Source organism: Phenylobacterium sp., from assembly GCF_036264965.1.
Taxonomy (GTDB): Bacteria; Pseudomonadota; Alphaproteobacteria; order Caulobacterales; family Caulobacteraceae; genus Phenylobacterium.
In genome coordinates, this window is sequence record NZ_DATAPY010000043.1 from 1 (window position 1) to 48,586 (window position 48,586).

Sequence of the window (48,586 nt, forward strand, 5' to 3'; positions counted from 1 at the left end):
GTCCGGCGTCGGGATATTCTTGACCGCCTCCATCTGGGCCATGCGCCGGGCCATCTCCTCGGGCGGTGGGCCGAAGCCGGTGTCGACCATGACGGCGGCATGCATCCGCTCCGGATGCCTGACGGCGGCGAAGAACACCTGGCCGCCGCCGAACGAGTGGCCGATGTAGATGGGTTTGCGGCCGCCCTCGTAGAGGCCCGTGGCGCGGGCGACGGCCTCGGCGTCCTCGGCGAAATCGCCGAACGAATAGCGGTCGCGCCAGTCCGAGGCGCCCATGCCGGCCAGCGACATCGAGGCCACCCGATAGTCGTCGGCGAAAAACGGCGCGATGAAGCTCCACCAGTCGGCGTGGGCGGAGTTGCCGTGCACGAACAGCAGGCCCGGCTTGCCGACCTCGCCCCAGGTCAGGACTTCGAGTTTGGAGCCCAGGCTCTCAACAAAGGTCCGTTCCGGCTGGCGGGCGATGGCGTCCTTGAACCACTGCGGCGAGGGCGGCTCGGCGCCTTCGAACTCGGCCAGCGGCGCCTGGACCTCGGGCGGGAGCGTCGGCTCGGTGTGAACCGGGCGGTCATCATAGGTTTCCGCCGCCGGCTTCACGTCTTCAGCCATCGGGTCCTCGATATCGGTTGGGGCCAGAAATTGGGAGGGCGGCCCGGTAACATGGCTCAGGTGATGAACAACCGTTTGAAAAATGGCAAGCGGTTCGTCCGGAGGCTAGGGTCCGCGCCGGGCTGGTTCGCGAGAGGGGCATAGATGCTGAAGCAGATGATCCTGGGGAGCGCCGCGGCGCTGATGGCCGTGACCGTGGCCAGCGCCGCGCCGCAGATCCTGGCCCCGCCGGCGCCGCCCGCCGCCTCGGTGCAGCCCTACGTAAAGGTCAGCGGCAAGCTCACAATCCTGCGACATGTCCGGGTGATCGACGGAACCGGCGCACCAGCGCAGGAGAATCGCACGGTCGTTCTCGCCGGCGGCAAGATCGCCGCGGTCACTGAGGACGTCGGTGCGGCCGTCGTGGCGCCCGCCGGAGCCGAGGTGCTCGATCTGACCGGCCGCACGGTGCTGCCCGGCCTCGTCGGCATGCACGACCACATGTACTACATCGCCCGGCCCAACATGGACGCCGCCGGCCATTCCGAGCCGCCGCTGATGGTGCCGCAGATGACGTTTTCGTCGCCGCGCCTGTACCTGGCGGCGGGCGTCACGACCATGCGGACCACCGGCTCCGTCGAGCCCTACGTCGACCTCAACGTCAAAAGCCTGATCGACGCGGGCGGCATGATCGGGCCGCACATGGACGTCACCGGCCCCTATCTGGAAGGCTCGGGCAGCGCCTTCATCCAGATGCACGGCCTGAAGGACGCCGCCGACGCCGCGCGCACCGTCGCCTACTGGGCCGACATGGGGGCCACGTCGTTCAAGGCCTATATGAACATCACCCGCGCCGAGTTGGGCGCGGCCATCGTCGAGGCCCACAAGCGCGGGCTGAAGCTCACCGGCCACCTCTGCTCGGTGACCTATCCGGAGGCCATTGCACTCGGCATCGACGACCTGGAGCACGGCTTCTTCGTCAACACCCAGCTCGATCCCGGCAAACAGCCGGACGTCTGCCCGCGCACCTCCGGCGATCCGACGCTCTTGGCCATGACGCCGGACAGCCCCGAGGCCGACAAGCTGATCAAGCTGATGGTCGTTCACCACGTGGCGCTCACCTCGACCCTGCCGGTGTTCGAACAGCGGGTGCCGATGCATTCGCCGCTGAACCCGAAGGCCATGGCCGTGCTGACCGTCGAGGCGCGCGAGGCCTATCTCTATTCCCGGAACCTGACCAACCAGGCGCCGCGCGAGCGCTATGCCGACGCCGCCAAGGCATACCAGAACGACCTGGGCCTGGAGCGGAAGTTCGTGGCCGCCGGCGGCCTGCTGATCGCCGGGCCGGACCCGACCGGCAACGGCGGCGTCATCCCCGGCTTCGGCGACCAGCGCGAGATCGAGTTGCTGGTCGAGGCCGGTTTCAAGCCCGAGGAGGCCATCAGGATCGCCACCCTGAACGGCGCGACCTATCTGGGCCTGGCCGACCAAATCGGCTCCATCGCGCCCGGCAAGGATGCCGACCTGGTGGTGGTGAAGGGCGACCCCTCCAAGACCATCGCCGACATCGAGAACGTCGAGATCGTGTTCAAGGACGGCGTCGGCTACGACGCGCCGAAGCTGCTGGAGTCGGTGAAGGGGCGGTATGGGCAGTATTAGTAGACGACCGTGGGCATCGGTCTATTCATCCTAGCGTTCTTTGTCATTCCCGTCGTGATGCCGGGGCCGGACGTCTCTGATCGTATGCGTCGCAATCGCTACGATGCTGTTCGGATGGATATGGCTCTACCAACTTGAATGGAGCCAAACTTGGAAGCCCGACAGCGAGAACAAAATCGTCGAGTTTCTGTACTACTGGGCGCTAGGGGCATTCACCTGCGGAGCTGCCCTCAGAGCTGGCCTGATCGCCTGGGCGTCTCGCCGCTGAGGCCAGCGGCCACTCTCCGCCTTACACCTCATGGCCAGCATTCTGCCTGCCTCTCCAAAGCCCTCTCCCCCTTGCGGGGAGAGGGTTGGGTGTGGGGGTGTCAGCTCCGAATTCGTGGGGCCAGAGCGGCAGATTCACGGCCCGCACCCCCACCCCTGACCCCTCCCCGCAAGAGGGAGGGGAATTGACTGAGCTGGAGAGGCAGGCTCACATCCGCTGTGAGATTTAAGGACCGCTCCGCGCTGGCGCGCCGAGGGTCGACCTAGCCGAGCCGCGCCTTCGACGTCCTCGGCGCAGCCCGCATCTCCTCATCGATCGTCCGGACCTCCAACTCCCGCCAGCGCCGCTCGGCGTCGCGGTAGGCGTCGGCTTTTTCCGGGAACATCAGCGCCAACGTCGCCAAGGCGTCGGCCTGGTCCCGGCATTCGCGCGCGCTATGCATTCGGCTTGTCCACTGCAGGCCCGACGGTCTCGCCTACGCGGTGGGTCGAGGCGCCGTCTATTCGGTTCCAGACATATGGTCGCCCGAGCTAAGCTGGGTTCGGATCCGGGGGAAGCTCGCATGACCACCCGCACCGCCGCCTGCACCTGCGGCGCCCTCACCGTCACCGCCGCCGGCGAGCCGGTGAAGATCAGCGCCTGTCACTGCCATGCCTGCCAGCGGCGCACCGGCAGCGCCTTCAGCGTGGCGGTGTTCTACGACCGCGATCAGGTGGCTTTGAACGGGCCCTCGCAGACCTTCGTCCGCCCCGGCGACAGTGGCCGCAACGTCGAGTTCCACTTCTGCCCGACCTGCGGGACCTCGATCCTCTGGTATCCCGAATTCCGGCCGCAATGGGCGGGCGTGGCCATCGGCTGTTTCGCCGACGCCGGCCCCGGCGGTCCGACCCAGGCGGTCTACGAGGACTTCCGCCAGCCCTGGGTGACGCTCGCGGTCAAGTCGGGTTAGCCGCCGCCACCCGCGCCGGCCTTGGCGACCACCACGTCGCTCGAGACCACCGGGCAGTGGGTTAGGGTCATTTCGCGGATGTTGTAGAGGTGGGTGCCGTCGCGGCCGCCACGGATCGTGCGCTTGAGGATCGGCTGACCGTCGGGGCCGGCCTCCAGGTGGAAGATCTCCGCCCCGTCGGTGCGCAGCACGCGGAACCGCTCGATGTGGTCCATGGGGAGCGCGAACACCGAGCCGGACGCATAGCCCGCCTCGCCATCCAGCTGGATCGCGAACTTGCCCCTGTCGCGGGTGATGGTGACGGCGCGGTCGGGGTTGGCCATCGGCTTCCAGCCGTCGGCGTTGGTGAAGCGCATGGCCTGGGGCGCGGGGACGTCGCACTTGACCAGCACCTCCGGCTCGGCCCGCGCCGCGCCGGCCAGCGCGGCGGCAAGAACCGCCAGACCCAAAATCCGAATTCCCATCCCGGCCTCCCAATGCACGCTCTTGTCCGTTTGAGCGCAGGTTGCCGCGATACGCTAGCCCCGCCGCTCGCGGTCGTCCTCCTGGCGGTCCCAGCCGCCGTCGAAATCCGGCAGCAGGGCGAAGAGCGCGAAGAGGCCGCCGATCACGCAGATCAAGCCGACCGTCCGACCGACGCCAAGTTCGGAGTCCATCGCCGCGGCGTGCGCCCGAACCTGCTCCGGCGGCGGCGTCCAGCCCAGCGGCATGGCGCCGGCGGTTCCGCAGCGGGCTGTGTCGCCCTGCCGGTCGAAGCAGCTCGGCGCGGCCATCGCGGCCGACGCCGCCAGCCAGGTGAAAACAAGGGCGGCGACCGGGGCGGCCATCTTCATCGCAGCGTCTCCCGGACGCGCCTCGCAGGCGCGCCGGAGCCCAGCATAGACCTAGAAAACGCCCGGGATCATCCGGAAGCGCACGATGCGGGCGTAGCGGCGATAGGCGCGGTCCTGCTTGAGCCAGCGCTCCTCGCGCATCACCCGGCCGAACTGGAAGACCCAGGTGGCGCCGATCAGGGCGGCGTTGATCAGGGTCGGGTTCATCAAGAGGTAGGCGCTGTGGGTGATGGCGTAGCCCAGGTACATCGGATGGCGCACGAAGACGTAGGCGCCGCGCATGCGCACGCCGCGGTTCGCCGGCGCGAGGCCGAAGCTGCGGTTGAGGCTGAACTTGGCCGCCAGGCTGATCACCGTGCCGGCGGCGACCATGGCGACCGCCAGGACCGGGGAAATCAACGCCGTCCCGCCCGGCCGCGCGAGCAGGGCCAGGAAGGTGCCGCCGAACGCCATGATCCAGTCCAGCGGGTCGGGACTGACGCTGGTGGTGGACCGGCGGGTCAGGATGAACCAGACGGTGACCACGTCGGTCATGGCGATCGCGAAGTTCAGCCAGTTGTGCGGATTGTAGTTGAGCACGAGGTAGTAGACGAAGGCCGCGACGATGGCGGCGCGCTCGGCGATGTCGATGAGTCGCGGGGTCAGCGAGCCGGGCTGGAAGCCGGGCTTCAGCGGGGAGGTCTGGTACACGGTCACGCGGCGGCCTTTCTCACCCCGTCAGGATTTCACAACGAAATGAAGACCCTGCTAACCCGCGAGCGCAGGGACCGCGCGAGATGTCGCAGGGCTCGCGCCGCCGGGGCTGCAATTGCCGCCGCCAACGCCTAGGTTCGGCCTCGACCACCACCAGGAGAGATCGTCCCTATGCGCGCCAACCGCCTGAAGGAGCTGTGGGCTTCCGGAAAACCCGCGATCAACGGCTGGTGCTCCATGCCCGGCGGATTCTCCGCCGAGCTGATGGCCTCCATGGGCTGGGACAGCGTCACCATCGACACCCAGCATGGCGTGATCGGCTACGCCGAGATGCTGGCCATGCTGCAGGCGGTCTCGACCACGCCGGCGACGCCCCTGGTGCGGGTGTCCTGGAATCAGCCGGGCGAGATCATGCGGGCCCTCGACGCGGGGGCCTACGGCGTCATCTGCCCGATGATCAACGACGCGGCCGAGTGCGCCGCCTTCGTCCAAGCCTGCCGCTATCCGCCGGCCGGTTTCCGCAGCTCCGGGCCGACGCGGGCGGCCGTCTACGGCGGCCCCGACTATCATGCCAAGGCCAACGGCGAGATGCTGGCCGTCGCGATGATCGAGACCGCCCAGGGCCTGGCCAATGTCGAGGCGATCGTCGCCACGCCGGGCCTTGACGGCGTCTATATCGGCCCCTCGGACCTTTCCCTCTCCATCGGCGGGCCGCCCGGCCAGGATACCGAGGCCCCCGCGCTGATGGCGGCGTTCGACAAGATCCTGGCGGCCTGCAAGGCCGCGGGCGTCAGGACCGCAGTCCATACCAACAGCGTCGCCTATTCCCAGAAGATGATCGAACGCGGCTTCGACCTGGTCACCGTCGGCAGCGACACCCGCTACCTGGGCTCAGGCCGCCGCGAGGCCGCGGACATGCGCGCCTGGATGGAAACCCGCTGACATCGGCTTCCTTCGGAGCATTTCGTCCCTATCTGCTGCAATCAGCGGCAACGGCTTCGAAAGGCTGCACGTTGCACACTGAGGGTTCCCTTGGCCCGTCCGGCGCATGCGAAAGCTGAGCTAGGCGATCCCAGCCACAGCGGGAGGACGAGATGCCGAACCTGATCTGGCCGCGCGAAACCCGCGCGCATGTCGGCGCTTCCGGTCTGATCGGGCGCACCGTCCACTGGCTCGGCGTGGCGCTGGCCGCCACCTTCCTGGTCATCGCGCTCGGCTTCGCGGCGGACGGCTGGTCGATGTCCGACGCCATCTGGCTCTCGGTCATCGCCGTGGCGATGGCCCTGGGCGCCCGAGGCGTCCGCTACGTCCTGGCTCGGGAGTAGGCGCTACTTCTTTGCTGCCACCGCTGGTTTGCCGCCCGAGAATTCCGTCTCGATCGCCACGTCCACATCGTCGCTGACGCCCATGGTCGTGCCCGGCGCGGGAATGCCTGCGCCCATGCCGAAGGCCGAGCGCTTGAAGGCGCCGTGGGCCGAGAAGCCCACCCGCGCGCCGCCGGGGTCGAACGAATTGGGCGGATAGCCGCCGTTGTAGGTGACGTCGAGGACCACCGGCTTGGTCACCCCGTGCAGGGTGAAGTCGCCGGTGACCTTGGCGGTGTTGGCCCCGGTCACCTGGACCTTCGTCGAGCGGAAGGTGATGGCCGGGAACGCCGCGGCGTCGAACCAGGCCTTGCTCATCAGCTGATCATGGAAGCCGGTGGGTGGCGTGTTCAGCGTCAGAGACCTGGGATCGATGGTCGCTTCGACGGCCATGGTCGCCGGCGCCGCCGGGTTGAACTTCAGCTTGCCGTCCACGGTCGCGAAGCGCGCGGTGTAGTGCGAGAACCCCAGGTGATTGACCCGGAAGGTCACCGAGGTGTGGGCCTTGTCCATCGTATAGGTCCCGGCCGGCGGCTGCGGCGCGGCGGGCGCCGCAGCGGCGATGGCGGGGCCGGCGATCAGCAGGATCGAGGCGGCCTTGGCGGCGGCCAGCGTGCGAAGGGTCTTCATGGTCTCTCTCCCGATAGGGTCGCCCATAGGACGTTCGAACGTGTGGCGATCCGACATGGCGCTTCAGGAACACGCGGAGCCGGTTAATTCGCGGTAGGCTGTCCCCGATGACCTATTGCCTCGGAATCCTCTTGCCTCAGGGGCTCGTGCTGGCCTCGGACTCCCGGTCTAACGCCGGCGTCGACCAGGTGGTTCGCGTCTCCAAGCTCAATCTGATGCCGGCCGCCCGCGACCGGGTGATCGCCATCCAGTCGTCGGGCAACCTGGCCACAACCCAGGCCGTGGTCACCCGGCTGCACGAGGCCTTTGGCGCCGGCGACCCAGCCAACGACCTCAGCCTGGCACGGACAATGTTCGAGGCCGCGACAATCGTCGGGGCGCACCTGCGCGCCACCATCGTCGCGGACGCCAAGTTCGTGGACCCCTACGGCGACCCGGCCGGCAATTTCCTGGTCGCCGGCCAGATCGCCGGCGAGCATCCCCGGCTGTTCCAGATCTACGCCGCCGGCAATTTCGTGGAGGCCTCGCCCCGCACGCCCTTCCTGCAGATCGGCGAGACCAAGTACGGCAAGCCGATCCTCGACCGCTCGCTGACGCCCAACTGCCCGCTCGACGAGGCCGCCAAGCTGGCCCTGATCTCTTTCGACGCCACGATCCGCAGCAACCTCTCGGTCGGCCTGCCGATCGACCTCCTGGCCTACCGCGCCGACAGCTTCACCACGAACCTCGTCACCATCGAGGAGGACGATCCCTACTGGAACGGCCTGCGCCAAGCCTACAGCGACGGCCTTTCGGCGCTGGTCGAAGGATTGCCGTCGCCGCCGGTGGATTGGGGGGTTTAAGAGCGGAGGTCCCATATTTCCTGTCATCCCGGCCGCAGCGAAGCGGAGAGCCGGGACCCAGGAGGTTCAAGCTGTGCGGTCGCTCCTGGGTCCCGGATCGGCTCTTCGGCCGTCCGGGATGACAGGCTTTGTCGGACTAGGTCCCACCGGGACGGTCGCGCCCTTCGATCTCATGGATGAAGCGAGCCTTTGGGCCTGGGCAGCATGAGATTTAAGCTAAGCTTTGGTGGTCGCAGAGGAGCATTTCAGGATGATGCCAAAGATCGTCGGCGTCTTGGCCTTGGTTTTCGAGGTGAGCTTCGTTCCGCTGGCGATGGCGCAACCCGCGCCGCCAGTCGCTGCGGAACCGCCCTCTGCAACGCCCAACGCGCAGCATCGTGTCCTTGCTGATTGGCGGCATAAGGCGACGGGACAAGATCTTGAGCGCGTCTATCCGACTGAGGCCCGTCGTCATCACGTCGAGGGCATCGCAATGGTTGCCTGCAAGGTCACAAAAGACGGCGACATGGCAGATTGCATTGTCGAGCAGGAAGCGCCCCAAGGTCAGGGCTTCGGCGCCGCCGCGCTGGCGCTAATGCCAGAGTTCAAGATGCGGCCCATGACCCGAAACGGATTGCCCGTCGACGGAGGCACGATGCGCCTACCAATCCAATTCCGCTTACCGAGATAGCGCTTCGTCCCCTCAAACCAACGCCTCGAACTCGTCCACCAGCCGTTCGAGCTGCTTCATCCCCGCCGCCCAGAAGGCCTTCTCCCGCGGGTTCAACCCGAACGGCGCCAGCGCCTCGACGTAGGTCCGGGTACCGCCGGCGGCGAGCAGGTCCTCGTACAGCGGCGCGAAGGCCACGGGGTCCTCGCGGCGCTTCTCCATCAGGCCGCGCACCAGCAAATCCCCGAACGCGTAGGCGTAGACGTAGAACGGCGCGTGCACGAAGTGGCTGACGTAGGCCCAGTAGTGCTCGTAGCCCTTGTTCAGCCGGATGGCGGGACCCAGGCTCTCGCCCATCACCTCCATCCAGATCGAGCCGATCTCCTCGGCCGAGACCTCGCCTTCCATCCGCGCGGCGTGGAAGCGGGTCTCGAAGCGGTGGAAGGCGATCTGGCGGACCACCGTGTTCAGCCCGTCCTCGATCTTGCCGGCCAGCAGGCCCTTGCGCTCGGCCTTGCTCGCGTTGGCCAGCAGGCGCTCGAACACTAGGCCCTCGCCGAAGATCGAGGCGGTCTCGGCGAGCGTCAGCGGCGTGTCGGCCAGGAGCGTGCCCAGAGGCGCGCACAGCGTCTGGTGCACCGCGTGGCCCAGCTCATGGGCCAGGGTCAGAACGTCGCGCCGCTCGCCCATGTAGTTCAGGAAGACGTAGGGGTGCCGGTCGGCGGTGACCGGGTGCGAATAGGCGCCCGACTGCTTGCCGGGCCGGGGCCTCGCGTCGATCCAGGGGTGGGTGAAGAAGGTCTGGGCGGTGTCGGCGAACTTGGGCGCCAGCGCCGAGAAGCTCTCCAGCACCATGCCCTTGGCCTCGTCCCAGCCGTAGGTCTTGGGCTGGGCGGTATCGAGCGGGGCGTTGCGGTCCCACTGGTCCAGGACTTCGCGGCCCATGGCCTTGGCCTTGAGGCGGTAGTAGCGGTGGCTGACGGGGCCGTAGCCCTCCACCACGGCCGCCTCCAGCGCGGCGACGGCGTCGGCATGGACCTCGTTGGCGATGTGGCGCGAGGCGGCGGGGTCCGGGTATTTCCGCCAACGGTCCTCCACCTGTTTTTCGAAGGCGAGCGTGTTGAAGCAGAGCGCCAGGGTCGGCGTGCGGTCCGCCAGCGACTTGGCGAGCGCCTGGGCCGCCTGCTTGCGCCGCGTCCCGTCGGGGTCCGACAGGCGGTTCAGCGTCTCCGATAGGGTCAGCGTCTCCTTGCCGACCTTTGCCGTGAGCGCGGCCAGGGTCTCTTCCGACAGCCGGCTCCAGTTGGCGACCGCCGGGCCGCGGTCGATCAGCATCCGCTCCAGATCGGGGCTGAGCTCGTGCGGCCGCGACAAGCGCACGCGACGGATCCACGGCCGCCACTTCGCCGCCGGCTTGTGCGCCCGGAACGCCGCCTCGATCTCGTTGTCGTCCAGCTCGTTCAGTTCGAGGGTGAAGAACAGGCTCTCCGCGGCGATCTGGGCGGAACGGGCGCGCAGGTCGCCCTCGAACTTCGACCACGCCGGGTCGTTGCGCGCCGTCGAGGACGCCAGCCCCGCATAGGCGCCGACGCCCCACAGCCCGTTGGTCGCCGCCTCATAGAGCTTGATGCCGTGGTCGAGCAGCTCGCCCAGCCGGCGTGCGTCGGCCCGTGTCGCCACGAACCGGCCCTTCAGCGCCACCAGGGCGTCGTTGTCGGCCTTGGCCGTGGCCAGATCGGCCTCGATCTTCGGGTCGTCGCGGCCGGCGTAGAGGTCGCCCAGGTTCCACTGCGGCAGGGCGTCGGTCTTGAAGGGGGCGTTCATGGCCGCCTCTTTAGACCTCACATCTTCTGCGTGGCCAGCAGGATCGAGGTCTCGGTGGAGGCGATGCCGTCGATCAGGCGGATCTGGTCGAGGGTGCGGCTGAAGGCGGCCAGGGTCTCGGTGTCGAGCTCGGCGATCAGGTCCCAGCGGCCGTTGGTGGTGTGCACCTTGTCCACTTCGGGGAAGCCGCGCAGCGCCTTGACCACCGCGCCCGACCGCTCGCCCTCGATGGCGATGCACATGATGGCGCGCACGCGGTTGGCCTCCATGTCGGGCGCGGTCCGCACCGTGAAGCCCTGAATGGCGCCGCCCGGCTTCAGCATCTTGGCGATGCGGTTCTGGACGGTGCCCCGCGAGACCTTCAGCTTGGCGGCCAGAGAGGCCACCGGTTCTCGCGAATCGGCCCTGAGCAGGGTCAGGAGATGGCGGTCGAGATCATCGATCATTTCGCTACTCCAATCTGACTAATCGCCAGATTCGGGCGTCAGATGTAGCACCTAGGCTGCTTTTCGCTAACACCCGAACGGGCGACTCTCACGGCTCCAGACCGCCGCAGAGGACCTCCACATGACCGCCCCCGCGCGCTTCCTGATGACCGATCCCGCCGCCTTCGATGTCAGCTACCGGATCAACCCGTGGATGGATCCCGGGGCCTGGACCGCCGAACACCGGGCCGCCGCCCTGGCCGCCTCTGGCGAGCTGCGCGCGGCGCTCCAGGCGCTTGGCGCACACGTTGAGACCATTGAGGCCGTGCGCGGCCTGCCGGATCTCGTGTTCCCCGCCAACGCTGCGGTGGTGCTGGATGGCCGGGTGCTGCTGGCCCGCTTCCGCCATCCCGAGCGGCAGGGCGAGGAGACGGTGTTCCGCGCGGTGTTCGCCCGGCTGAAGGCCCGCGGCGTGGTGAGTGAGGTCATCGACCTGCCGGACGGCGTGCTGCAGGAAGGCGCCGGCGACGCCATCTGGGACGCTGGTCGCGGCTGGTTCTGGGCCGGCTTCGGCCCGCGCTCGAACCGCGCCTCGCTGGGCGTGATCCGCAAGGTCTTCGGCCGCGAGGTCGTAGGCCTGGAGCTCGCCTCCGAGCGCTTCTACCACCTCGACACCTGCTTCTGTCCGCTGGTCGGGGGCGAGGTGCTCTACCATCCCGACGCCTTCACGCCCGACGCCCTGGCCACGATCCGCGCCCGCATCGCCGAGGCCGACCGCATTGAGGCCACCGCCGAGGAAGCCGCCGCCTTCTGCGTCAACGCCGTGAACCTGGGCCAGACGCTGGTCATGGCCCGCGCGCCGGCGACCCTGCGCGCCAAGCTGGAGGCGCGCGGCTACCGCCTGGTCGAGATCGACCTCGCGCCCTTCATCCGCTCCGGCGGCGCGGCCTACTGCATGACGCTGCGCCTCGACCGGACCAGCGATCCCCGTCCCGCCATTCTGGCCGCCGAATAGAGGAGCCCCGCCATGAACGACATCGCGATTTCCCGCTCGCAATCCGCCGACCTGATTGCGCTGGAAGGCCTCTACGGCGCGAAGAACTACAAGCCGCTGGACGTGGTGCTGACCCGAGGGGAAGGCATCCACGTCTGGGACGTCGACGGCAATCGTTACCTCGACTGCCTGTCGGCCTATTCGGCGGTGAATCAGGGCCACTGCCACCCGAAGATCCTTGGGGCCATGGTCGAGCAGGCCGGCCGCCTGACGCTCACCAGCCGCGCGTTCCGCAACGACCAGCTGGCGCCCTTCTACGAGGAGCTCTGCGCGCTGACCGGCAGCCATAAGGTCCTGCCGATGAACTCCGGCGCGGAGGCGGTGGAGAGCGCCATCAAGGTGGCCCGCAAGTGGGGCTATGAGGTCAAGGGCGTCCCCGCCGACCAGGCCGAGATCGTGGTCGCCGCCGACAACTTCCACGGCCGCACGGTAGCCATCGTCGGCTTCTCCACCGACCCGCAATCCCGCGGCGGCTTCGGGCCCTTCGCGCCGGGCTTCCGGGTCGTACCCTACGGCGACGCCGAGGCGTTGGACGCGGCCATCGGGCCCAACACAGTGGCTGTCCTGCTGGAGCCGATCCAGGGCGAGGCCGGCGTGATCATCCCGCCCGCCGGCTATCTGAAGCGCGCTCGCGAGCTCTGCACCGAGCGGAACGTCATCCTGATCCTCGACGAGATCCAGACGGGCCTCGGCCGCACCGGCAAGCTGCTGGCCGAGGAGCACGAAGGCGTCGAGGCCGACCTGACCCTGATCGGCAAGGCGCTGTCCGGCGGCTTCTATCCGGTCTCCGCGGTGCTCTCGAACTCCGAGGTGATGAGCGTGCTGCACCCCGGCGAGCACGGCTCGACCTTCGGCGGTAACCCGCTGGCCTGCGCCGTGGCCCGGGCCGCGCTGAAGGTGCTGGTCGAGGAGGACATGATCGGCAACGCCGCCCGCGTCGGCGACCACCTGCACGCCAGCCTGGCCTCGATCCGCGCCGATAGCGTGAAGGAGGTCCGCGGTCGCGGCCTGATGCTGGCCGTCGAGCTGCACCCCGACGCCGGCGGCGCGCGGCGGGTCTGCGAGGCGCTGCAGGCGCGCGGCCTCCTGGCCAAGGAGACCCACGCCCACACCATCCGCATCGCCCCGCCGCTGATCCTCACCGAGGATCAGGCCGACTGGATCGCCGAGCAATTCGAAGCTGTGTTGACCGCCTGAGCTACTTCGCGGCCACCGCCACCGGCAGGGGTTCGCCCTTGCCCTGCGAGATCAGGAACGCGCGCACGTCTTCCACGTCCTTCGCAGAAAGGAATTTGGCGAAACTGATCATGCCGTTGTGGGCGCGCACTCCCTGAATGACGACGGAGTTGAAGTCGTCCGGCGTGGTGATCATCGGCGAGCGCGTCAGGTCCGGCAGCCAGGACCCCGTGGCGTTGGTGCCGTGGCAGACGCCGCAGTTGTCGTTGAAGATGGCGTAGCCCTGCGCCTTGTCGCCGGTGGTGGAGACCTTCGAGAGGTCGATGCTCGGCTGCGCGGGCAGGACGAAGGCGGGCGCCTTGGTCGTTCCGCCGGCCTTGAAGACCAGCAGCCGTCCGGGCAGACGCGGCCGGGTGGGCATGTAGGCGGGCGCGGAGATCTGTCCGCCGCCGCCAGAGCCCACCATCAGGGCCACGTACTGTTCGCCGTTCAGCTCGTAGGTCATGGGCGCGGCGATCACGCCGTTGCCGGTCTGGTAGGACCAGAGCTGTTTCCCGCTGGCCGCGTCATAGGCGTAGAACTGCCCCTCGGCCGCACCCTGGAAGACCAGGCCGCCGCCGGTCGACAGAACGCCAGCGTTCCAGAAGTACGGGTGCTCGACGCTCCAGACCGCCTTCTGGTTCACCGGGTCCCAGGCGATCAGGTAGCCCTTGTAGGACGCCGCAGCCGCCTTGGCCTGGTCGGCCGTCATCGGTCCGGCGTTGGCGAGCGTGTTGATGCCCAGGTTCCAGGCGCCGGCCTTGTAGCCGAAGGTCTTGGCGCCCTGGTAGGCAAAGGGGTCCGACTGGGCCGGGATGTAGACCAGCCCAGTCTTCGGACTGAACGACATCGGGTGCCAGTTGTGGCCGCCGAGCGGCCCCGGCTGCTGCAGGTCGACGCTGCCGTTCTTGTAACGAGCCTCAGGGTTCTCCACCGGTCGGCCGGTGGCGATGTCGATGCTCTTGGCCCAGGTGACGGGCACGTAGTTCTTGGCTGACAACAGCTTCCCGTTGGTGCGGTCCAGCACATAGAAGAAGCCGTTCTTCGGCGCCTGCATCAGCACCTTCTTGACCTCGCCGCCGATCTTCAGGTCGGCCAGGATCATCGGCTGCACGGCCGAATAGTCCCAGCTCTCGCCGGGGTTCACCTGGTAGTGCCAGACGTATTCGCCGGTGTCGGCGTTGATCGCCACGATCGACGACAGGAAGAGGTTGTCGCCCTTGCCGCCGGACCGCTTTTCCTGATCCCACGGCGTGCCGTTGTCGACGCCGAAGTAGATCAGGTTGAGTTGCGGGTCGTAGACGATGGCGTCCCAGACGGTGCCGCCGCCACCCACCGTCTTCCACTGGCCGTCGGGCCAGGTGGCCATGGCCTTCTCCTTCAGCGCCTTGTCGGACGGCTCGCCGTCCGGCGTCCCGGTGGCGTTGGGCAGGGTGTAGAAGCGCCAGAGCTTCTTGCCGGTCGCCGCGTCATAGGCGGCGAGGAAGCCGCGCACGCCGTATTCGGCGCCGGACTCGCCGATCAGCACCTTGTCCTTCACCACCCGAGGCGCCTGGGTGATAGTGAAGGGCTTCTTCGGATCGCCGACCTGAGCTTGCCAGAGGACGTGGCCATCCTTGGCGTCGAGCGCGATCAGCCGCGCATCCATGGTGCCGACGTAGACCTTGCCCTTCCAGATGGCGACGCCGCGGTTCACGACGTCGCAGCAGGCGTCGAAGCCCTTGGCCCCGTCGACCTTGGGATCGTAGGCCCAGAGCTGTTTTCCGGTCGCGGCGTCGAAGGCATAGACCTTCGACCAGGCGGTGGTCGTGTAGAGCACCCCATCGACCATCAGGGGGGTCGCCTCCTGGCCGCGGTCGGTGTCGAACTGGGCGTACCAGGCCAGGCCCAGTTGGCCGACGTTGCCGGTGTTGACCTTGTCGAGCGGGGAGAAGCGCTGCTCAGAATAGCCCTTGCCGTAGGAGATCCACTCGGCGTTGCCGTCCGCCGCGGCGATCCGCGCGCCGTCGACATTGGCGACCGGCTTGTTGCAGGCCGCCACGGTGGCGGCCAGCGCAAGCGCCAGCGCGAGCTTGATGATCCTCATGAACGCCTCTCCCAAGCGGCCGTAACCTCGGCCTTGGGAGGCACTATGCGCGGACTAGAAGCGCGGGCAAGCGCTCCGCGACGTCACCTACCGCTTCTGATTGGCGCTCAACGAGATCGACTCCGGAGGCTTCGCCTTCGGCTGCTTCGGCTTGCGCGCTTCCTTGTTGGACTTCTTCTGACCCTTGGCCATGTCGGGCTCCTTCCGTTGAGGTTCAGCGCGTGCTGCGCGAGTCGTTGAGCACCGGCGCGGCCGGCAGGGCCTGACCGGACTTGCGCGAGGAGCGCGGGTCGGAAAGGTCGCGCCGGGTGGGCGTGATCGTACCAGCGTAGCGTTTCATGGCCGTCTTCCTCGATGGGGCCGGCCGACGCGGGCGCGTCGGCCGGCCGCGCGCGTGTTTGATAAGTCACCTTATCACGCGGGCCCGCTCGCCTCGCCGTCTAATCTTCGTCAGGCGTTCAAGGCTTCGACCCGGCGGGCGATTTCGGCGGCGGCGGCGTCCAGGTCGGCGGACTGCAGATCGCCCAGTTCCAGGACGCCGAGGCTCGGCCGCGCATCCTTGCGGCTGGAGCGGTGGTAGGCGGGGTCGTAGTGCAGCGTCATCAGGTCCAGGGCGAGCGCTTCGAAGTCGCCGGCGTCGGCCAGCTCACCCCACGCCTCCAGCCGCTTTCGCCCCGGCCAGGTCGGCAGGCGGCGCAGCGCCTCGTCCAGCGCCGCACGATCGGCGACGATGTCGCCGTAGGCGCGCACCAGATAGCGGGCGCGGGCCTCGGGCGTGGCGGAAAGCTCCAGGCGAGGGGCGACGGTCATGAGATTCCATAGCGCGGGCGGGACCATCCGCTCGCCGACCTTGCTGGACTCCGCCTCGACGATCAACGGCCGCGCTGGATCGAGCGCCTCCAGCGCCAGCAGCAGGCGGGATTCGAAGAGCTTCTGGCTGGGCTGCGGCTGGCCCGCGAGTGCGCCGAACAGCGAGCCGCGGTGCGCGGCCAGACCCTCCAGGTCGATCACCTGCTGGCCGCGGTCCGCCAGCCGCTGCAGCACCTCGGTCTTGCCCAAGCCGGTGTAGCCGTCGAGCAGCACCAGCCGGAACGGCAGGGTCTGGTCGTACAGCCGCTCGCTGACATGCCGCCGCCAGGTCTTGTAGCCGCCGGTCAGCACCGTGGTCCGCCAGCCGACCTGGGCCAGGATCGTCGCCATGGCGTTCGATCGCTGCCCGCCCCGCCAGCAATAGATCAGCGGCCGGAACGACCCCGGCCGGTCGGCGAGCGCGGTCTGCAGATGGTGGGCGACATTGTGGGCGATGTAGGCCGCCCCGACTTTGCGGGCCAGGAAGCGGTCCTGCTGGACATAGATCGTGCCGACCTCGGCCCGCTCCTCATTCGAAAGCACCGGCAGGTTGATGGCGCCCGGCGCATGGTCCTCGGCGAACTCGGCCGGGCTGCGCACGTCGATCACCGCGTCGTAGCGGGCGAGGCTCGCCAGGTCAGCGGTCGCCAGGGTTTCGATGTCGGACAGGGAAATGGCCTTCAGATTGGGGAGCTGGCTGCGATAGAAGCGAGCCTATGACAGCGAATTCAGCCAACGCCACCCCAGAACCCGTCCGACTGACCTCGCTGGCGCACGGCGGCGGCTGCGGCTGCAAGCTGGCGCCGGCGGTGCTGCAAGACATCCTGAAGGGCATGCCGGCGACGGCGGCCTTCTCCGACCTCATGGTCGGGACCGACACCTCCGACGACGCCGCGGTCTGGCGGCTGAACGAGACCCAGGCCCTGGTGGCGACCACCGACTTCTTCATGCCGGTGGTGGACGACCCCTTCGACTTCGGCCGGATCGCGGCGACCAACGCACTCAGCGACGTCTACGCCATGGGCGGGACGCCGATCCTGGCGCTCGCCATCGTCGGCATGCCGATCGACAAGCTGCCGCCAGCGACGATCCGGGCGATCCTGGAAGGCGGCGCCAGCGTCTGCGCGGCGGCGGGCGTGCCGGTAGCCGGCGGCCACTCCATCGACTCGGTCGAACCGATCTACGGCCTAGTGGCGCTGGGCCTCGTCCATCCCGACAAGGTGCTGACCAACCGCACCGCGCAGGCGGGCGACGTCCTCATCCTGACCAAGGCGCTGGGCGTCGGCGTGCTCAGCGCCGCCTTCAAGCAGGAACGGCTGGATGACGCCGGCTATGCCGCCCTGATCGCGTCCACCACCCAGCTGAACTCGGTCGGGCGCGAGCTTGGCGACCTCGAAGGCGTCCATGCCGTGACTGATGTCACCGGTTTCGGGCTGCTCGGCCACGCGCTGGAGATCTGCCGCGGCTCGGGCCTCTCCGCCGACCTCGGCGCCGATCCGCCGCTGCTGGCAGGCGTCGAGGCCCTGGCCCGCGCCGGGGTCCGCACCGGCGCCTCGACCCGCAACTGGGCGAGCTATGGCGGCGACGTACGCCTGCCCGCCGGCCTGGCGGACTGGAAGCGCGATCTGCTCACCGACCCGCAGACCAGCGGCGGCCTGTTGATCGCCGTGGCGCCGGAGGCGGCCGAGGCGGTCCTGGCCCTGGTTCGCGACCGGGGGTTCGCCTTTGCCGCCAACGTCGGCCGACTGGCCGCCGGCCCTGCCGAGGTGCGGGTCGCCTGAGGCCTCCCCACGCCGTGACTTGACGGATCAGTTTACGGATGTAACGTCAGCGGATAATTACGGACGTAATGCCATGACGCGGATTTCGGCGGCGGAAAGCCAGGTGATGGAGGCGGTCTGGAGCAGTGGCCCCTTGGCCGCCGACGAGATCGTGGCCGCGGTCGGCGCGCCGCAGGGCTGGGGCGAGGCCACGGTCAAGACCCTGATCAACCGCCTCCTGAAGAAGAAGGCGTTGGCCTCGGAGCGCAGCGAGGGCCGCACCCGCTACCGGCCGCTGGTCAGCCGGGCGGAATATGTCCAGGGCGAGAGCCAGGGGCTGCTGGACCGGCTGTTTGGCGGCGAGCTCGCCCCGCTGGTCGCCCACTACGCCAAGCACCGCAACCTGTCGTCCGAAGAGGTGGCGCGGCTTAAGCGTCTGATCGCGGACCTCGACAATGGCGACTGAGCTTCTCGTCGCCCTCATCCACCTGAACCTCGCCGCCGCCGGCGCCGTCCTGGCCGTGCTGGCCGCCCGCCCGCTGGTCCGCAAGCACTTCGGGCCGGAGATGGCCTATCGCCTGTGGCTCTGCGTGCCGATCGCCGCGGCCGCGGCCCTGTTCCCCGCCGCCGCCGCCACCCGCATCGTGCCGCCGGGCGAGGGCCCGCACTTCGATCCGGTCTATCAGGCCTCTCAGGGCCTGATGCACGCCCCGGCGGGTACGCTGCTTGGCCTGTGGCTGGCCGGCGCGGCCCTGGCCGCCGCGATCATCGCCGTCAGCCAGCTGAAGTTCCTCGACATGGCCCGCCGCGGGCTGGCCGGCCCGGCCGTCGCCGGCGTCATCGTGCCCCGCATCGTCATGCCGGCCGACACCGACGCCCGCTTCTCCGTCGAGGAGCGCGCCCTGATCCGCGCCCATGAGCGCACCCACATCGACCGCGGCGACCCGCGGACCAATGGCCTGATCGCGCTCGCCCAGTGCCTCTGCTGGTTGAACCCGCTGGTGCATCTGGCGGCGCGCGAAGCCCGCCTCGACCAGGAGTTGGCCTGTGACGCCCTGGTGCTGGCGCATCGTCCGGGCCAGAAGCGCCGCTACGCCGAGACCCTCTTGAAGACCCAGCTGGGCGCCATCGCCGCGCCCCTCGGTTGCCACTGGCTCGCGGGCCGTTCGGCCCACCCGCTGGAGCAGCGGATCGCGGCCCTGCGCAGGCCGGCGCCAGACTTCCAGCGGCAGGACATCGGCGCCTTCGTCATGGGCGGCGCCATCCTGCTGGCCGCCTACGGCGCCTGGAAGGCCCAGCCGCTGGCCCCCGCCGAAGGCATGCCGCCGGACGAGGTGTACGTCGTCCACGAGGTGCACCACATGCAGGCGATCATCGTCGCCCATCACAAGCCGGCGCTCGCCGTCCCGCCGCTTCGCCTCTAGCCGCGCGGGCCCGCGGTGTTGGCTCTCACCCGACAAGACATCGCGCGCCAAATCCGGCCGTTGGCCTTCCTGGCCCTGCTCGGCCTCTCGGCCTGCGATCTGGGCCGCGCGACCCAGAGCGAGCTCCTCGCCCGGCGCCAGGCGCTCGATCCGCCGCAGCTGTGGCGCGTCGAGGTGATCGGCCGTGACGGCGCGGTCCAGGCGGCGGTCTACGTCTGCGCCGACGCCAGCCTGCGCGAGAGCTTCACACGCACCCGCGCCGAGGTGAACGGCCAGATCTGCAAGGACACGACCTACCCGTTCATGCAGTCCAATGGCTGGGCGTTGAGCTGCCAGGTGAACGGCCGGCCCTTTGGGATCAGCGCCACCACCGTCGGCGATCTCAAGAACGACTTCCGGCTCGATTTCGGCCTGACCGAACTCTACCACTACCGCACGCCGAAGGACCCGAAGCCGTTGACGGCCAGCCAGGTCCGCCACTTCCTGCGAATGGGGCCTTGTCCCAGCGGCTGGAGCATCGGCGACCAGGCCAAGCCCGGCCGCAAACCCCACAACGCCTGACGTCTAGGGCTTCAGCCCGAGGGTCCGTCCGGGCATGCCGGCGGCGTCGAAATAGGTCTCGCCGGCCGTCTCCTGGGCGTTGAGCACGGTGACGAAACCATTCGCCGCCGGCTCGGAGCGCACGGTCACCGCCCGCGCCTCGGGCGGGGCCCCGCCGTCGGCCAGCGCCTCGGCCATCACCCGCCCGCGCAGGCGGCCGTTGTCGGAGAGCTGCAGGCCCAGGATATGCGCCAGGGTATTGGCCCAGTCGGCGTTGCTGACCGGCGCCGGATCGACGAAGCCGGCTTTGAAGTCCGGCCCGATCGCGGCCATGAAGTTGTGGGTGTCCTGGCGCCCGAACGAGCCGTGGATGCCCTGGCCCTGCTGCTGGCCGGAGTCGGCGAACTCCACGCCGCACATCTCCGGGTCGGCGCAACCGGTCGACCAGCTCTTGAACGACAGGACGATGGAGGGCTGCGGGGTGCGCGCCGAGCCGATCAGGCCGATCCGGCTCATCGGCAGGGCGCCGGGGATGGAGCCCAGGGCGTCGTTGACGAAGATCGCGCCCACGTACTCCTGCCGCGTCAGGAACTCGACGACCTGCGCCGCCCGCGCCTTCGCGTCAGGACCGGGCAGATAGATCAGGTCGGTGCCGCCGTTGGGGGCGATGATGATCTGCGGGTGCGCCGGATCGGGGCCCAGCAGCGAGCCGCGCCTGGGATAGAAGCCATCCTTGGGAACGACCTCCGACCCCGCGGAGTCATGAAGTTTGAGCTTCAGCTCGATCGACATGTCGATATCCAGGAAGCCCTGCGGCAGGAACCCCGGCTGCACGTCGCGATAGGCGAACTTGGACGCCGGGCTGGAATGGGCCTCGCGCGACATGGTTGAAAAGCCATGGTCGGCGGTGACGACGATGTCCGTGTTCGCGTCCAGGCCCAGCGTCTTCAGCGCGTCGCGCAGCTTCTGCAGGTCGTTGGAGGCGTTGCGGATCGCGGCCTTTGAAGTGGGCCCGTTGATGCCGGGCTCCAGCGCATTGAGGCTGTCGCCCTGGCCGTGCTGGGTGCCGTCGGGATCGCGCGACCAGAAGAGCAGGATGAACGGCTTTCCCTCCGCCTTGAACTTCGGCAACAGCACCTGGGTCGCGACGCCCGCGAACCAGTTCTGCTGCTCCACATTGGCCACCAGCACGCCGGCCATGTTGAAGGACCCGCCGCCGCCGTTCAGGCCGCGGTCCGGCGGCAGGGTGTCGAGGCCGGCGGCCTTCATCGCCGCGGTGATCTGCGGGTCCAGGGGAATGCCGTGGCCGCCGTCGCGGCCGCCGGTGTCGTCGTCGAGCTCGATGACCCCCTTGCCGTCGCGCGAGGTGACGTCCTGGATCGCCGTGGGCCCGTGCTTGCCGAGCGCGGCGACCGAATAGCCCTTGGCCCGGGCCGCGGCCAGCAGGGTGGTTTCGCCGAGATAGTTGCCGGCGAACCGCTGGTTCAGGAGGAGCTGAAGGTCGTCATCCTCGATGCCGGCCAGCGACGATCCGTAAGGCGCCGGCAGGGGCTCTCCGACGAACAGCGTGTTGCCGAAATCGCCGGTGTCGCCGAGCAGATGGCCGGTGGCGATGGCCGAGGAATTCGGCGTGGTGACCGTCGGATAGAGTGAGTGGCTGTTGGCGAAATCCACGCCCTCGGATCGCACCGCCGCCAGCGCCGGCGCGGTTTCCGGCGTCACGCTGTGCGAGCGCAGGCCGTCGGCGACGAAGATGATCACGTTGCGCGGGGCGGCCTGAGCTGACGCCGAAAACAAAACAGCCGCGGCGAGCGCACCCGCGGCGGCGAATCTGGAAAGCGTCATGAAGAGCCCCGTGGACGAAGGGCCGCACCATGGCGAGGCTTCGTGACAGCTTGGTTTCAACGCTGCGTGATGGACGCCTCCAGTTTGAACCCGAAGCAAGTTCGGGGGTTTAGGCCGGAAGCGACGGGAGGGGCCAGCAGGAGAGACCGGACCCATGGTCCAGATGGCTCAAACCGCCGGCGGGCTGACCCTCGCCCTTGCGACGGTGATCGCCGCCCCCGCCCCGGCTCAGGTGACGCCGGGCTCGCAGAACGGCCTCGGCCTGACCGGCGCCGACATCCCGCCGATACTGAAGCAGGTGCAGGCCGATCCCTATCGGGCGCCAGCGGCGCCCGCCTGCGAGAGCATCCCCCAGGAGATCCTGGCGCTGAATCAGGTGCTGGGCCCCGACGTCGACGGCGAGCGGGTCAAGGCCAGCAAGGTCCACATGGCGCTCAACTACGCCCGTGGCATGATCCCCTACCGCGGCTATGTGCGTTTCCTGACCCGTGCGGACTCCAAGGATAAGGCGCTGCAGGCCGCCGCGACCGCCGGCTATGCACGGCGCGGCTTCCTGCGGGGGCTCGGGGCCCAGCTGCAATGCGCGCCGGCCGCCGACACCGCTGTGGCCAACGTCAGCGACAAGGTCGCCGACATCCAGGTCACCGAGATCAAGGTGGCGGAGGTTGAGCCCGCGCCCAAGACCGCGCCCGGCGAGGAGATCGCCCGGCAGATGCTGACGCCGGTCGTGAGCATCCCGGCGACACCCGCGGCGCCCGGCGAAGCCCGTCCCGTCTCGACCCATGTGGTCTACCAATGGGTCGACACGGTCTCCGGCCGGCCGATCGTGCCGGACGATGGCCGTTAACGCCTGACTCAGGTCTCCGAAACCCGTTCTTCACCCCTGTCCTGTATCAATTCGTGACAACAGGAGCTTTCGTCCACGAGGCGGCGGCCGGTTATGGTGGGTGTCTTCATATGGCCAAAACGGTCCTCGTCGTCGATGACGACCCGACGCAGCGTCGGCTGATCCAGGCAGTCCTCGAGCGCGAGGGCTTCGCCGTCGCGCACGCTGAGAGCGGCGACCAGGCCATCGAACGCCTGGGATCCGGCGCGACCGTCGATGTGATCCTGCTCGACTTGGTGATGCCGGGCATTTCCGGCCAGGAGACCCTGGTCGAGATGCGCGCCCGCGGCTTCGCCCAGCCGGTCATCGTGGTCACCGCCACCGGCGGCATCGACACCGTGGTGCAGGCCATGCAGGCCGGCGCCATGGACTTCTTCATCAAGCCCGCCGCGCCCGAGCGGATCATCGTCTCGATCCGCAATGCGCTGTCCATGGGCGCCCTGAAGGGCGAGGTCGACCGGCTGAAGAAGCATGCCTCGGGCCGCACCAGCTTCGACGACCTGATCGGCGGCTCGCCGGCCATGACGCTGGTCAAGCGTCTGGGCGAGCGGGCGGCCAGGTCGGCCATCCCGATCCTGATCACCGGCGAAAGCGGCGTCGGCAAGGAAGTCATTGCGCGCGCCGTCCACGGCTCGTCCGAGCGGGCCGGCAAGCCCTTCGTGGCGGTGAACTGCGGCGCGATCCCCGAGAACCTCGTGGAGTCGATCCTGTTCGGCCACGAGAAGGGCAGCTTCACCGGCGCCACCGACAAGCACCTGGGCAAGTTCCAGGAGGCCAACGGTGGCACCCTGTTCCTCGACGAGGTCGGCGAGCTGCCGCTCGACATCCAGGTCAAGCTGCTGCGCGCCCTGCAGGAAAGCGAGATCGATCCGGTCGGCGGCAAGCGCGCCATCAAGGTCGACGTGCGCATCGTCTCGGCGACCAATCGCGACCTCAGCCTGGCGGTGAAGGAAGGGCGGTTCCGCGAAGACCTCTTCTATCGCCTGAACGTCTTCCCGATCGAGGCGCCGGCGCTGCGCGAGCGCAAGGAGGACGTGCCGGCCCTGGTCGACGCCTTCGTGAAGCGGTTCAACATCGAGGAAGGCAAGTCCGTCGTCGGCGCCACGCCCGAGACCGTCGCCTGCCTGGCCGCCTTCGACTGGCCGGGCAACGTGCGCCAGCTGGAAAACGCGGTCTACCGCGCCATCGTGCTGGCCGACGCTCCCTATCTGCAACCGCACGACTTCCCGTCGATCAGCGGCGTCGCCCCGCCGATCCACGCCCTTGAGCCGGTGGCGGCGAGCTTCGCCGCCCTGGCGCCCGCGGTCGGCCAGATGATCCCCGACATGCCGTCGGCGGTGCCGGTGCGCATCCTCGACGAGCGCGGCCATCTGCGCACCCTGGAGGAGATCGAGCGCGACCTGATCCAGCTCGCCATCGAGATCTACGCCGGCCACATGAGCGAGGTGGCCCGCCGCCTCGGCATCGGCCGCTCCACGCTCTACCGCAAGGTCCGCGAACAGGGCCTGGACGACGTGATCAAGGGAGGCAGCGATGAAACCGTCGAAGACGCCGACGCGCAGGTCGCGTGAAGCCCCCTCTCGCGAGGCAAGGCTGGCGGTCCTGATCCGCCTCGCCAAGGCCGGCGACCGCAAGGCCAAGACCGCCTGAGCGGACGAACGACTCTGCTGCTTCCCTAGCGGAAATAACGCCGTAACATTGGCGCCGACCCTTCAGGTCCAAATCCTTGGGAGGCAGCTCACATGTGCGACGACGAAATCCATCAATTCGAAGGCACCCTTCTCGCGCCGGAGACCCCGATCTCCCGCCGGGCCTTCGGCCTCTCCGCCGCAGCCGCCGCGGGCCTCGCCGCCTCGGTGTCGGCGAGCATGGCCCACGCCGAGGCCACGGTCACCGAGAAGGACGTCGACATCAAGACGGCCGACGGGACCTGCGATGCCGCGCTCTTCTATCCGCAGGGCAAGGGCAAATGGCCCGCGGTGCTGATCTGGACCGACATCATGGGGCTCAGGCCCGCGTTCCGCGACATGGGCCGGCGCCTGGCCGCCCAAGGCTATGTGGTCCTGGTGCCCAACCCGTTCTATCGCAAGGCCCGCGCCACGGAGACCGTCAAGCTCGACTTCGGCAAGCCTGACGAACGGGCGCAGCTCATGCCCATGGCCGCCAGCATCGGCGCGCCAGGCGCTGTAGAGGGCGACGCCTCCGCCTTCCTGGCCTTCCTCGACGCCCAGCCGCAGACCGACAAGAAGAAGGGCGCCGGGACCCAGGGCTACTGCATGGGCGGCCCGCTGGTCTATCGCACCGCCGCGGTCCTGCCCGACCGGATCAAGGGCGCCGTCACCTGTCATGGCGGCGGCCTGGTCACCCAGACGCCCGCCAGCCCGCACCTGCTGATTCCGAAGATGAAGGCAGAGGTCTACTCCGCCGTCGCCGCCAACGACGACCAGCGCGCGCCCACCGACAAGGACGTGCTGAAGAAGGCCTTCGCCGACGCCGGCAAGAAGGCCACCGTCCTGGTCTACGACGGCTGCAACCACGGCTGGTGCGTCAAGGGCAGCGCCGTCTACAACGAGGCCGGCGCGGAGAAGGCCTGGGCGGAACTCACGGCGCTCTACAAGCGCAACCTCGTCTAGCTCAGCTTGAAGCGCGCCAGCGCCTCGTAGTGCGGCCGCGCCTGGTCGGCGATCCTTCGGAGGTCGTCGGTCAGGGGCGCCGCCTTGGCGCGCTCGGGCGCGGCGAACCCGGTGGAGCGCTCCACCGCCTCGTACCAGGCCGGCGCCCAGACCCCGTCGCTCTCGCGTCGTCCGGCGGGCCAGTGCAGCATCTGCTCGGCGAACGGCACGCCCAAGGCCGCACAGAGCGCGCCCAGCGTCCGGCGCGGGTCAGCCAGCACGTCTGCGCCCTCGACCACCGGCGGCGCCCGGCCCAGGCGGTCGGCCTCGCGGTCGAACAGCTCGCGCTGACGCACGACCCCGATGTCCTCCAACGCCACCTCGGCCCGTTTTCGCACATAGGAGGCCAGCACCGCCGCCGGATCGCGGATCAGGAAGGCGTTCACGCAGGCGTCCGCCCAGTCGAGGCCGAAACCCGGGACCATGTGGTGGGTCATGTGCTTCTGGTAGAAGACCGGCGCGGGCTCGGCCTCGATCAGGGCCTTGGCCACCACGCGCCAGTCCTGCGGCTGGGCGGCCCGCACCTCGTCGCGCATCGGGTGGTCCAGCCCGGTCTCAGCCAGATAGGCCGCGTAGAACGGCTCATCGACCACCGCGCAATCGGGCCGGTTCTCGAAACTGCGCATCATCGCCGTGGAGATGTTCCGCGGCCCCGACCACATGGCGATCCGCACGATCGTCATGCCGCGGCATCGGCGTCCTTCAGCGCCTCATAGAGCGCCCGGAGCCGCGCCGTCACCGGCCCCGGAAGCGCCGCCGGCAGGACATGGCCATCCACCTCGCGAACCGGCGTCAGCCCGCCGAAGGTGCCGGTCACGAAGGCTTCGTCGGCGCCGTGCAGGTCGGACAGTGGGAAATGCCCCTGCTCCAGCGGAATATCGTTGGCCTCGCAGAGCGCGATCACATTGGCCCGCGTCACCCCGTTAAAGCAGAACTGCCCGCCCGAGGTCCGCACCCGCCCATCCTTCGCCCAGAAAAGGTTGGTGGCGTTGCAGCTCGAGACATGGCCGCCGGGGTCCAGCATCACCGCCTCGTCGGCCCCGGCCTTGATGGCCTCCAGCAGGGCGGTGATCAGGTTCAGCCGGCTGTGTGAATTCAGCCGCATGTCGAACATCTCGGCCGGGGTGCAGACGACTTGCGAGGTCGCCAGCGACAGGCCGCGCGTGACGATGTCCGGCGAGGGCTGCTTGTACTCGGCGGTGATGACGATGGTCGGCTTGCCCAGCCAGTTCCGCGGGTCCTGGTTGGCGGCGGCCTTCTCGCCGCGGGTCATCATCAGGCGCAGATGCGCGCCGTCGGTCATCCGGTTGGCGTCCAGCGTGCGCCGGATCTCCGCTGTCAGCGCCTCCCGGGTAAGGCCGATGTCGAGTTCGATCTTCTCCAGGCCCCAATAGAGCCGGTCGAGGTGCGTCTCGAGGAACAGCAGCCCGCCCTTGTGCAGCCGCAGGCCCTCCCAGACCCCGTCGCCGAGCACGAAGCCGGCGTCGAAGATCGACACCTTCGCCTCGGCGCGCGGCACAAGGGCGCCGCTGACGTAGATCAGAAGGTCCGCGTTGCGCGGATCGGTGGCGAAGTCCTGGCTTCCGGGCATGGTCCGCAGTTCTATTTGCGGACATAGAGGGACGCCAGAGCAGAGGAGCTTCAGCCATGAGCAGCGGCATCGGCGGATCGACGGCGGAAGCCGAACTGGCGACGCTCGGCCCCTGGCCCAACCCCGCGCCCGTGATCACCGCCGGCGAGCGCGCCCAGCGCCTCGCCCGCGCCCAGGCCCTGATGGACGAGATCGGCGTCGAGGCGCTGATCGTCGGCGCAGGCCCGTCGCTGCGCTATTTCGCCGGTGTCGGCTGGAACCCCACCGAGCGGCTGGTGGCGATGATCCTGCCGCGCGAGGGCGGACCTGTCATGGTCTGCCCCCGCTTCGAGCTGGGCTCGCTGGAGGCCTCCCTCGGGATCGAAGCTCCGATCGTGCTCTGGGAAGAGCACGAGAGCCCCTACGCGCTGGCCGCCCGCGTCCTCGCCGACCTGGGCGCGAAGACCCTCGCTATCGACCCGGCCCTGCCCTTCTTCGCCTTCGACGGCCTGCGCCTGGCCGTGCCCCACGTCCACACCTTCAACGGCGCGCCCATCATCGACGGCTGCCGGATGATCAAGTCGCCGGCCGAGCTAGCCTTGATGAGCCAGGCCAAGGCCATGACGCTCGAGGTTCACCGCCGCGCCGCGCGCATCCTGAAGGCCGGGATCACCACCACCGCGGTCCGCCGCTTCATCGACCAGGCGCACCGCGCGCTCGGCGCCGACGACGGCTCGTCCTTCTGCGCGGTGCAGTTCGGCCACGCCTCGGCCTATCCCCACGGCCTGCCCGGCGAGCAGAAACTGGCCGACGGCGACCTCGTGCTGATCGACACCGGCTGCAGGGTCCAGGGCTACAACTCCGACATCACCCGCACCTATGTCTTCGGAACCCCCAACGCCGAGCACCGCCGCGTCTGGGAGGTGGAGAAGAGGGCGCAGGCCGCCGCCTTCGCCGCGGTGAAGCCGGGCGTCGCTTGCGAGGAGATCGACGCCGTCGCGCGGCGCGTGCTGGAAGCCGCCGGCTTCGGTCCCGACTACGCCCTGCCGGGCCTGCCGCACCGCACCGGCCATGGCATCGGGCTTTCAATCCACGAGGCGCCCTATCTGGTGCGCGGCGACAAGACCCTGCTCGCGCCCGGCATGTGCTTCTCGAACGAGCCGATGATCGTGATCCCGGAGACCTTCGGGGTCCGCCTGGAGGACCACTTTTATGTGACGGCCGACGGCGCGGCCTGGTTTACGGAACCCCAGCTCAACCTGGAGGAACCCTTCCCGGCGCGGAACTGAGCTGCGAAGGCCGTCCGCTCGCCCGACAGGCGAACCTGATTGTATTCCGGCCCGAGAGGGCGGACCTTTACCATAAGTCTTCACCCCGCCGTCGCGGGGCTTGCCCGTTGGGAAGTCAGATGCTGAGCCAAGAGCGCCGTTCGCAGATCGCCGGCCTGGGAGCAGCATCGTTGTTGGCCGCCGCGCTTTTCGGCGCGACGTCCGCGCAAGCGGCGGTCTTCCCGTCAATCCCCGACCTTTCGCCGTACGGGATCGTCTCGGTCGGGGCTCACGCCTCACTCATGATCAACAGCGGGCCTATCGCCGGCAAGGTCCTGGTTGGCGACGGCTCCTCGGTTTCAACCTCGGGCGGCGGCAACGGAAGCATCACCGGCGGCGCCTTCGCCGACACCTCAGCCCTGCTCACCAGCTTCAATGGGCTGCAGACGATACCGAGCAAGACATTGGTATCGTCGACCGTGACCGCGGACGCCTTCACCGAGGCGCAGGGTCTGCAGACCTACTTGGACGGGCTGTCCACCACCCAGACGTTCGGCTCGCTCAGCAACACCACCACGATCACCGACACCGGCGCGGTCTCGGGGCTGAACGTGATCACCTTCTCGTCGCTCCAGAATGCTCCTCTGACGATTTCGGGGAACGCGAACGACATCTTCGTCCTGCGCACCGCGGGCAATGTGAACACCAATCAAGTGATGAGCCTGACCGGCGGCGTCACCGCCAATCACATCTTCTGGGACCTGGACGGTTCGTCCGGGAACGTTCTGCAGACCTCCGGCGGGGATCAGCTTTCCGGGATGTTCATCGACACGAAGGGCGGCGATTTCCAGTTCTCGGAGCTCTCGCTCACCGGCCAGCTGATCAATACCGGCGGTCACATCCAGTTCGTCTCAGGCTCCGACATGACCACGAGCACCTTCACCGTGCCCGAGCCGGCGACCTGGGCCATGATGCTCATGGGCTTCGGCGGTCTGGGCGCGGTGCTGCGGTCGCGCCGCCGGCGGGCGGCCGTAACGGCCTGAACCCAGATCCTCCCCCGGCGCGAAGCGCGATTAAGGGAGAGGTGGATCGGCGCGCAGCGGCGAGACGGAGGGGGTTCCAGCCGCCGAGTCCACGGCAGACGAAATCCCAAGCGCCGGGGATGAAACCCCCTCAGTCAGCGGAGTTTATCCTCGGGTCGGCCTTCGGCCGAGCCCGGGGGCTGACAGCTCCCCTGTGGGGAGCATCTAGAAGGCCCTAAGCGGCGGCCCAGGCGCGGGGATCGAGCGCGTCGGGATCGTCCAGCGCCATCTCGTCCCAGTCGAGCTCCGGCGGCGGGCTCATGGCGGCGGCGACCACGGCGGACATCTCGGCGGCCGAGGCGACCCCCACCAGAACGCAGGAGGCTTCCGGCCGCGACAGGGCGAACCCCAGGGCGGCCTGTAGCGGATCGGAGCGACCCTCGGCGATCAGGCGGCGCGCGCGGCTGATCCGCCCGGCGGCGGCCTTCAGGTGATGCGGCGCCCGATCGGGCGGCAGGAACAGCAGGCCGTTCAGGAAGATCGAGCGCAGATGGATCTCGACGCCCATGCCGGCCAGCTCGGCGAGCGTGCCGTCGATCAGCATCCGCTGGTCGAGCAGCGAGGCCGGCGCCTGCACGAGGTCGGGCTTGAACCGCCTGGCCAGGCCCACCGGATCGTCGGAGGCATAGACCGAGACGCCGATCTGGCGGCAAAGACCCTCGTCGCGGAGCTTGCGCAGGCGGTCCCAGAGCTCGGGGCCGTGAGCGCTGAAGAGGTCGGTGGCCGAGGGCGCCAGGATCGCGTCGACCGAGGAGACGCCCAGGCGCGCCAGCTGGCCGCGGATCTCGGCTTCCACCAGATCGGCGCCGCGATCGGGACGCACAGTGGTGACGGTCAGCTTGAAGGGTTGCGGCTTGGGCAGCACCTGACCCAGCGTGATCTCGGCGGAATTCGGATGACGGCCGACCTCCAGCACGCCCAGGCCCGAGCGCGCCGCGATCGCCAGGATTTCACGCGCCTCGGCGTCACGCGGCCGCCCACGGGCGCCCGCTTGCTGGTCAAGGCCGAACTGGCCCGAACCAAGGCCTAGCTTGCTGATCGGGGAGAACATACTTGGCGACTCAGGCGCTTCCAATGAGCCGGCATGTTGGGCCTATGATGCCTAAGAAGCCGTATCCAGGACCTTTCCAGGGAGTAAATATTGTCCGAGCGTGAACCCCTCCCCGAGTGGCCCCTGTTCGGCATGACCGACGATGTTCGGCCAACGCTGGCGCGGGTGCGCGAGGCGTCTCTCGCCTGCACGCTGGCGACCCTGACGGCGGTGGAGGGCGGCGGCCCACGGCCCGTCGGGACCCAGATGGTCTTCGCGCCCAATCCTGGAAAGGGGGGCTTCGTCGCCGGCTATTTTTCCGGCGGCTGCGTGGAAAGCGATGTGGCTGACCACGCCTACGCCTGTCTGGCCGATGGCGCGCCGCGCACCCTCGTCTACGGCGAGGGCAGCCCCTGGCCAGACATCCAGCTGCTTTGCGGAGCCCGGATCGAGATCTTCCTGGAGCGGGTGGCGCCCGACGACCGGGCGCTGGAGGAGCTGCTGGCCGCCTATCGGGATCGCCGGCCGGTGGTCTGGGTCAGCGACGGCGTCGCGCGCGAATGCGCCGAGGACCTCTCGCCCTGGCCGGAGGCGCAGGTGGTGCGACGGTATGAGCCGACGCCCCGGCTGATCGTGGTCGGCGGCGATCCGACAGCGCTGGCCATCGCCCAGCTGGGCGCTCAGTCGGAGCTCGAAACCACGCTGGTCCGCCCCAAAGGGCCGCCGCAGGGCCCGCCGATCCCGGGCCTCGGCTACAGCCGCGCCGAGCCCGCCGAGGCCTTCGCCGCCATCGGCGTCGATCCGTGGACCTCCATCGCCATCGCCACCCACGACCTGGAGACCGACCGCGCCGCCCTGCGCGCGGCCCTGCCGTCGGCGGCGGCCTATGTGGGCCTGCTGGGCGCGCGTCGGCGGATCGCCGATCGGCTGGCCCCTCTGCGGGCCGAGGGCGCGCCGGAGAGCGCCTTCGCCAAGCTGCGCGCCCCCATCGGCCTCGATATCGGCGGCAAGGCGCCCTGGGAGGTGGCCGTCTCGGTGATCGGCGAGATCATGGCGCTGCGCTATGCGCGCGGGAGCGGCAGCACCTCGACCACGCTGCCGGCGTCGGCGGCCTGAGCGCCGGCCAACCGCCGCAAGAGGGCGTCCGACGCGGCGAAGACGCTGACCAGGGACGAGTCCTGGTCACGATAGGGCCGCACGATCACGCCGCCATCTTCATAGGTGAGCTTGGCCCGCATCCAGTGCTCGCGCGGGCCATTGGCCGGCAAGGCCTGCGCCAGGCGCGCGGTGATCGTCACCGGCTCGGTCGGAGCGCCTTGGTAGGCGCTGACGATCGGCTTCAGGAACATCTCGGCGCAGACGAAGGCCGAGGCCGGGTTCCCCGGCAGGCCCAGCAGCCGCCGCCCGTCGCCCAGCACCCCGAAGAAGGTCGGCTTGCCTGGCCGCACACTGACGCTCGCCACGCGAAGCGAGAGCCCCAACGCCTCGCCCGCCGCGCGCACCAGGTCGTGGTCGCCGACTGAAGCGCCCCCGACCGTCACGATCAGGTCCGCCTCGGCGTCGCGCAGGGCTGCGATCACCGCGTCGAGGTCATCGCGCACGGGCTTGGCGCGGACCACGCTCGCGCCCCAACCCTCGACCATCGCCGCCAGCGCCGGGGCGCCGGAATCGTAGATCTGGAACGGTCCGGGCGTCGCCGGCGCCTCGACGATCTCCTCGCCGGTGGAGAGCAGGGCCACGCGGGGCCGCGCGTAGACCAAAACCTCCGCCCGTCCCGCCGACGCCGCCAGCGACAGCCGCCAGGGATCGATCCGCGAGCCCCGTGTCAGCAGCGCGGACCCGGCCTTGAAGTCCCCGCCTGCCGGGCGGACGAAATGCTCGGCCGCGACCGCCGGGACCCGCACAGTCTCCCCGTCCCGCTCGGCGTCTTCCTGGATGACGATGGCGTCGCAGCCCACCGGCATGGCCGCCCCGGTGAAGATCCGCACCGCCTCGCCCGCGCCCACCGAGGCCTCGAAGCCATGCCCCGCCGCGCTCTCGCCGACGATCTTCAACACGCCCGGGGTGTCGGCGCCGCGCACGGCCCAGCCATCCATGGCCGAGGCCGCGAACGGGGGCTGGTCACGCACCGCGGCGACGTCTTCGGCGAGCACCCGGCCGATCGACTGCGCCAGCAGCACGGTCTCGGCGCCCAGCGGTGCGATCTCCGCCAGCATCCGCGCGCGGGCGTCGTCGACCGCCAGCAGCTTCACGCCGCAAAGTCCCCGCTCTTGCCGCCGGTCTTGGAGACCAGGCGCACCGCCTCAATGACCATGTCCTTCTGGGCGGCCTTCAGCATGTCGTAGAGCGTCAGGCAGGCGACTGAGACCGCCGTCAGGGCCTCCATCTCCACGCCCGTCGGGCCAGTGGTCTTGACCCGCGCCGTCACCGCCAGGCCGCCGTCCGCGGGCTCCACTCGGACCTCGACTTTCGACAAAGCCAGCGGGTGACACATCGGGATCAGGTCGGAGGTCTTCTTGGCGGCCATGACGCCCGCGATCTCGGCTACCGCGCGCACGTCGCCCTTGGCGGCCTCGCCGGACACGGCCAGCGCAAGCGTTGCCGCGCTCATCCGCACGAAGCCCTGCGCCACCGCCTCTCGCGCCGTCGACGATTTGTCCGACACGTCGACCATCCGCGCGCGGCCGTCCTCGCCGATGTGGCTGAGCTGGCTCATCCTACTGCGCTCCCTTGGGGAGCTTTGAAGCCTTGGCGAAGGAGGGTCACGTTTCCAGCAGCCGGGGCATGAGTTCGACCATGTTGCAGGGGCCGTGACGGCTGTCGAGCTGAGGGGCGATCACCTTGTCCCAGCCGTCCTTCACCGCCCCGTTGGAGCCAGGCAGGCAGAAGACGAAGACGCCCTTCACGATCCCCGCCGTGGCGCGGCTCTGCAGGGTCGAGAGCCCCACCGACTGGTAACTCACCATGTGGAAGACCACCGAAAAGCCGTCGAGCTTCTTGTCGAACATCGGCTCGATCGCCTCGGGCGTCACGTCGCGGCCGGTGATGCCGGTGCCGCCGGTGGCGACGATGGCCTCGACGAAGCCGGAGGCGACCCAGCCCTCGATCTTCTCGCGGATCTCCACGATCGAATCCCTGCAGATCGCCTTGTCGACCAGCTCGTGGCCCGCCGTCTTCACCCGCTCGGCCAGGACGTGGCCGGAAGTGTCGCTCTCCTCGTCGCGGGTGTCGGAGATGGTCAGGATAGCGATGCGGACGGGCTTCAGCGCCTGCTTCTCGTCGATGCGGCCGCCGGGGGTGAGGGCGTTCATGTGGAGGTCTCCTTGTCCCACCGCTTGAGATCGGCGTGGTCCTGGTCCCGGGGCTCGACCCAGCGGGTGCCGTCGGGGCCATGCTCCTTCTTCCAGAAAGGCGCCTTGGACTTCAAGTAGTCCATCAGGAAGTCGCAGGCTTCGAAGGCGGCGCGGCGGTGGCGCGCGGCGGTGGCCACGAACACCACCGGCTCGCCGGGCGCGATCTTTCCGACCCGGTGCAGGATGGCGAAATCGTCGAGGCCGAATCGGGTCTTGGCGCCATCGGCGATCTTGCCGATCTCAGCCTCCGTGAAGCCGGGGTAGGCCTCCAATTCCAGGGCCACGGTGGCGCCGGCTTCGGCGCGGGCGATGCCGGTGAAGGTCGCGACGGCGCCGACCTCAGAGCGGCCCCTGCAGAATTCGGTGAGCAGGGCGCCCGGATCGAAGGGATCGAAGGTCAGCCGGACCTGCCCTCCGAAGCCTTGGGGAAGGAGGGTCATCCGCCGCTCATCGGAGGCAGGAAGGCCACCTCTGTGGCGGCGTTCAAGGCTGCGTCGCCGCGCACGATCACCTGGTCCAGGGCCACCTGCACGCCGGGGCCGGCGAGCGCCTCGCCCAAGCCGGCGTCCTCGTCCGCCAGCCTCGCCTTCAGCGCCGAGAGGAACGGGCTTTCCACCTGCCGCTCGCGCCAGCCGGCCAGGTCGCTCAGGCGCCCGAACAGCAGCACCCGCGCCACGGCTCAGCCTCCGGTCGTCGACATGTGGCGCGCGACCGCCGGCGCGGAGGCGCGCGCGATGTGGAAGTCGTGGCCCTTGGGCTTGGCGTCGACGGCGTTGCGAATCGCCTCGATGAGGCTCGCGTCGTCGGCCCCGCTGCGGATCACCGCGCGCAGGTCTGCGGCGTCCTCCTGCCCCAGGCAGGTGTGCAGGGTGCCGGTGCAGGTCAGCCGCACGCGGTTGCAGGCCTCGCAGAAATTGTGGCTGAGCGGGGTGATGAACCCCAGCCGCCCGCCGGTCTCGGCCACTTCGACATAGCGCGCCGGCCCACCGGTCGTGACGGCCAGGTCCTTCAGCGTCCAGAAGCTTTCCAGCTCGGCCCTGAGCGCCGTCAGCGACAGGTATTGGTCGGTGCGGTCGGCTTCGACCTCGCCCATCGGCATGGTCTCGATCAGGGTCATGTCGAGCCCACGCCCGTGCGCCCAGCGGATCAGGTCGGGCAACTCGGCGGCGTTGTCGTCCTTCAGCGCCACGGCGTTGATCTTCACGCGGAGACCGGCGGCCTGGGCCGCGTCGATCCCGGCGATCACTTTGCCAAGGTCGCCGCCGCGGGTGAGCGTGCGGAAAAGGTCGGGTTTCAGGGTGTCCAGCGAGACGTTGATCCGCTTCACCCCCACCTCGGCCAGGCGCCCGGCGAACTGCGCCAGCTGGGTGCCGTTGGTGGTGAGGGTGATCTCGTCCAGAGCCCCGGACTTCAGGTGCCGCCCCAGGTTCTGGAACAGGCCCATGACGCCCTTGCGCACCAGGGGCTCGCCGCCGGTAATGCGCAGCTTCCGCGTCCCCAGGCTCACGAAGGCGCTGGCGATGCGGTCGAGCTCCTCCAGCGTCAGCACCTCGGCCTTCGGCAGGAAGACCATGTGCTCGCTCATGCAATAGACGCAGCGCAGGTCGCAGCGGTCGGTGACCGAGACGCGCAGATAGGTCACCGTGCGCCCGAAGCTGTCGGTCAATCCACGCGAGCCTTGCGGCGAAGAGGCATCGTAGGGCGTCATGCAGCGCCCAACATAGAGAGGAAGAGGCCTTGGCGACAGGGGATGCCTTCGAGGCCGTTGTTCTGGCCGCGGGATCGGGCAGCCGGTTTGGCGGCGGGAAGCTGCTGGCGGCCTGGGGCGCGGGCGTGCTGCTGGAGGGGGCGCTGGCCGCCGCCTTCGCCGCGCCGGTGCGCAGCGTCACCGTGGTGATCGGCGCGGACGCCGAAGCCGTGGCCGCCGCGGCGCGGTCCTTCGACCCGCGCGTCCTGGTCGTCCATGCGCCGGATTACGCCGAGGGCATGGGCGCATCGCTCCGCACCGGCGTCGCCAGCCTGCCTGCCGACGCGGATGGGGCCTTCGTGTTCCTGGGCGACATGCCGCGCGTGCCCACGGCCGTGCTGCGCCGGATGGCCGAGGCGGTGATCGCGGGCGCGCAGGCCGCCGCGCCGGTGTTCCAGGGCCGCCGCGGCAATCCCGTCCTGCTGGGCCGCGACCTCTTCCCCGATCTCCTGGCCCTGACCGGCGACGCCGGCGCGCGGGGCGTGCTGCAGGGCCTGGGTGAGCGGTTGGCGTTGGTGGAGAGCCCGGATGACGGGGTGCTGTTCGACGTGGATGTGCGCGGCGATCTCAATCGCTAGTTCTCTAAAGCCGTCATCCTCCGGTCAGCCGCAGGCTGATCCGGGGGACCCAAGCTGAGCTGCATGATGAGGCAAGGCCGCTTGGGTCCCCCGGTTCGCGTCTTCGCGCGACCGGAGGATGATGAGCGGCGGGATTGAGTCAGGCCGGCGCGTGCGCCCCCAGCGCCAGGTCGTCCGCGTGCACCAACGGGCCTGACGTGTAGCCCAGCGTCGCCTCGATGGCCTCGCTCTTCAGGCCGCAGATCTTCGCCGCGTCGTCGGCCTCGTAGCGGACCAGGCCGCGGGCGATCTCGTGGCCGGCTTCGTCGCGTATCACCACCGCGTCGCCCTTGTCGAAGCGACCCTCCGTGCGGCGCACGCCGGCGGCCAGCAGGCTCTTGCCGCGGCGCACAGCCTGGGCGGCGCCCTCATCGACCACCAGGGCGCCCGCTGGCGCCAACGAACCGGCGATCCAGGCCTTGTACGCCGCCGCCGGCGTCGTGGAGGGCTCGATCACCGTGGCGCGTTCGCCATCCTCCACCGCCTGCAGCGGCGAGGGGCGGCTGCCCAGGGTGATGACGGTGGCGCAGCCCGCGGCGCTGGCGATCCGGGCGGCGGCGAGCTTGGTGGTCATGCCGCCGGTGCCGACGCCCGCGCTCGCATTGGCGCCGCCGGCCATGGCCTCGATCTGCGGGGTCAGGCGGGTCACGCGCGGCAGGTGCTCGGCGGCCGGGTTGCGGCGAGGGTCGGCGGTGTAGAGGCCGTCGACGTCCGACAACAGGACCAGCAGGTCCGCTCCGATCATCTGAGCGACGCGAGCGGCCAATCTGTCATTGTCGCCATACCTAATTTCTTCGGTGACCACCGTGTCGTTCTCGTTGACGACGGGCACGACGCCCAGGGCCAGCAGGGTCTCGACGGTGGCGCGCGCGTTCAGCCAGCGGCGGCGAACCTCGGTGTCGTCGCGGGTGAGCAGGATCTGGGCGGCGGAGATGCCGTGTGGCTCCAGGGCCTCTTCCCAGGCGCGCATCAGGCCGGACTGGCCGGCGGCGGCGGCGGCCTGCTTCTCCGGCAGGGTCAGGGCGCGGCGCGTCAGCTTCAGCCGTCGGCGCCCGAGCGCCACAGCGCCGGACGACACCACCAGCACCTGCTGGCCCCGCGCGCGCTGGCGGGCCACATCGGCGGCGAAGGCGGCCAGCCAATGGGCGTTGGCGCCGTCGGCCCCGACCAGCAGAGCCGAGCCGACCTTGACGACGATCCGTTTGGCAGAAGCCAGGCCGCTCACGGCGCCCAGTCCGCGGGCGCCTCGCCGCCGTCGGCGATGGCCTGTTCGGCCGCCTCGCCCTTGCGCTGGCGCACCAGGGCATAGGCCTCGCGCAGCAGCTCCGTCACGCCCTCGCCGGAGACGCCGGAGACCTGGCGCACCTTGGCGCCGGAGGCCTTCGCCAACGCCTTGGCCTTGGCCTTGCGGGTCTCCTTGTCCAGCGCATCGACCTTCGAGAGCACCAGGAACTCGGTCTTGTCGGCCAGTTCCTCGCCGTAGCTTTCCAGCTCGTGGCGCACGGTGCGCCAAGCCTCGACCACGTCGTCCTGCGTCCCGTCCACCAGGTGGATCAGGGTGGCCGTGCGTTCCACGTGGCCCAGGAACCGCACGCCTAGGCCCGCACCCTCGGACGCGCCTTCGATCAGGCCCGGGATGTCGGCCAGGATGAAGCGCTCGCCCAGCGACAGGTCGACCATGCCGAGATTGGGGGCCAGCGTCGTGAACGGATAGTCGGCGATCTTCGGCTTGGCGGCGGACGCCGCCGCCAGGAAGGTCGACTTGCCGGCGTTCGGCAGGCCGACCAGCCCCACGTCGGCGATCAGCTTCAGGCGCAGCCAGATCCACTGCTCCTCGCCCTCCTGGCCGGGGTTGGCGTGCATCGGCGCCTGGTTCACCGGGCCCTTGAAATAGGTGTTGCCGAAGCCGCCGTTGCCGCCCTTCAAGAGGCGCACCCGCTTGCCGGCCACGTCCATGTCCAGCAGCAGGGTCTCCTTGTCCTCGGCGAACACCTGCGTGCCCACGGGAACCTTGAGGGTGGAATCGGCGCCGTTGTGGCCATGGCGGTTGCGGCCCATGCCGTGGACGCCGGTCTCGGCCTTGAAGTGCTGGTGGTAGCGGAAGTCGATCAGAGTGTTCAGGCCATCGACCGCCTCGATCCAGACGTCGCCGCCCTTGCCGCCGTCGCCGCCGTCCGGGCCGCCGTACTCGATGTACTTCTCCCGCCGGAACGACACGGCCCCGCCGCCGCCGTTGCCGGACTTGATGAAGATCTTGCACTCGTCGAGGAATTTCATCGGAGAATTCAGGAGCCTTGTTGGAGAGGGCAGATAGCACACCCACCCTCGTCATCCCACGGTCGCCCGAGGGTCCTTCTTTTCAATCGTCATCCTCCGGTCGCCCGAAGAGGCGATCCGGGGGACCCAAGCTGAGCAGGCCATTTCGCAAGTCCGCTTGGGTCCCCCGGATCAGCTTTCAGCTGACCGGAGGGATGACGACGAGTTTGGGACGACATGGAAGCTACGCCAGCCACACCATCATCCGCGTCGGCACGGCGCGGCCGTTGCGGGCCGTGCAGGGGCGCTGCTCGACGTCGCCGGTGTAGAGGAAGCCGGCTTTGCAGAGCACCTGGCCGGACGCCGGGTTGTCGGCGAAGTGGCCGGCCACGACGATGGACTTCCTCCAGTCCCGCTTCACCCACCGCAAAGCCCCGCGCACCGCTTCGGTGGCGTAGCCGCGGTTCCAGAACGGCCGGCCGAGCGCATAGCCGATCTCGGCCCGCAGGCCTCGCTTGTGATCGAAGCCCAGCAGGCCAACCACGCCGAAGCTGCGGTGCTCGATCACGAACATGGCCTCGTTCTGCCAGTCGCAGGCCTGGGCGTGGCGCACCCACGCCTCGGCGTCCTCCAGGCCATAGGGATGCGGCATGGAGGTGGTCATGCCGGCCACGTTGAGGTCGTTGGCGAGGCTGGCGATCGCCGGAGCGTCGGTCACCACCGGCCCACGAAGGATCAGCCGTTCCGTCGAGACGACGGGGGTCACGTCAACTGCACACATTTTCCTACCTCCCGGCCCTCTAGTGGGGCCCAAAACGAAAGCGGGGAGCCCGGTTGCTGACCGGACTCCCCGCTTGGGTTCGTCTGTCCGGTTCAGCCCGCAGGCGAACCGGAGAAAGGCGGTTGCCTACTACTTGGTGTTGGTGTTCTCGGCCATGACCACGTTCACGTAGGTGCGGTCGTCACGCTTGGTGATGAACTTCACAGCGCCGGTGGCCGTGGCGAAGAGGGTATGGTCGCGACCAAGACCCACGTTGTCGCCCGGCCAGAACTTGGTGCCGCGTTGACGCACGAGGATGTTGCCGGCGAGCACGTTCTCGCCGCCGAACTTCTTCACGCCCAGACGCTGGCCGGCGGAATCGCGCCCGTTGCGCGAGGAGCCGCCTGATTTCTTGTGAGCCATGGTGGCCTCCTAAACCTGAGCCGGCCTTACTTGGCCGACTTGTCCTTTTTCGGAGCCGCAGCAGCCTTCTTCGGCGCAGCAGCCTTCTTTTCAGCGGCCGGAGCCGCGGTCTTGGCTTCGGCCTTCGCCTTAGGCGCAGCGGCCTTCTTGGCCGGCGCGGCCTTGGCCTCGGTCGCCGAAGCGGCTTCAGCCTCAACCTTCGCCTCAACCTTAGCCTTGGGGGCGGCCTTCGCGGGCTTGGCCGCGGCGGTCTTGGCCTTGGGCGTCTGGACCTTCTTGGCGGCAGCGGCTTCGCGCTGGGCCTCGGGGCTCACGAAGATCAGGCCGCGGGCGCGCGCGTTCAGCTCGCCCTTGGTGGTCATGTCGACCGTGCCGTCCCACTTGGTTTCCTTGCCGTCGGCGCCGGTGACGCCCACGACCCGCAGCACGGTTTCGTGCTGGCGGTGGCCCTTGGTGCGGCGGTAGCCCTGGCGGCGGATCTTCTTGAAGATCTTCACCTTCTCGCCCTGGCGGGTCTCGATCAGCGTCGCGGACACCGAAGCGCCGGCCACCGTCGGGGCGCCGACCACGACGGCCTCGCCCTCACCCACCATCAGCACGTCGCCGAAGGCCACATTGGCGCCGGGCTCACCAGCCAGCTTCTCGACGACCATCAGGTCGCCGGGAGAAACCCGGTACTGCTTGCCGCCGGTCTTGATCACCGCGTACATCGTTCGCGCCTTCAACTTCACTATATGTGCAAAACGGAATGCGCCCGCGAGGGACCCGCGAGCGAAGAGCGGCGGACTTATACGGATCGAGCGCGCGGTGTCAACGAATGGGTGTGGATTCTGCCCCTCGTGAATGAGGGGACCGCAGAAGCCTGGCGAATGTTGTTTAGGCTTCGCCTTGATCCTACGTCTCGCGGGTGGATAGCGACACCCAACTCCGCATCGCACGGCCTAGCGACGACCTGGACGCGCTGCTTCCCTTCTATCGGGACGGGCTCGGGCTGAATCTGCTCCTTCGGTTCGAAAACCATGAGGGCTTCGACGGCATAGTGCTCGGCCGCAAGGGTTGGCCGTACCACTTCGAATTCACCCATGCCAAAGGCCACCGAGTTGGGAGAGCCCCCACTCAACACAACCTCGTCGTCCTCTACATGCCGGGCGACGAGCGATGGCGTCAGGCCGTCGAGCAGATGCGCCACGCCGGCTTCCCTGAGGTTCCCTCATTCAATCCTTACTGGGATCGTCAGGGGCGGACATTCGAAGACCCCGACGGATACCGCGTCGTGCTCCAACTGGGGGCATGGACGTTCTGAACTTTGCCTAAGGAATTCCGATCTCCGGCCCTGGCAAAACTCGGGCGCCCCTTTCTCTCCTTGAATTCGATGACCAGCATTCTGCCTTGGGATTTATGGGCGGCCAGCCCTCCTAAAGAGGGCCGGTCGGCAGGGGTGAGGCATGCGGCGACCGGATCGCACACCACCGGAGCGGACCGAACACGTCCACCACCACATCGAGGATCCCGGCGCCCAGGCCGTGAGAACCGCGAACCGGCTGGGGCTGATCGGGCTCCTGCTGCTGGCGGTCTTCGCCTACGTCCTTTGGAGCCATCCCAACTATGTGCCGGCCTGCGCCGGGTCATAGGGCGCGCTGCCCGGCGGTGCGGACACAAGCGCCGGCGCCTGTCTCGGCGCTCGGCAGCGGTCCTATGAGGTGAGCCAAGTGCAGCCCCAGCGCCCTCGCAATGAGCACTGCAAAGTCCTCTCCCCCTTGCGGGGAGAGGGTTGGGTGTGGGGGTGTCAACGCCGCGCTTGGGGGGCGAGAACACTCGCCTCACAGCTTGCACCCCCACCCCTGACCCCTCCCCGCAAGGGGGAGGGGAAGCCGAACTCCAACGCCGTTGCGTGTCGATTCAACTCAGGGCGGTGGAGGTTTTGGGGGCGTGGCCTCATTGCCCGACTCCCCCGCGTCCGTGAACCGCTTCACATAGACGTGCTGCACCCGCCGCCCGGACGCGGTGGGGTCGACGGGCTTGTGGCGGCCGTATTTCTTGGGGCTGAGCTTGCCGGCCCACCAGCGGAGCTGGGTGAGCTGCGTAGCGGCGGCGCGAGCGGTCTGGGGCGTGATCGACCGGGCAATCTCCCAGCCCTGTTCGCCCAGGCGGTCGGCCTGGAGCTCGCGGGCGACGGCCAGGGCGTGGTCGAAGGCGGGTTGGGTCCTGCGCCATTCGTAGGCGGTCATGAGGCTGGGCATGGCCGGGTCGAGGCAGATGCCGCGCGGGCTCTCGCCCTCGATCAGGCGCACGCAGATGGTTTCTGCCACGGCCTCGTCATAGCTCGTCATGCGTCGGCCGCGGGCGCGGTTCACTGCCTCGCGCACCCGCGCGTCGAAGGCCGGGTCGGCGTGGCGCCAGCGGCGCAGGTCGCCGCGGGTGGGCAGGCTCGGGTCGCGCCAGAGGTCGCGCAGCATGGCGCCCTCGGCGATACGGTCGAGGACCCGCTGGGCGAGACCTTCGTCGTAAGGGAGGGTGCGGAAGCGGCTGGCCATCGCCGGAAGTCTATCTCGGAAGGCCGCGAATTCCGGAACAAAAAGTGAATTTACGACCCGGCGGGCACTATCGCCGCCCGCACCCCTAGACCATGTCGCTCATTTCGCGCGGAATCTCGCGGGACATCGCTAGGTCGTGGCGCCGGGCGATGCTGATCTCATCGTCGGTGAGGGTTCCGAAGAAGTACCCCACGTCCACCTCCAGCACCTGCGACAGCTTCCACAGCATCACCGCCGACATGCGGCAGACGGCGGCCTCGTACTTGTGGATCTGCTGGAAGGTGACCCCACAGGCTTGGCCTAGATTCTGCTGCGAATAGCCCAACAACCTGCGCCGCGCCCGCAGACGCCGGCCGACCATTATATCCACGCTGCTGTTCATCTCACTCACCGCCACCAGACCCAAAGAACAGGGTCAGTGAACCGCGTCGGCCGAGCGGCGGATTGTAAGTATGCGACACCCGCTAAAATTGTAGCGTTCGCTACGACGCGGCGCCTTCCGGCGGTTGCAGCACCTGGACGGGAGAGCCCAGGAGGGCCTTCCGGCGCCTCCAGGCCTCCGCCATGAACGGCTGCTCGCGGGCCAGGTAGGCGCCGGGCGACAGGCCCATGTAGTATTTGAATTCGTGGATGAAATGGGCCTGGTCGGTGAACTGGGCGTCGAGGAACTGGGTCCAGGTCCCCGCCGAGGCGTCGCGCATGGCCGCCAGCGTGCGCAGCAGACGCTGGCGGCGCAGCAGCCGCTTTGGCGACATGCCGAAATAGCGGTTCGAGAACCGTTCAAGCTGACGTGATGACAGGCCGACAACCTCCGCCCAATCGGCCACGGTCTGCACCTGCGGGTCCTGCAGCGCGGCGTGGGCGGCGGCCACAGTCGCGGCCTCCGGCCGCTCGGTCAGGATCGAGAGCAGCACATCGTCGAGCACGGCGTAGATCGCCTCGTCGCCGTCCGCCAGCCGCAGGCGCCGGTAGAGCTCGTCGGCGACGGGGCCGATGGCCTCGCTGAGCGGGCACAGACGATTGGTGAAGACCTCGGCCGGGCAGGTGGTCAGTTGCGGCCAGCCCGCCGGCATCAGGCCCACGCCGACCATCACGCCCTGCGACCCGCCGGCCCACAACGCCTTCTCCAGCGCCCCGCTCATGCCGATGGTCGGCACCGGCTGGCGAGGATCGCCCGGAAAATGCGCCTCCCATTCGCCCGAGAGGATCAGGCGGAAATTCGGCCACTCGGGGAAGATCTGGTCCCAGACTGTCCCCGGCCCGGTCACCTTGACGAGATAATAGGTGGTGACGGCGCCACGCAGAGCCTGGGCCGGCAGATGGTAGGTCACCGACGCGGTGGCGCCTTCGGAGCCGACGTGGTCCTGGTCAGGTTTCGTGGCCATGCATCATCATGCGCGCAAAACTTCGCGGTTTTCTACCGTGCAGCGAACTTGGTTTGCCGAATCCAACCTGGGCGGGTGTTCGCGGCGACTCTGACGCCGTGCGCGGCGCCGGGGTGAAACTGAGGACAGCGTCGTCGCCGACGACGATCACCGTGGGGCGCGCCGCGACCGGGCCGGTCATCAGACCGTCGATCTCGCGGACGATTTCGGGGTCGAGCCCGCGGTCGGGATTGGGATCGTGCTCCTGCGGCGCCATGGACGCGTAACGGCGTTCGAAGCCGGCCGTTCCAGGCGCGCCAGCCGGGCGTCCTTAACGGTCCTTTCGGTTTTACGTGGGATGCAGGGAGCCTAGGGCCGCATGGGGGTGGCTCTATCAGGACCGGACGGCGAACGTGGCGGGCTCCAACGAACGTATCTATCGAAGCCTCAAGGGCCTTGAGAAGACGGCCTCGACCAGCCGGGTCCTGAACCTGTCGGCCCTGGCGGTGCTCAACGCCGGCAATCCCGAGCATCTGGCGTCGCCGCTGTTCAAGAGCCCGGTGCTCAACGGTTCGGTGGTGCTGAAGCATCGCCTGCGGGCCGACGAGGCGGATCTTTTCGAGGGCCTGACCCGCACCGCCACCAAGCTCATCGTGCCCTTCGACAAGTCGGACCTCGCCCTGGGCGGGCGCACGGTCTTCGTCGGCGAAAGGGGCTGGCTGCCGATCCTGCAGGAACTGCGCGGCGGCGCCGACGACATGATCCGCGACGTCGAGATCCTCGAGGCCATCGACCAGCTGCCGTCGCTCGATCCCTTCCTGCTGCGCGAGCACCTGAAACGGCGCGGCTATGAGATCAGCCCGACCCACTTCGACATCTCGCCGGGCGACGCCGACAAGATGCAGCGCTTCGTGGGCGGCGAAATCGCCCGCCTGATCGAGCTGGCCTACGGCGGCGCGGGCTCCGGCGGGGCGACGACGCGGCTGGTGGAGGCCCTGCTCTCCTCCAAGACGGACGAACGCCTGGAGCCCCTGCGCCTCACCCTGCAGCTCGAGGGCGACAGCTACCGCGAGGGCATCTTCAGCTGGAAGGGCTTCCTCTATTACAAGTGGGTCCTGAACAGCCTGTGGCCCAGGCTCAAGGAAGTGCTGATCGAGGTCATGAAGCTGCGGGTCATCGGCCCGCGCGACCGCGACCTGATGGTGCTGATCGATGAGATGAAGCTGCGCCTGCGCTCGGCCATGGAGGGTCAGGTGAAGGCGGTCATGGGCTATCTGAAGACCTATGACGCGGTGTTCCTGCAGCTCACCGAAGGCAACGCCGCGGCGTTCCGCGACTTCCTGCTGGCTTCGCCGGAGATGTTCATGGCGCTGGGCGAGGGCGCGGGCACGCTCAGCCACGTGGCAACCTTCTGGCGCTACCGCTTCCCGCTGGGCAAGCCGCTGATGGCGCCTATGGGCGAGATCCTGGAGCTGCTGCAGGACTTCGAGTCCGGCCTCGGCGCCGAGCCGCACCCGCTGAGCTACGCGGCGTAGGCGCCCGTCCCGCTTCAACTATTGCCGCCGCCACGCCCGGCAAACCGGGTGAGCGGCGCAAGCTTAAGCGTTACCGACATGTGACAAACCGGGCCCTAGCCGCGCGCCTCCACTCGGCGTAGCTTGGTCGGCGAGGGGCGGTTCTATCGGAGCTGTCATGATGCATCGCATCGGGGCTGGGATTTTCTTCTCCTTTATCGGGGCAGTTGCGGGACTGTCGGCGGCGGGGACGGCGGCTGCGGCGGGCCTGGAAACAGCCGCCTGGGCGATCACGCCTGAGGATTCGGCCTGTCACACCGATCTGGAAATGGTCTCGCGGTCCGGCGCCATCGCGCCGATCGCGCTGATTTCCGACGGCGATCACGTGGCGCTCCGCTTCGCCAAGGAGGGCGTGCCGAGCCAGGCCTTCCTGCCGATCCGCATCGACGGCAAGCCCTTCGCTAATCTGGTGCAGCGTACCGGCGAGGAGGGGCTGGCGGTGATGAACCTCTCGGACGAAACGCTGGCGGCGCTTCGCCGCGGCAAGACCCTGCAGATGGCCTGGCTGGCGGACGAGGCGGTCAGCGCCTCCCTGAGCGGCGCCGGCCAGGGGATCGCCGACCTGAGGATCTGCGGCGCCCAGGTGGCCGGCCAGCGCCGCGCCCGCGAGGCCGAGCTCGACGCCCAGCGCGCCCGCGCCCAGGTCGACGCCCGCGCCAAAGCCGTCGCCGACGAACAGCTGAAGACCGCCCGGGCCCAGACCGCCGCCGCCGAGGCTGAGCGCGCCCGGGTCACCGCCGAAGCCCAGCGGGTCCAGGCCCAGGCCGACCAACTCGCCGCCGAGGCCGACCAGACCCGCCAGCGTATGATCGCCGACCAGGAGCGGCAACGGGCGGTTCAGGCGCAGCAGGCCTACTATGGGCGCGACCCCTACGCCTATCCGCCGGCCCAGGCGCAGGCCCAGCCGGCGCCCTATGGCTACTACCCGCGCTACTACTACCCGCGCTGAGCGGCTTTAGGTCGGAGGCGGCGGCGGCACGCGGGCCGAGTGCAGGAATTCCATGCGCCAAGCCCCGCCCTGCCAGCCGAACACCGCCGACTCCAGCCAGGTCACCGGCTGCATCGCGCCGGCCTTGCCCGAGGCCCCGGTGTTGACCCAGGCGACCCAGGCCTGGTCGCAGGCCATGTGGATGTCGAAGTCGTGCAGGCCCCACTCGATCTTGACGCCCGAAGCATGGGCGCCCTTCACCAGCTCGCCGAGCGCCAGGCCCTCGTATTTCTTGCCGCCGTCGTAGGCGTAGAAGCCCGGCGCCTGGATCTTCGCCAGCGCCGCCAGGTCGTCGCGACGACCGGCGTCGAACCAGGCCCGCACGGCGGCCTCCACCGCCGGGCCGGAGCCCTTCGGCGCGCAGGCTGGCGCGGCCTGGGCGGCGCCCGAGAAAAGAACGGCCGCAAGGCCGAGGGCAGAGGCGCAACGGCGCATGGGCGTCATCCTTCGGGATAGTGGTCCGTGAAGCGGCCAAGCTTGCAGCTATAGCCGTCCGGCGGCGTCGTCAGCTTGAACCTCGCCGGATTGCTGCCCTTTGGATGCGACGCCAATGTTTTGAGCGCCCAGGCGTTGAAGGCCTGGGTGTTGGCCTGGGGCCACATATGGCCGTGATGGGCGCTGCAGGCGACGTGGACCACAGCCTTCTGCGCGCTGAAGTAGTTCGAGGCCGCCTGGGTCGTAGGCCGATAGTCCGAGCACAGCCCCAGGGGCGGGCCGCAGTCCCACAGGTCCTTCTCGCCGCCCCAGACGGTGATCACGATCATCGGATCGAGCTTCGCCTTCAGCGGATAGGGACCGACCCGGCCCTGGAAGATCTTGGCCGGATCGGTGGCGACGTAGTCCCGGACGTCGTTGAAGCTGAGCGCGCTCCCCTCGTCCGTGCTCACGTACCATTCGCCGGAGATCGGCAGGCCGCCCGCCCAGAAGTCGGAGCGGAAGGTCAGCGCCCGGTTGGTCATGGTGCCGCCCGAGGAGATGCCGCCCAGATACATACGCTTGGCGTCGACCGGAAACGACTTGGCGGCGCACTTCACAGCGGCGATCAGGAACGTGGAGTCAGGGCCTTCGTCGATCTTGAACCTATCGCCGGCCCGGCCGGCGGCGCGGCCCTCGCGCCAGGGGTTCCAGTTCCAGCCGTCGTGGCCCGGGCCGTTGCAGACCCCGGCCTTCAGGGTCGGGTCCTGGTTGGCGCAAGCCCGCACCGGGCCGATCACCAGGAAGCCCTGCCTGGCCATCAGCGAGGTCGCCCCACTGCGCGCCACAGTCAGGTTGTCCATCGTCGACTCAACGGAGCCGGTCAGGGGCACGAAGACCGGCGCAGGGCCTGTCACGCCCTCCGGCGGATAGACCAGGAAGGCGCGCCTCTCGCCCGCGTGCGGGAAGTCGGTGTTGAGACCGGCGCGGACGGTGTAGCCCTCAGGGCACTCGCCCTTAAGGGCGGCGGCAAGCGATGGGTTGGCGGCAATCAGGCCCAGGACAGCTGCGGCGAACCCGATCCAGCGTCGCATTCCGACCTCCTGCGCTGCAATTCCCTGGACAGTCAGGCGGCGTTCCTCCGAACACAACCCGCCTTGAGGGCTCCTCCCCTTGCGTCAGCGTGGCGGTACAGCGAAGGTCGCCCCGCCTCAGTCTGGAGCCTTCCTTGCGCCACATCCTTGCTCTCGCCGCCGCCTTCGCGCTGGCCGCCACCGCCGCGTCCGCGCAGCCCTCACCCACCGAGCACGCCCTGCTGCACACCCTGGCCGCAGAGGTCTCGCCGGAGCAGGAGCACGCCACCATCGCCAAGCTCGTGGCCTTCGGCACCCGCCACACGCTCTCCGACACCAAGTCCGACACCCGCGGCATCGGCGCGGCGCGGCGCTGGGTCGCCGGCCAGTTCCAGGCCATGTCCAAGGACTGCGGGGGCTGCCTCACCGTCGAGACGCCTTCGGAGATGTTCACCGGCCGCCGCGTGCCCAATCCCACTGAGGTCATGGACATCGTGGCCATCCAGAAGGGGACGACCGATCCGGGCCGGGTGATCGTCATCTCCGGCCACATCGACAGCCGGGTGACCGACGTCCAGAACTTCACCTCCGACGCGCCGGGCGCCAACGACGACGCCTCCGGCACGGCCGCGGTGATCGAGGCCGCCCGGGTGCTGTCGAAGCACAAATTCCCCGCCACCCTGGTCTTCGCGGTGCTGTCCGGTGAGGAGCAGGGGCTCTATGGCGGCCACGTCCTGGCGGACTACGCCACCAAGCAGGGCTGGCGGGTGGAGGCGGACCTCAACAACGACATCGTCGGCAATTCGGAAGGCATCAGCGGGGTGCGCGAGACCAACCGCGTGCGGGTCTTCTCCGAAGGCACCAAAAGCGTCGAGACCGCCGCGGAGGCCGACCGGCGGCGCTATAACGGCGGCGAGGTCGACTCACCCTCGCGCCAGATCGCCCGCTACATGGACGGCCTGGCCGGGGCCTATCTGGGCAACTTCAAGGTGACCATGGTCTACCGGACTGACCGCTTCGGCCGCGGCGGCGACCAGACCGAGATGATCAAGGCGGGCTTCCCCGCGGTGCGGGTCACCGAGGCCAACGAGAACTACAACCGCCAGCACCAGGACCTGCGCACCGAGAACGGGATCCGGTACGGCGACGTGATCGAGGGCGTCGACTTCGCCTACCTGGCCAATGTCACCCGCCTGAACGTGGTCACCATGGCCGCGCTCGCGTCCGCGCCCGCGCCGCCGACCCATGTGGAGATTTCCGGCGCGGTCTCGGCCGACACCACGGTGAAGTGGCGGCCGGCGGCGGACGCCGCGCGCTATCACCTGTGGTGGCGCTCCACCACCGACCCGCAATGGCGTTACAGCCGCGACGCCGCGCCCAGCGGACAGGCGGTGCTGAAGGACGTCAATATCGACGATTGGTTCTTCGGCGTCGGCGCCGTCAGCGCGGACGGCTGGGAGAGCCCGGTGGTCTTCCCG

Annotated in this window: 56 protein-coding genes and 2 pseudogenes; 25 read left to right on the forward strand and 33 right to left on the reverse strand. The window is 69.0% G+C overall.

What is annotated here, in order from left to right; genetic code table 11:
- The coding region (locus VHS75_RS06400; protein WP_329637780.1) for an alpha/beta fold hydrolase at positions 1–609 on the reverse strand (609 nt) is incomplete at its 3' end.
- A gap of 144 nt (positions 610–753) precedes the next feature.
- On the opposite strand from VHS75_RS06400, the gene VHS75_RS06405 reads away from it, so the two are divergent.
- On the forward strand, positions 754–2,247 hold the full coding sequence (locus VHS75_RS06405) for an amidohydrolase family protein (RefSeq protein WP_329637781.1): 1,494 nt from the start codon (positions 754–756) through the stop codon (positions 2,245–2,247).
- A 530-nt stretch (positions 2,248–2,777) separates the two neighbouring features.
- Here the strand turns inward: VHS75_RS06405 and VHS75_RS06410 are convergent.
- A complete protein-coding gene (locus VHS75_RS06410; RefSeq protein ID WP_329637782.1) occupies positions 2,778–2,957 on the reverse strand; it encodes a hypothetical protein in 180 nt (59 codons plus the stop codon).
- Between the two features lie 120 nt (positions 2,958–3,077).
- Between VHS75_RS06410 and VHS75_RS06415 the strand changes: the two genes are divergently transcribed.
- Positions 3,078–3,464: a GFA family protein gene (locus VHS75_RS06415; RefSeq protein WP_329637783.1), complete on the forward strand. Its 387-nt coding sequence runs from the start codon at positions 3,078–3,080 to the stop codon at positions 3,462–3,464.
- On the opposite strand, the gene VHS75_RS06420 is transcribed toward VHS75_RS06415, so the two are convergent.
- From VHS75_RS06420 to VHS75_RS06430, 3 genes are read right to left on the reverse strand one after another with little or no spacing between them, the layout of a single operon-like run.
- Positions 3,461–3,928 (reverse strand): hypothetical protein, encoded by a 468-nt coding sequence (locus VHS75_RS06420; RefSeq protein WP_329637784.1) that lies wholly within the window; start codon positions 3,926–3,928, stop codon positions 3,461–3,463. The two genes, VHS75_RS06415 and VHS75_RS06420, sit on opposite strands and share 4 nt — an antisense overlap.
- A gap of 54 nt (positions 3,929–3,982) precedes the next feature.
- Entirely contained in the window at positions 3,983–4,297 is a 315-nt protein-coding gene (locus tag VHS75_RS06425; RefSeq protein ID WP_329637785.1) for a hypothetical protein, read from the reverse strand.
- Between the two features lie 51 nt (positions 4,298–4,348).
- Entirely contained in the window at positions 4,349–4,993 is a 645-nt protein-coding gene (locus tag VHS75_RS06430; protein WP_329637786.1) for a methyltransferase family protein, read from the reverse strand.
- A 168-nt stretch (positions 4,994–5,161) separates the two neighbouring features.
- On the opposite strand from VHS75_RS06430, the gene VHS75_RS06435 reads away from it, so the two are divergent.
- Positions 5,162–5,932, forward strand: a complete 771-nt coding sequence (locus VHS75_RS06435) for an HpcH/HpaI aldolase family protein (RefSeq protein ID WP_329637787.1) — start codon at positions 5,162–5,164, stop codon at positions 5,930–5,932.
- A 152-nt stretch (positions 5,933–6,084) separates the two neighbouring features.
- Positions 6,085–6,315, forward strand: coding sequence for a hypothetical protein (locus tag VHS75_RS06440; RefSeq protein ID WP_329637788.1), 231 nt, complete (start codon positions 6,085–6,087; stop codon positions 6,313–6,315).
- Between the two features lie 3 nt (positions 6,316–6,318).
- Here the strand turns inward: VHS75_RS06440 and VHS75_RS06445 are convergent, their stop codons facing one another.
- Positions 6,319–6,984 (reverse strand): YceI family protein, encoded by a 666-nt coding sequence (locus VHS75_RS06445; protein ID WP_329637789.1) that lies wholly within the window; start codon positions 6,982–6,984, stop codon positions 6,319–6,321.
- A gap of 107 nt (positions 6,985–7,091) precedes the next feature.
- Between VHS75_RS06445 and VHS75_RS06450 the strand changes: the two genes are divergently transcribed.
- From VHS75_RS06450 to VHS75_RS06455, 3 genes and pseudogenes are all read left to right on the forward strand, one after another.
- Positions 7,092–7,826, forward strand: coding sequence for a peptidase (locus VHS75_RS06450; RefSeq protein WP_329637790.1), 735 nt, complete (start codon positions 7,092–7,094; stop codon positions 7,824–7,826).
- 15 nt (positions 7,827–7,841) lie between these two features.
- Positions 7,842–7,935 (forward strand): annotated as a pseudogene (locus VHS75_RS23055) (hypothetical protein); the annotation flags it as partial.
- Positions 7,936–8,076: 141 nt separating this feature from the next.
- Complete coding sequence (locus VHS75_RS06455) at positions 8,077–8,496, forward strand: energy transducer TonB (protein ID WP_329637791.1); 420 nt, start codon at positions 8,077–8,079, stop codon at positions 8,494–8,496.
- 12 nt (positions 8,497–8,508) lie between these two features.
- Here VHS75_RS06455 and VHS75_RS06460 read toward each other — a convergent pair whose 3' ends face one another.
- On the reverse strand, positions 8,509–10,299 hold the full coding sequence (locus VHS75_RS06460; RefSeq protein ID WP_329637792.1) for a M3 family oligoendopeptidase: 1,791 nt from the start codon (positions 10,297–10,299) through the stop codon (positions 8,509–8,511).
- 17 nt (positions 10,300–10,316) lie between these two features.
- Positions 10,317–10,745 (reverse strand): Lrp/AsnC family transcriptional regulator, encoded by a 429-nt coding sequence (locus VHS75_RS06465; protein ID WP_329637793.1) that lies wholly within the window; start codon positions 10,743–10,745, stop codon positions 10,317–10,319.
- Between the two features lie 121 nt (positions 10,746–10,866).
- On the opposite strand from VHS75_RS06465, the gene VHS75_RS06470 reads away from it, so the two are divergent.
- Together VHS75_RS06470 and rocD are read left to right on the forward strand one after the other, a co-directional pair.
- The gene (locus VHS75_RS06470; RefSeq protein WP_329637794.1) at positions 10,867–11,739 is read left to right on the forward strand and encodes a dimethylarginine dimethylaminohydrolase family protein; all 873 of its coding nucleotides are present in this window, start codon (positions 10,867–10,869) and stop codon (positions 11,737–11,739) included.
- A 12-nt stretch (positions 11,740–11,751) separates the two neighbouring features.
- A complete protein-coding gene (rocD, locus tag VHS75_RS06475; protein ID WP_329637795.1) occupies positions 11,752–12,975 on the forward strand; it encodes an ornithine--oxo-acid transaminase in 1,224 nt (407 codons plus the stop codon).
- Position 12,976: 1 nt separating this feature from the next.
- Here the strand turns inward: rocD and VHS75_RS06480 are convergent, their stop codons facing one another.
- From VHS75_RS06480 to mnmH, 4 genes are all read right to left on the reverse strand, one after another.
- A complete protein-coding gene (locus tag VHS75_RS06480; protein ID WP_329637796.1) occupies positions 12,977–15,079 on the reverse strand; it encodes a PQQ-dependent dehydrogenase, methanol/ethanol family in 2,103 nt (700 codons plus the stop codon).
- A gap of 87 nt (positions 15,080–15,166) precedes the next feature.
- The gene (locus VHS75_RS23060) at positions 15,167–15,271 is read right to left on the reverse strand and encodes a hypothetical protein (protein WP_414694249.1); all 105 of its coding nucleotides are present in this window, start codon (positions 15,269–15,271) and stop codon (positions 15,167–15,169) included.
- Between the two features lie 22 nt (positions 15,272–15,293).
- Positions 15,294–15,419 carry a hypothetical protein gene (locus tag VHS75_RS06485; RefSeq protein ID WP_329637797.1) on the reverse strand — a complete coding sequence of 42 codons (126 nt, stop codon included), beginning with the start codon at positions 15,417–15,419 and terminating at the stop codon, positions 15,294–15,296.
- A 110-nt stretch (positions 15,420–15,529) separates the two neighbouring features.
- Positions 15,530–16,612, reverse strand: coding sequence for a tRNA 2-selenouridine(34) synthase MnmH (gene mnmH / locus VHS75_RS06490; RefSeq protein WP_329637832.1), 1,083 nt, complete (start codon positions 16,610–16,612; stop codon positions 15,530–15,532).
- Between the two features lie 32 nt (positions 16,613–16,644).
- Here mnmH and selD point away from each other — a divergent pair, with 32 nt between their 5' ends.
- The 4 genes from selD (at position 16,645) to VHS75_RS06510 (ending at position 19,673) form a co-directional block, all read left to right on the forward strand.
- On the forward strand, positions 16,645–17,709 hold the full coding sequence (selD, locus tag VHS75_RS06495; RefSeq protein WP_329637798.1) for a selenide, water dikinase SelD: 1,065 nt from the start codon (positions 16,645–16,647) through the stop codon (positions 17,707–17,709).
- Positions 17,710–17,782: 73 nt separating this feature from the next.
- On the forward strand, positions 17,783–18,154 hold the full coding sequence (locus VHS75_RS06500; protein WP_293365729.1) for a BlaI/MecI/CopY family transcriptional regulator: 372 nt from the start codon (positions 17,783–17,785) through the stop codon (positions 18,152–18,154).
- Entirely contained in the window at positions 18,144–19,112 is a 969-nt protein-coding gene (locus VHS75_RS06505; RefSeq protein WP_329637799.1) for a M56 family metallopeptidase, read from the forward strand. Before VHS75_RS06500 ends, VHS75_RS06505 begins: the two co-directional genes overlap by 11 nt.
- 60 nt (positions 19,113–19,172) lie before the next feature.
- Positions 19,173–19,673, forward strand: a complete 501-nt coding sequence (locus VHS75_RS06510; RefSeq protein WP_329637800.1) for a hypothetical protein — start codon at positions 19,173–19,175, stop codon at positions 19,671–19,673.
- 3 nt (positions 19,674–19,676) lie between these two features.
- Here VHS75_RS06510 and VHS75_RS06515 read toward each other — a convergent pair whose 3' ends face one another.
- The gene (locus VHS75_RS06515; protein ID WP_329637801.1) at positions 19,677–21,497 is read right to left on the reverse strand and encodes an alkaline phosphatase family protein; all 1,821 of its coding nucleotides are present in this window, start codon (positions 21,495–21,497) and stop codon (positions 19,677–19,679) included.
- A 154-nt stretch (positions 21,498–21,651) separates the two neighbouring features.
- Here VHS75_RS06515 and VHS75_RS06520 point away from each other — a divergent pair, with 154 nt between their 5' ends.
- From VHS75_RS06520 to VHS75_RS06530, 3 genes are all read left to right on the forward strand, one after another.
- Positions 21,652–22,344 (forward strand): hypothetical protein, encoded by a 693-nt coding sequence (locus VHS75_RS06520; RefSeq protein ID WP_329637802.1) that lies wholly within the window; start codon positions 21,652–21,654, stop codon positions 22,342–22,344.
- Positions 22,345–22,454: 110 nt separating this feature from the next.
- On the forward strand, positions 22,455–23,954 hold the full coding sequence (locus VHS75_RS06525) for a sigma-54 dependent transcriptional regulator (protein WP_329637803.1): 1,500 nt from the start codon (positions 22,455–22,457) through the stop codon (positions 23,952–23,954).
- A gap of 171 nt (positions 23,955–24,125) precedes the next feature.
- Positions 24,126–25,016, forward strand: a complete 891-nt coding sequence (locus VHS75_RS06530; protein ID WP_329637804.1) for a dienelactone hydrolase family protein — start codon at positions 24,126–24,128, stop codon at positions 25,014–25,016.
- Here VHS75_RS06530 and VHS75_RS06535 read toward each other — a convergent pair.
- Positions 25,013–25,738 (reverse strand): hypothetical protein, encoded by a 726-nt coding sequence (locus VHS75_RS06535; protein WP_329637805.1) that lies wholly within the window; start codon positions 25,736–25,738, stop codon positions 25,013–25,015. The two genes, VHS75_RS06530 and VHS75_RS06535, sit on opposite strands and share 4 nt — an antisense overlap.
- Positions 25,735–26,646: an aminotransferase class IV gene (locus VHS75_RS06540; protein ID WP_329637806.1), complete on the reverse strand. Its 912-nt coding sequence runs from the start codon at positions 26,644–26,646 to the stop codon at positions 25,735–25,737. The genes VHS75_RS06535 and VHS75_RS06540 overlap by 4 nt, the downstream gene beginning before the upstream one ends.
- Before the next feature lie 56 nt (positions 26,647–26,702).
- Here VHS75_RS06540 and VHS75_RS06545 point away from each other — a divergent pair, with 56 nt between their 5' ends.
- Positions 26,703–27,914 (forward strand): Xaa-Pro peptidase family protein, encoded by a 1,212-nt coding sequence (locus VHS75_RS06545; protein WP_329637807.1) that lies wholly within the window; start codon positions 26,703–26,705, stop codon positions 27,912–27,914.
- 119 nt (positions 27,915–28,033) lie between these two features.
- The gene (locus VHS75_RS06550; RefSeq protein WP_329637808.1) at positions 28,034–28,936 is read left to right on the forward strand and encodes a PEPxxWA-CTERM sorting domain-containing protein; all 903 of its coding nucleotides are present in this window, start codon (positions 28,034–28,036) and stop codon (positions 28,934–28,936) included.
- Between the two features lie 214 nt (positions 28,937–29,150).
- Here VHS75_RS06550 and VHS75_RS06555 read toward each other — a convergent pair whose 3' ends face one another.
- Entirely contained in the window at positions 29,151–30,026 is an 876-nt protein-coding gene (locus VHS75_RS06555; protein ID WP_329637809.1) for a bifunctional regulator KidO, read from the reverse strand.
- A 132-nt stretch (positions 30,027–30,158) separates the two neighbouring features.
- Here VHS75_RS06555 and VHS75_RS06560 point away from each other — a divergent pair, with 132 nt between their 5' ends.
- Positions 30,159–31,121: an XdhC family protein gene (locus VHS75_RS06560; protein ID WP_329637810.1), complete on the forward strand. Its 963-nt coding sequence runs from the start codon at positions 30,159–30,161 to the stop codon at positions 31,119–31,121.
- Here the strand turns inward: VHS75_RS06560 and glp are convergent.
- From glp to moaA, 6 genes are read right to left on the reverse strand one after another with little or no spacing between them, the layout of a single operon-like run.
- The gene (gene glp, locus VHS75_RS06565; RefSeq protein ID WP_329637811.1) at positions 31,067–32,257 is read right to left on the reverse strand and encodes a gephyrin-like molybdotransferase Glp; all 1,191 of its coding nucleotides are present in this window, start codon (positions 32,255–32,257) and stop codon (positions 31,067–31,069) included. The two genes, VHS75_RS06560 and glp, sit on opposite strands and share 55 nt — an antisense overlap.
- Entirely contained in the window at positions 32,254–32,721 is a 468-nt protein-coding gene (gene moaC, locus VHS75_RS06570; RefSeq protein ID WP_329637812.1) for a cyclic pyranopterin monophosphate synthase MoaC, read from the reverse strand. Before moaC ends, glp begins: the two co-directional genes overlap by 4 nt.
- 46 nt (positions 32,722–32,767) lie before the next feature.
- Positions 32,768–33,316 (reverse strand): molybdenum cofactor biosynthesis protein B, encoded by a 549-nt coding sequence (gene moaB, locus VHS75_RS06575; protein ID WP_329637813.1) that lies wholly within the window; start codon positions 33,314–33,316, stop codon positions 32,768–32,770.
- Complete coding sequence (locus VHS75_RS06580; RefSeq protein WP_329637814.1) at positions 33,313–33,798, reverse strand: molybdenum cofactor biosynthesis protein MoaE; 486 nt, start codon at positions 33,796–33,798, stop codon at positions 33,313–33,315. The genes moaB and VHS75_RS06580 overlap by 4 nt, the downstream gene beginning before the upstream one ends.
- Positions 33,795–34,034: a MoaD/ThiS family protein gene (locus tag VHS75_RS06585; RefSeq protein WP_329637815.1), complete on the reverse strand. Its 240-nt coding sequence runs from the start codon at positions 34,032–34,034 to the stop codon at positions 33,795–33,797. Before VHS75_RS06585 ends, VHS75_RS06580 begins: the two co-directional genes overlap by 4 nt.
- Positions 34,035–34,037: 3 nt before the next feature.
- Positions 34,038–35,066 carry a GTP 3',8-cyclase MoaA gene (gene moaA / locus VHS75_RS06590; RefSeq protein WP_329637816.1) on the reverse strand — a complete coding sequence of 343 codons (1,029 nt, stop codon included), beginning with the start codon at positions 35,064–35,066 and terminating at the stop codon, positions 34,038–34,040.
- A gap of 29 nt (positions 35,067–35,095) precedes the next feature.
- Here moaA and VHS75_RS06595 point away from each other — a divergent pair, with 29 nt between their 5' ends.
- Entirely contained in the window at positions 35,096–35,683 is a 588-nt protein-coding gene (locus VHS75_RS06595; RefSeq protein ID WP_329637817.1) for a nucleotidyltransferase family protein, read from the forward strand.
- A 139-nt stretch (positions 35,684–35,822) separates the two neighbouring features.
- Here VHS75_RS06595 and proB read toward each other — a convergent pair whose 3' ends face one another.
- The 5 genes and pseudogenes from proB to rplU form a co-directional block, all read right to left on the reverse strand.
- A complete protein-coding gene (gene proB, locus VHS75_RS06600; RefSeq protein WP_329637833.1) occupies positions 35,823–36,956 on the reverse strand; it encodes a glutamate 5-kinase in 1,134 nt (377 codons plus the stop codon).
- Positions 36,944–37,999 (reverse strand): GTPase ObgE, encoded by a 1,056-nt coding sequence (gene obgE / locus VHS75_RS06605; protein WP_329637818.1) that lies wholly within the window; start codon positions 37,997–37,999, stop codon positions 36,944–36,946. The genes proB and obgE overlap by 13 nt, the downstream gene beginning before the upstream one ends.
- A gap of 223 nt (positions 38,000–38,222) precedes the next feature.
- Positions 38,223–38,759, reverse strand: coding sequence for a GNAT family N-acetyltransferase (locus VHS75_RS06610; protein WP_329637819.1), 537 nt, complete (start codon positions 38,757–38,759; stop codon positions 38,223–38,225).
- A gap of 129 nt (positions 38,760–38,888) precedes the next feature.
- A complete protein-coding gene (gene rpmA / locus VHS75_RS06615) occupies positions 38,889–39,161 on the reverse strand; it encodes a 50S ribosomal protein L27 (protein WP_329637820.1) in 273 nt (90 codons plus the stop codon).
- 182 nt (positions 39,162–39,343) lie between these two features.
- Positions 39,344–39,871: pseudogene (gene rplU, locus VHS75_RS06620) on the reverse strand (50S ribosomal protein L21); the annotation flags it as partial.
- 197 nt (positions 39,872–40,068) lie between these two features.
- Between rplU and VHS75_RS06625 the strand changes: the two are divergent.
- Both VHS75_RS06625 and VHS75_RS06630 read left to right on the forward strand, forming a co-directional pair.
- A complete protein-coding gene (locus VHS75_RS06625) occupies positions 40,069–40,464 on the forward strand; it encodes a VOC family protein (protein ID WP_329637821.1) in 396 nt (131 codons plus the stop codon).
- A 142-nt stretch (positions 40,465–40,606) separates the two neighbouring features.
- Complete coding sequence (locus tag VHS75_RS06630) at positions 40,607–40,792, forward strand: hypothetical protein (RefSeq protein ID WP_329637822.1); 186 nt, start codon at positions 40,607–40,609, stop codon at positions 40,790–40,792.
- A 273-nt stretch (positions 40,793–41,065) separates the two neighbouring features.
- Here VHS75_RS06630 and VHS75_RS06635 read toward each other — a convergent pair whose 3' ends face one another.
- The 4 genes from VHS75_RS06635 to VHS75_RS06650 form a co-directional block, all read right to left on the reverse strand.
- Complete coding sequence (locus VHS75_RS06635; protein ID WP_329637823.1) at positions 41,066–41,695, reverse strand: hypothetical protein; 630 nt, start codon at positions 41,693–41,695, stop codon at positions 41,066–41,068.
- Positions 41,696–41,780: 85 nt separating this feature from the next.
- Positions 41,781–42,077 (reverse strand): helix-turn-helix transcriptional regulator, encoded by a 297-nt coding sequence (locus VHS75_RS06640; RefSeq protein ID WP_329637824.1) that lies wholly within the window; start codon positions 42,075–42,077, stop codon positions 41,781–41,783.
- Between the two features lie 100 nt (positions 42,078–42,177).
- On the reverse strand, positions 42,178–43,080 hold the full coding sequence (locus tag VHS75_RS06645; RefSeq protein ID WP_329637825.1) for a helix-turn-helix domain-containing protein: 903 nt from the start codon (positions 43,078–43,080) through the stop codon (positions 42,178–42,180).
- A complete protein-coding gene (locus VHS75_RS06650; RefSeq protein WP_329637826.1) occupies positions 43,064–43,336 on the reverse strand; it encodes a hypothetical protein in 273 nt (90 codons plus the stop codon). Before VHS75_RS06650 ends, VHS75_RS06645 begins: the two co-directional genes overlap by 17 nt.
- A gap of 136 nt (positions 43,337–43,472) precedes the next feature.
- Between VHS75_RS06650 and VHS75_RS06655 the strand changes: the two genes are divergently transcribed.
- Together VHS75_RS06655 and VHS75_RS06660 are read left to right on the forward strand one after the other, a co-directional pair.
- Entirely contained in the window at positions 43,473–44,594 is a 1,122-nt protein-coding gene (locus tag VHS75_RS06655; RefSeq protein WP_329637827.1) for a hypothetical protein, read from the forward strand.
- Positions 44,595–44,751: 157 nt separating this feature from the next.
- Entirely contained in the window at positions 44,752–45,582 is an 831-nt protein-coding gene (locus tag VHS75_RS06660; RefSeq protein WP_329637828.1) for a hypothetical protein, read from the forward strand.
- Between the two features lie 6 nt (positions 45,583–45,588).
- On the opposite strand, the gene VHS75_RS06665 is transcribed toward VHS75_RS06660, so the two are convergent.
- Both VHS75_RS06665 and VHS75_RS06670 read right to left on the reverse strand, forming a co-directional pair.
- Entirely contained in the window at positions 45,589–46,056 is a 468-nt protein-coding gene (locus VHS75_RS06665) for a nuclear transport factor 2 family protein (protein ID WP_329637829.1), read from the reverse strand.
- Between the two features lie 5 nt (positions 46,057–46,061).
- Positions 46,062–47,129, reverse strand: coding sequence for a prolyl oligopeptidase family serine peptidase (locus tag VHS75_RS06670; RefSeq protein ID WP_329637830.1), 1,068 nt, complete (start codon positions 47,127–47,129; stop codon positions 46,062–46,064).
- A gap of 134 nt (positions 47,130–47,263) precedes the next feature.
- Between VHS75_RS06670 and VHS75_RS06675 the strand changes: the two genes are divergently transcribed.
- The coding region (locus VHS75_RS06675; protein WP_329637831.1) for a M28 family peptidase at positions 47,264–48,586 on the forward strand (1,323 nt) is incomplete at its 3' end.

Excerpts from the sequence above, each read along its gene's own strand:
- VHS75_RS06405 (WP_329637781.1), top strand. The coding sequence starts at position 754 with ATGCTGAAGCAGATGATCCTGGGGAGCGCCGCGGCGCTGATGGCCGTG.
- VHS75_RS06410 (WP_329637782.1), bottom strand. The coding sequence starts at position 2,957 with ATGCATAGCGCGCGCGAATGCCGGGACCAGGCCGACGCCTTGGCGACG.
- VHS75_RS06415 (WP_329637783.1), top strand. The coding sequence starts at position 3,078 with ATGACCACCCGCACCGCCGCCTGCACCTGCGGCGCCCTCACCGTCACC.
- VHS75_RS06420 (WP_329637784.1), bottom strand. The coding sequence starts at position 3,928 with ATGGGAATTCGGATTTTGGGTCTGGCGGTTCTTGCCGCCGCGCTGGCC.
- VHS75_RS06425 (WP_329637785.1), bottom strand. The coding sequence starts at position 4,297 with ATGAAGATGGCCGCCCCGGTCGCCGCCCTTGTTTTCACCTGGCTGGCG.
- VHS75_RS06435 (WP_329637787.1), top strand. The coding sequence starts at position 5,162 with ATGCGCGCCAACCGCCTGAAGGAGCTGTGGGCTTCCGGAAAACCCGCG.
- VHS75_RS06440 (WP_329637788.1), top strand. The coding sequence starts at position 6,085 with ATGCCGAACCTGATCTGGCCGCGCGAAACCCGCGCGCATGTCGGCGCT.
- VHS75_RS06445 (WP_329637789.1), bottom strand. The coding sequence starts at position 6,984 with ATGAAGACCCTTCGCACGCTGGCCGCCGCCAAGGCCGCCTCGATCCTG.
- VHS75_RS06450 (WP_329637790.1), top strand. The coding sequence starts at position 7,092 with ATGACCTATTGCCTCGGAATCCTCTTGCCTCAGGGGCTCGTGCTGGCC.
- VHS75_RS06455 (WP_329637791.1), top strand. The coding sequence starts at position 8,077 with ATGATGCCAAAGATCGTCGGCGTCTTGGCCTTGGTTTTCGAGGTGAGC.
- VHS75_RS06460 (WP_329637792.1), bottom strand. The coding sequence starts at position 10,299 with ATGAACGCCCCCTTCAAGACCGACGCCCTGCCGCAGTGGAACCTGGGC.
- VHS75_RS06465 (WP_329637793.1), bottom strand. The coding sequence starts at position 10,745 with ATGATCGATGATCTCGACCGCCATCTCCTGACCCTGCTCAGGGCCGAT.
- VHS75_RS06470 (WP_329637794.1), top strand. The coding sequence starts at position 10,867 with ATGACCGCCCCCGCGCGCTTCCTGATGACCGATCCCGCCGCCTTCGAT.
- rocD (WP_329637795.1), top strand. The coding sequence starts at position 11,752 with ATGAACGACATCGCGATTTCCCGCTCGCAATCCGCCGACCTGATTGCG.
- VHS75_RS06480 (WP_329637796.1), bottom strand. The coding sequence starts at position 15,079 with ATGAGGATCATCAAGCTCGCGCTGGCGCTTGCGCTGGCCGCCACCGTG.
- VHS75_RS23060 (WP_414694249.1), bottom strand. The coding sequence starts at position 15,271 with ATGGCCAAGGGTCAGAAGAAGTCCAACAAGGAAGCGCGCAAGCCGAAG.
- VHS75_RS06485 (WP_329637797.1), bottom strand. The coding sequence starts at position 15,419 with ATGAAACGCTACGCTGGTACGATCACGCCCACCCGGCGCGACCTTTCC.
- selD (WP_329637798.1), top strand. The coding sequence starts at position 16,645 with ATGACAGCGAATTCAGCCAACGCCACCCCAGAACCCGTCCGACTGACC.
- VHS75_RS06500 (WP_293365729.1), top strand. The coding sequence starts at position 17,783 with ATGACGCGGATTTCGGCGGCGGAAAGCCAGGTGATGGAGGCGGTCTGG.
- VHS75_RS06505 (WP_329637799.1), top strand. The coding sequence starts at position 18,144 with ATGGCGACTGAGCTTCTCGTCGCCCTCATCCACCTGAACCTCGCCGCC.
- VHS75_RS06515 (WP_329637801.1), bottom strand. The coding sequence starts at position 21,497 with ATGACGCTTTCCAGATTCGCCGCCGCGGGTGCGCTCGCCGCGGCTGTT.
- VHS75_RS06520 (WP_329637802.1), top strand. The coding sequence starts at position 21,652 with ATGGTCCAGATGGCTCAAACCGCCGGCGGGCTGACCCTCGCCCTTGCG.
- VHS75_RS06525 (WP_329637803.1), top strand. The coding sequence starts at position 22,455 with ATGGCCAAAACGGTCCTCGTCGTCGATGACGACCCGACGCAGCGTCGG.
- VHS75_RS06530 (WP_329637804.1), top strand. The coding sequence starts at position 24,126 with ATGTGCGACGACGAAATCCATCAATTCGAAGGCACCCTTCTCGCGCCG.
- VHS75_RS06535 (WP_329637805.1), bottom strand. The coding sequence starts at position 25,738 with ATGACGATCGTGCGGATCGCCATGTGGTCGGGGCCGCGGAACATCTCC.
- VHS75_RS06540 (WP_329637806.1), bottom strand. The coding sequence starts at position 26,646 with ATGCCCGGAAGCCAGGACTTCGCCACCGATCCGCGCAACGCGGACCTT.
- VHS75_RS06545 (WP_329637807.1), top strand. The coding sequence starts at position 26,703 with ATGAGCAGCGGCATCGGCGGATCGACGGCGGAAGCCGAACTGGCGACG.
- VHS75_RS06550 (WP_329637808.1), top strand. The coding sequence starts at position 28,034 with ATGCTGAGCCAAGAGCGCCGTTCGCAGATCGCCGGCCTGGGAGCAGCA.
- VHS75_RS06555 (WP_329637809.1), bottom strand. The coding sequence starts at position 30,026 with ATGTTCTCCCCGATCAGCAAGCTAGGCCTTGGTTCGGGCCAGTTCGGC.
- VHS75_RS06560 (WP_329637810.1), top strand. The coding sequence starts at position 30,159 with ATGACCGACGATGTTCGGCCAACGCTGGCGCGGGTGCGCGAGGCGTCT.
- moaC (WP_329637812.1), bottom strand. The coding sequence starts at position 32,721 with ATGAGCCAGCTCAGCCACATCGGCGAGGACGGCCGCGCGCGGATGGTC.
- moaB (WP_329637813.1), bottom strand. The coding sequence starts at position 33,316 with ATGAACGCCCTCACCCCCGGCGGCCGCATCGACGAGAAGCAGGCGCTG.
- VHS75_RS06580 (WP_329637814.1), bottom strand. The coding sequence starts at position 33,798 with ATGACCCTCCTTCCCCAAGGCTTCGGAGGGCAGGTCCGGCTGACCTTC.
- moaA (WP_329637816.1), bottom strand. The coding sequence starts at position 35,066 with ATGACGCCCTACGATGCCTCTTCGCCGCAAGGCTCGCGTGGATTGACC.
- obgE (WP_329637818.1), bottom strand. The coding sequence starts at position 37,999 with ATGAAATTCCTCGACGAGTGCAAGATCTTCATCAAGTCCGGCAACGGC.
- VHS75_RS06610 (WP_329637819.1), bottom strand. The coding sequence starts at position 38,759 with ATGTGTGCAGTTGACGTGACCCCCGTCGTCTCGACGGAACGGCTGATC.
- rpmA (WP_329637820.1), bottom strand. The coding sequence starts at position 39,161 with ATGGCTCACAAGAAATCAGGCGGCTCCTCGCGCAACGGGCGCGATTCC.
- VHS75_RS06630 (WP_329637822.1), top strand. The coding sequence starts at position 40,607 with ATGCGGCGACCGGATCGCACACCACCGGAGCGGACCGAACACGTCCAC.
- VHS75_RS06635 (WP_329637823.1), bottom strand. The coding sequence starts at position 41,695 with ATGGCCAGCCGCTTCCGCACCCTCCCTTACGACGAAGGTCTCGCCCAG.
- VHS75_RS06640 (WP_329637824.1), bottom strand. The coding sequence starts at position 42,077 with ATGAACAGCAGCGTGGATATAATGGTCGGCCGGCGTCTGCGGGCGCGG.
- VHS75_RS06645 (WP_329637825.1), bottom strand. The coding sequence starts at position 43,080 with ATGGCCACGAAACCTGACCAGGACCACGTCGGCTCCGAAGGCGCCACC.
- VHS75_RS06650 (WP_329637826.1), bottom strand. The coding sequence starts at position 43,336 with ATGGCGCCGCAGGAGCACGATCCCAATCCCGACCGCGGGCTCGACCCC.
- VHS75_RS06660 (WP_329637828.1), top strand. The coding sequence starts at position 44,752 with ATGATGCATCGCATCGGGGCTGGGATTTTCTTCTCCTTTATCGGGGCA.
- VHS75_RS06665 (WP_329637829.1), bottom strand. The coding sequence starts at position 46,056 with ATGCGCCGTTGCGCCTCTGCCCTCGGCCTTGCGGCCGTTCTTTTCTCG.
- VHS75_RS06670 (WP_329637830.1), bottom strand. The coding sequence starts at position 47,129 with ATGCGACGCTGGATCGGGTTCGCCGCAGCTGTCCTGGGCCTGATTGCC.